The sequence below is a fragment of the Sphingorhabdus rigui genome, from assembly GCF_014196595.1.
GTDB classification, from domain to species: Bacteria; Pseudomonadota; Alphaproteobacteria; order Sphingomonadales; family Sphingomonadaceae; genus Sphingorhabdus_B; species Sphingorhabdus_B rigui.
On sequence record NZ_JACIEA010000001.1, the window covers coordinates 1,221,560 to 1,279,230 of the forward strand.

Genomic DNA, 57,671 nt, shown 5'->3' on the forward strand with positions numbered 1-57,671 from the left:
CGTCACACTTTGGGACAATTGCAATATAATATAATTATATTATAACATGGCGGCATAATGGAAATGGAAATAACAAGATAATGGCTAATATGAACCTCGATGCGATAGATATGAAGCTTTTGGCGGAATTGCAGGCTGACGGTCGCATTACCAATGTCGAGCTTGCAACCAAGGTTGGGTTGACCGCCCCGCCATGCTTGCGACGTATGCGTGCGCTGGAACAGTCGGGGACGATTAAATCCTACCACGCAGATGTCGACGCCAGCGCGTTGGGCTACACAATCACCGTGTTTGCCATGGTCAGCTTAAAAAGTCAGGCTGAAGAAGATCTGAAGGCGTTTGAACAGCATGTTCGGGCGCTCCCCGATGTGCGCGAATGCCACATGCTGAATGGCGAAATTGATTTCATCCTCAAAATCGTTGCGCGCGATCTGCAGTCATTTCAGGAATTCCTGACATCGCAGTTAACGTCCGCACCTAATGTAAACAGCGTTAAAACGTCGCTGACCATTCGCACCGCAAAAGACGAACCCGGCGTACCAATACCCATGGCATAAAAAAAGGGCCCGATTGCTCAGGCCCTTTTTCATGATGTATCCCAAAGCTTAAGTCGCTGGCGTTGCCGAAGGCGCCGCGGCTGGTGCGGGCTTTTCCAAATGGTTGATGTACATCACCCAATATTCGGCAATTGCCTTGCGGTTTCCACCAGTGATCTGCGCGAAATCGGCCTTCGCGCCAGCATAATCGCCGAGCATGGTTTTCGACATGGCAAGGCGGAAGCGGGTGCGGTCGGTCTGGTTTCCGCCATCCTTATCAAGCACTGGCCCCTTGCTTATAGCTGTTTCGTAGAGGTCCTTGGCTGTCTTATAATCCTTGTGTGAGAAGAATGAGTCGCCTGTCAGCGTCGCCAGCATAGCTTTAGGGCTCGCCTTTGCCGGTGCGATCGTTCCCGCCAATGTACGGGTATCTTCCGCCAAACGTGCCTTGGCTTCATTGTAACGCTCGCTAAAGGTCACGTTGTTGCGTGAAATGATGCCCTTTGCGAAGCCCTCATCCAAGACGGAAACGGCCTCTGCAGGATAGCGCACGCCGACATAGCTTAAGCTGTCGAGATATTCGGCATATTCTTGTTGAAAGCGCAAACCATTGGTCGCGCGCATCAAACGCATGAGGTCAAGCGACTCTTCAGGGTTCGTGTCGAGCGAACGATTGAAGAACGCAAGGGCATCATGCCAGTAATCGGGGTTATTCTCGGCGATCACCAAATCCTTATAGAAATTGGCGGCACCGGCATAATCTTTCGCTTTCGCAGAAAGGTTGGCGGCACGGACGACATAGCCTTTGTTAACCGCTCCAGCTGCCTTGCTCGCTGCAATGGCCTTGCCAATCCAGGCGATAGCGTCAGCATCCTTATTCTGCTGCGACATGGCGTTGGAAATCAAAAACTCAATGTTGTTGGCGCGGTAACCAAGGTTGTACGCATCCAACATATTCTTTTCAGCGTCAGCAAATTTCTTGCCATCATAGGCAATCGCACCTTTGCGGAACGTATATGCCTGCTTCATTTCAACAGGCGTCGTCGCAGAAGCGAGCAACAGATCGATACCCTGATCCTGCAATGCGCTGTCTTTCGCCGCCACGCCGATGTTCACGGCCAATATCCCAGCTTCATAACGGTCGTCATCATTGGCAATGGCGGCAAGAATCTTCGGAAATTCAACCTTCGCTGCGGCTGCATCCTTGGTTTTGTTCAAAAGATTGGCAACAGGCATGTATGCCGCGATGAACGGTTTGGAATAATTTCTCTTGGGAGCCGCAGGCGTGGCTTCCTTCCCCTTTTTTTCCTTTTTGGGCTTTTCATCGGACTGCGCAAAAGCAGGCGCAGCGGTTATAGCGGCGAATGAAAGTGCAAGGGCAAATTTTGAAACCAGCTTCATTTAACTCTCCGGGACTAGTGGTGTATTGCCATGGGCTTTGGTTAACGTCGTGTATAGGACCTTGCCATCTTCAGTGCAATTGACATAGCGCAGTCGCATGAATTCCCGTTGAACGAACCAGAGGAAAATTCAAGTGCCTGAACGTACCGCAGTGATAATTGGCGCACGTGGTGGCATTGGTGCCGCGCTCGCCGATGCTTTGGATGCGGGCGATCAATATGACCGCGTCATTCGGCTGCATCGGACAAGCGTGCCCGCGATAGACATATTGGACGAGGCAAGCATAGCCGCCGCAGCAAGCGATTTGGCAGGCACAGCGCCGCAATTGGTCATCGTGGCCACAGGGTTGCTGCACACAGCCGCCAAAGGGCCAGAAAAAACCCTGCGCGAGCTTGATCCGGAATGGATGATGGAAAACTACCGCATCAATGCGGTTGGCCCGGCTTTGGTGGCGAAACATTTTCTGCCGATCATGGCCAAGCAAGGCCCGGTCTGCTTTGCGGCGCTTTCCGCCCGCGTGGGCAGCATTTCGGACAATCGCCTTGGCGGATGGCATAGCTATCGCGCGTCGAAATCCGCGCTCAATATGTTCATCCGCAACATTGCGATCGAATGGCAGCGCAAAAATGCACAGTCGGTTGTGGTCGCCCTGCACCCCGGCACTGTCGAAACGCAGCTGAGCGCGCCATTTAAGGGCAATCCGGCGCACGAACGCTTCGTCCCTGCCCGCGCTGCTGCGGATATGCTTGCCGTGCTTGCAAGCCTGAAGCCCGAGCAAAGCGGCCAGATTTTTGCTTATGATGGCAGCGTTGTCGCCCCCTAACCCACACCACTGCGTGAATCTGTGGATAAGCTGTAGACAACACCCCTATTTGGGCAGTCGCTTGTGGTCATATGACCGACTTGGGTCTATGGGTTAGTTACCCAAAAAATATAAGGATTTTCGCGCTGTGAGCGACGACATAGTTACAATGGAACCATCAGACATTTCGCCCGTCGACATCGTCGACGAAATGAAGTCGAGCTACCTCGATTATGCGATGTCGGTCATTGTATCCCGCGCCCTGCCGGACGTGCGTGACGGCCTGAAACCCGTTCACCGCCGTATTTTGTTCGCCAGCCAGGAAGGCGGCTTTGTCGCGGGCCGACCATATCGGAAATCGGCAAAGATTGTCGGCGACGTCATGGGCAACTATCACCCGCATGGCGACAGCGCGATTTACGACGCGCTTGCCCGTATGACGCAAGATTGGTCGATGCGCGTGCCCTTGATCGATGGTCAGGGTAACTTCGGATCGATGGACCCTGATCCGCCAGCATCGATGCGGTACACCGAAGCACGGTTGAACAAGGTCGCCAACGCGCTGTTGGATGATCTCGACAAAGACACCGTCGATTTCCAACCCAATTATGACGGCAGCCGCGAAGAACCGCAGGTTTTGCCCGCACGTTTCCCCAATCTGTTGGTCAACGGCGCTGGCGGTATTGCCGTCGGCATGGCCACCAACATCCCGCCACACAATCTTGGCGAAGTTATCAAGGCCTGCCTGGCCTATATCGATAATCCGGCCATCTCCATTGATGAGCTGATCGAGATCGTCCCTGCCCCTGATTTCCCCACGGGGCCGTTAATCCTTGGCACCGGCGGCGCACGTTCGGCCTATCGCGAAGGCAAGGGCTCCATCATGCAGCGCGCCCGCCACGAGATTGAGGAAGGCAAAGGCGATCGTCGTTCAATCGTCCTGACCAGCATTCCGTTCCAGGTCGGCAAATCCGCTTTGGTCGAAAAAATTGCCGAAGCCGCGAAGGACAAGCGCATTGAGGGCGTTTCCGACATTCGCGACGAATCCAGCCGCAAGGGCGTGCGCATCGTCATCGATCTGAAGCGTGATGCGACCACAGATGTGGTGCTGAACCAATTGTGGCGCCATACACAGGCGCAATCGAGCTTTCCGGCCAATATGCTCGCCATTCGCGGCGGGCGGCCTGAAGTCCTTAACCTGCGCGACATCATTGAGGCATTCATCCGCTTCCGCGAAGAGGTCATCACCCGCAGAACGAAGTTCGAACTGAACAAAGCGCGCGAACGGGCGCATTTGTTGCTTGGGCTTGTCGTTGCCGTCACCAATTTGGACGAAGTCGTCCGCATCATTCGCGGATCGGCCAGCCCCGCAGAGGCGCGCGCCGCGTTGATTGCGCGCAAATGGCCAATTGCGGAAATCGCGTCGTACATCAAATTGGTGGAAGCCGTTGAAACCGAAATTACGGGCGACAGCTACCAATTGTCCGAGCTTCAGGTGCGCGCCATTCTGGAACTGCGCCTGCACCGCCTGACGGCGCTTGGCCGCGATGAAATTGGTAAGGAACTTCAGGGGCTTGCAGAGAGCATCGCAGAATATCTCGCAATTCTGGGCGACCGCGTAAAGCTGTACGCGGTTTTGCGTGAAGAGCTGGTCGCCATTGACGCCGAATTTTCGACGCCCCGCTTGTGCGAAATCACCGCCAGCTGGGACGGCCTTGATGACGAAGACCTCATGGAGCGTGAGGAAATGGTCGTCACCGTCACCCATAGCGGCTATATTAAACGCACCGCATTGGCGGCTTTCCGCGCCCAGAACCGTGGTGGCAAGGGCCGCGCGGGTATGGCGACCAAGGATGAAGATGCCGTCACCGAACTGTTCGTCACCAGCACGCACACACCCGTATTGTTCTTCTCAAACATTGGTAAGGTTTACCGCCTAAAAGTTTGGAAGCTGCCCGAAGGCGGCCCATCGACCCGCGGTCGGCCCATGGTCAACCTGCTGCCATTGGGCGAAGGCGAAGTGATTTCCAACGTTTTGACGCTGCCTGAGGACGAAGCCGAATGGGGCGGCCTCAGCGTCGTCTTTGCCACGGCCAAGGGCTATGCCCGCCGCAACAGCATGGACGCATTTGCCAATGTCCCAAGCAACGGCAAAATCGCCATGAAGTTTGAAGGCGAAGATGCGGACGATAAACTGATCGGCGTGGAATTGTTAAGCCCCGAAGACGACGTCTTGCTGGCAAGCCGCAATGGCAAGGCGATCCGCTTTGCCGCCGACGACATTCGCGAATTCCAAAGCCGCGCGTCGACCGGCGTTCGCGCCATGAAGCTGGCCAAGGGCGACGAGGTTATCTCGCTATCCATCCTTCAGCGCGTGGGCACCACGCCTGAAGAGCGCGAAGATTATCTGCGCTTCGCCCCATGGAAGCCAGAGAAGGAAGGCGAACCCACAATGTCCGCGGAACGCATCGCGGAGATGGCGGAGCGTGAACAGTTCATCCTGACCGTATGCGCCAATGGCTATGGCAAATTGTCATCGGCTTATGGCTATCGCCGCACGGGCCGTGGTGGTCAGGGTATCACCAATATCGACAATATCGAACGCAACGGCCCCGTTGTCGCCAGCTTCCCCGCAACCAAGGGGGACCAGTTGATGCTCGTCACCGACCAGGCCAAGCTGATCCGTATGCCACTGGACAGCCTACGCGTCCTTGGCCGCGGCACCGCAGGCGTGCGTTTGTTCAACGTTGGCGACAATGAACATGTCGTCGGCGCAGCGAAGATTGACGAGAGTGATGAAGAGGCAGACGGCGCAATCGACGACACGAACGAGGTTGCATCTGCAGTAGCCGACGTATCCGAAGGAAACGAACCCGTATGACCACAGCGCATGTGATTGCCGCAGTCCTTGCAGCCGCCACGCAAACCGCACCTGCTGCTCCCGCCGCTGCGCCGAATGACTATGCGCTAGAACAGAATTGGCTTTGCCGTCCAGGCCGCCGCGACGCGTGCAGCACGCCTAGCCTTGACGTAACCGAGGTTGCGCCAGATGGAACGCGTACTGTCCGAACGGTAACGCGGGCCAAAGCAGCTGAAGCCGATTGCTTCTATGTGTACCCGACCTTGTCATATGATCCGGGCGGAAATAGCGACATGATCGCCAATGACGAAGAACGTCGCGTCGTTGAGGCGCAGTTTGCGCGTTTTGGCACTGTGTGCCAAACTTTCGCGCCGATCTATCGCCAATCGACCTTAAGCTGGTTGCGTTCCAACATGATCGGGAATCCCATCCCAATGGACCCCGAACTTCGGTATAATGACGTACGCGATGCGTGGCGGCATTACATGGCGGCCGATAACAAGGGGCGACCATTTGTTCTTGTCGGACATTCGCAAGGATCGGGACTGCTCAAGCGCCTGATTGCCGAGGAAATCGAAGGAAAACCCGCCGCGACGCAGATGTTGTCGGCTATGCTTGCGGGCACCAATGTCGCAGTGCCAAAGGGTAAGGACCGGGGCGCCGATTTGAAACAGACGCCGGTGTGCCGGAAAGCAGCGCAGACCAATTGCGTCATTGCCTGGACAAGTTTTCGCGAAACCTCGCCGCCACCTGCAAACGGCCGTTATGGCCGTGTGCCAGACACCGCGCAGGAAACCATTTGCGCCAACCCCGCTGCGCTTGGCGGCGGCATGGCCACAGTGAACGCACGTTTTCCCTCTGGTGCAGGGATTGGCGACTTGGTGACAGATAGTCCGCGCTGGACCAAAGACAATGCTCCCGTTACGACGCCATCCGTCGCGGTTCCCGGACTATACGCAGCGCAGTGCGTGACGGTAAACGGTGCAAATGTCTTGTCAGTCCGCATCAACGCAGACCCTGCCGACCCCCGCATTGACGATGTCGGCGGTGATGTCCGCTTTGGCGCATTTGTCGCGCAGGACTGGGGACTTCACCTGATCGACGTGTCGCTGGTTATGCAGGATATGGTGGACCTGGTGCCCGTGCAGTTGGCGGCATGGAAAGCGCGCGACCGTTAAGAACAGTTTTGTAACGACGGTTGCAATGTAGGATTTGATTTGAGATCCTGCACGCAACCAACTGACTTGGCCGCTCTTTCTCAATGTCGATATTTTGTGAATATGCCAAAGCGCAATGTCATCGTTAAAGCGACAAACGAGACAATCAAAACATCGTCGCGGGGCGCTTTTGTCGCTTTAGAACGCCGCGCCAAAGGGCGTCGGTTTAATCGCGCTCTTCACCTTCCGGATAATGCCCGCGTTTGACCAAGGTTTGCGCCACGCCGACGGCAATCATCAACACGCCGAAATAATAGAGATACCAGATCGCGATGCCCGACACCTTCGAATTTGCGAGCGGACCAAGTTCCGCAAATATCAGCAAGTCCGAAATGACAAACAAAACCGCGCCGAACCCGACACGGTAACGGGGGAAGTTGCTGCTCCATGCCATCGCGGCCATCGCGGCCAAAATGACGCTATAGGCCGCAACCTGAACCGCTTCGTCGGTCGTCGGCGGAAGACCATAGGCAATCACTGGCGTCAGCAGGAAAATGACAATTGCGAGCAGTTTCTGGCTGAACGTCGGCCCCACACGCCGGTGCCGGAAATACAGCCAGATGGCGACCAGATGACCGGCGGCAAAGGCCAGCGCCCCTGCAACCATGCTGAATTCAATCAAACCGTCGCCCAGCGCATAAAAGGCCAATATGATGGCCAAGGGCACAAATTCCCCCACATGATGCCGGTGCAACGCAAAGGGCACCAGCAAGCCGACCGCCGCCATTTTCCAGACGAGGGCGATCAATCCGCCCTCAAGCGGCAGAAATAGCCATGTTGCCGGAAAGCTTATCCCGGCGATCAAGCTGGCCAACAGATAAGGTCGTTTATGTGCGAGGTCCTGTGTCATCCGCCGATGCATCGTGCAAACAACCGCGCAAGACAAGTGGAATATGGTCCATCATCTTATCCGCGGTCAGCCCCGGCCCCGCACGCACGCCAATATCACCATGCAACCACGCGCCCATGCAGGCGGCGTCAAAGGCGGATATGCCTTGCGCCATCAGTCCGCAGATCAGTCCGGTCAGTACATCGCCCGACCCCGCAGTTGCCAGCCATGGCGATGCATGGCGGTTGACGGCAACACGTCCGTCCGGCGCGGCGATGTGGGTGTGCGGACCTTTCAACAGAACCACCGCCCCCGACCGTTGTGCCGCAGTATATGCTGCCGCCGCGCGATCTGCGAGGTCGATATCGAGGAACAGCCGCGCAAATTCGCCGGCATGCGGGGTCATGACGTCATTTGCACACAGATGCTCGAAAAGCCGCGCAGGATCGCCCGCGAACGCGGTGATAGCATCGGCATCCAGCACCATCGGGATCTCGCGCTTCTGCAGCGCGCAGACAATATCCGCAATGCCCACCCCTGCCCCCGGCCCAATGGCGAGCGCCGTCACGCGGCGGTCGATGCACGCCAACTTATCGTCCGCCTCTCGCAGCATGATCGCGGAGACATGCGCGGCCTGTTCCGCCAACGCCGCGCGATCGCCGATGATCGTCACCAGCCCTGCCCCGACCGCCAAAGCCGCCTGCGCCGCCAAGCGCGATGCGCCCGTTCGAAGCGGCGGCCCGCTCCAGACCATCGCATGGCCCCGGCTATATTTATGCGCATCAGACGGCGGCGGGACCAGCGTTGGCCGGGCTATCGTTCGGTCTTCGGCAAGGTTAAGCGTAAATCCCATAGTCCATCTTGCCGCTTTTACCTGTGCAGCGTCAAAGATTTTTGATAGCCGCGCCACATGATCAAATCATATGACGTTCAAATTATCGGTGGCGGCTTGGCAGGGTGCGAGGCGGCTTGGCAATTGGCGCAGCGCGGAATGCGGGTGAAACTCTCGGAAATGCGCGGCTCGGGCGACATGACGCCAGCGCACCAGACCGATGGGCTTGCCGAACTGGTATGTTCAAACAGCTTTCGTTCGGATGATGCGGAAAACAACGCCGTTGGGCTGCTACATCAGGAAATGCGCGATCTGGGGTCGCTGATCATGCAAGCGGCGGAAGTCGCCAAGGTTCCCGCTGGATCGGCGCTGGCGGTTGATCGTGATGTTTTCTCAGAAACCGTCACCAAGCATTTGGAAAACAATCCCAATATTGAAATCGTGCGCGAACGTGTCGATTCTATTCCGGCCGGCCGCCCTGTCATTATCGCCACGGGTCCATTGACCGCGACCAATTTGGCCGAAAGCATCATGGCGAAAACCGGTGAAGACCGCCTTGCCTTTTTCGACGCAATTGCGCCGATTGTGTACCATGACAGCATCGACATGGACATCGCATGGTATGCATCGCGCTGGGACAAGGGCGAAGGCAAGGATTATATCAACTGCCCCATGGATGAAGCGCAATATCGCGCCTTTCATCAGGGATTGCTTGATTCCGAAAAGTCCGAATTCAAGGAATGGGAAACCAACACCCCCTATTTCGAAGGATGCATGCCGATTGAGGTGATGGCGTCTCGCGGGCTCGATACGCTCCGTTTTGGCCCGATGAAGCCCGTCGGCTTGGATAATCCGCGCACGGGGCGTTGGGCCCATGCCGTGGTGCAGCTGCGTCAGGACAATAAGCAAGGCACTTTGTGGAACATGGTCGGGTTCCAAACCAAGATGAAACATGGCGCGCAAGTTGAACTGCTGCGCACGATCCCCGGGCTTGAAAAGGCCGAATTTGCGCGGCTTGGCGGCTTGCACCGCAATACCTTCATTCGCTCGCCCATCCTCTTGGATCGTCAGCTGCGCCTGAAATCATCGCCGCATATCCGCTTTGCCGGACAGATTACGGGCTGCGAAGGCTATGTCGAAAGCAGCGCGGTTGGGCTGATGGCCGGGATCATGACCGCGGCGGAGATTTCAGGACGCACCGTCACCCCGCCGCCGCCCACCACCGCGCTTGGTGCGCTTTTGGGGCATATCACGGGGGATGCGCTGGCCGATGACTATCAACCCATGAACATCAATTTCGGGCTGTTCGCGCCGCTGGACGAAAAAGTGCACAAAAAATCGCGCAAGGCCGCGATGACTGGGCGTGCGCGGACGGACTTAAACAATTGGATCAGCGCGCAAAAGGTTGCGGCTTAACAGCGGCACCCGGGCTTTTCGGCTTGTTTCGGCCGCGTCTGCGCAAATTCCTTGCGGGTGAGCAACTGGTCCTTGTTCCTGTCCGCGCCGGCAAAGCGCTCTCCGGTGGCCGCCGCCCATTCTTCGAAAGTGAGCAAATTGTTGCCATCGCGGTCCAATGCCTTGAACGCCTTCGTTCGGCTGCCCATCATTTCTAGGCGGGAAATAAGCTCGTCCCGGTTGCGGTCATAACGGTTGAAACGCATTTCCTCACGGCTTGCCTTGGGCGCTTCGGGCGGTGTCGGCGGCGCAGGGCCGAACGCGGGCGCATTGGCTCCCGCTTGGGGCAAGGCATCCAAGATCGCCTCAGGCGGCGGCGCGGCGGGGATCAGGTTCGGCTGGTTAGCCTGCGTCTGCCAGAACCAAAGTCCTGAAACGACGAGCAACAATGCCGCTACACAGCCAACCAATATCCGCTGCATGACCTTCCCCCATGATGACATCACGGCAATAGGGCCACAAAGCTACCACCCCGTCAAGGCATGGCCAATAAGCCGCAATCCGGACACATTGCGAACCGACATCGCCAAAATGGATAAGGGACGAAGTTTTCGGCCCTTAGGCAACGCCGCAAGTGGCTGATTATTGGGCACGCTCAATTTTGACGAGAATTCCACACGCAACGCATCGCGCGCCCATTGATGTGACAAAGCACTAACATCACAGCCCTCGCCTAACCAAGCGGCGTAAGATCCAAAGATCGCGCCCCCACGCAAAGCGGCATGCTTTTCAATATCCTTAGCGGCCCACTCCCCCTCGCCGAGCAGCAACTCCCATGCCGAAACCAAGTCCTGCAATGCCGACAATGAAATGACATCTCCACACGCGCCGAGCGCTTGCAGTAAAGGTTCGCCCTTTGGTCGCAGCGCGGGTTCTGCGGCAAAAGCATCGCGCCACCATGCCAATTTGATTTGCGCAATCATCGGCTCACGCGCTTTGCGCACGACGTCGGTAAATCGCGCATCCAATTGAAGCAACAGGGTGAAAGCATGCCGAAATACAACCGGCGTGTAGACCACAGCGAGGTTGCTCGGAGGCGGAAGCTGTGATGCGATACCATTCATGCTGTCACCCGTTTCACGCCATTATACTTTCTATAGTTAACGCTTGGGTAACCCTGATCCTTCAAAGAAGACTTACTACGACGCGCGCAAAGGGGGACGAGAATCCATTGTGGAAACCAGGGGGCAACAATTGTGAAGAATGTCGAGGCCAACAAGGTGTCTGGCGTGATGTCGCGCCTGCTCAAGAATGAAGAAGGCAATGTCCTTGCTCTTTTCGCTGCGGCGGTAATTCCGTTCTTCGGTCTTGTGGGCGGAGGTGTCGACATGAGCCGCATCTATCTAAGTCAAACGCGGTTGCAAGGTGCTTGTGATGCCGGCGCGCTCATCGGCCGCAAAACGATGGGGCTTGGCAAATGGGCCGACAATGGCAACGCCGCAAAAACGCAGGCGGAAAAGCTGTTCGACCAGAACTTCCCAAGCGGCGCTTATGGAACGACCGGCCTTGTCCGCAGCTTCGCCGAATCTAACGGAAACGTCAAAGGGACCGCATCTGTAACCATTCCCATGACGTTGATGCGCGTGCTTGGCCAAAAATCGCAAGCTGTGAGTGTGAGCTGCCAAGCAGAACTGCGCGTTCCGAACACCGACGTTATGTTTGTGCTGGATACAACAGGGTCGATGGACGAGCCGATTCCAAATTCAGGGTCGACGGAACCTAAGATTGATGGTCTCCGTAAGGCAGTGAAATGCTTTTACGAAGCGCTGGCAAAGCAAAACATCACGGATATTCAGCCGTCAGACTGTGGTGAAACGAGTGATCCCACGGCATCCAACCTAGGCAGTGTACAAATGCGATTTGGATTTGTGCCCTATGCCGTCAACGTGAACGTCGGCCGGTTATTGCCGCTCGATTACATGGCGGACCGATGGACCTACCAGTCGCGGGAAGCTTCATTTGACACTAAGAATGACTTTTCGGGATGGACTTACAAACCGGTTACATTCAACGTAAGCGGGCTAAAAGGTACCGGAAAAAATCCCTGGCAGTCCTCGTTACAATTGCCAATCGGAGATAAAGGCGCGAACACCACGGTAAACTGGGCCGGATGCATTGAAGAGCGGCAAACCTTCCGTGCGCCGGACAGTGATCCTTCCAACGATTGGGATCCGATTCCGTCAACCGCGCTCGACATGGACATTGATCTGGTCCCGACGAAATCAAACGTTGCATCCCAATGGGGGCCGATGCTGCCAAGTGCCATATGGCAACGCTATAATTTCACTACATTTTGGGGCATCAGGGTGCGTAGCACGCGCAGTCTTGAAAATATATCAGTAGCGGCAAACTCGAGCGATACGATGCCAACAGTCGCCGACAGCTGCCCGACCGCGGCAAGGACATTTCAAACTTGGGAAGCTTCCGATTTTAGCAAATATGTAAACGACCTGACAACCGGTGGCTCCACATATCATGACATCGGCCTGCTATGGGGTGCGCGGATCATGTCACCGACCGGTATTTTTGCCGAGCTAAATGCGCCAAAGAACATGACGATTGAACGCCACATGGTTTTTATGACCGACGGTGATACACAAACCAACGAAGATGACTATTCTGCTTATGGTGTGCATTGGTATGACCGCCGACAGACGCCAACAGGTTCTGCGCCAACGAGCAGCCTTTTGGAAAAGCTGACGGACGCCCGAACAGTTGCGCTTTGTGAGGCGATCAAAAACAAAAACATCAATCTATGGGTCGTGTCCTACGGAAGCGTTAGTGGTACAACCAGCGACAGATTGAGAGCATGTGCAACACCGGGAAAGTTCGTTCAAGCCTCAAGTGTTGCGTCGCTGATCAGCAACTTCAAAGAGATTGCTGCCAAAATTTCAGCACTCCGTTTGACAAAATAGGGACCGGGCGTTTGATGATCGCAAAATTCAGATCCAATGAAGATGGCGTGTCCATCGTGGAGTTCGCCATTATTGCGCCTGTGGTCATTATGATGCTCCTGGGTACAATGGATACCGGGCACTCCTTTTTCGTCCGTGCGACCTTAGACGGCGCCGTGCAGGATGCGGCACGAAGCTCGTCGTTAGAAGGCGCGACTTCTTTAACCCAACAAGAACTTATCGATGAAGAGGTCGCGTCGACAATCCGTGAACTCGCGCCAGATGCTACCGTCAAAGTAAGCCGACGTTATTTCAAGACCTTTTCGACGGCCGCACTGGCACGCGCCGAAGAGGTTATCGAACAATCACCTGGTAATTTGAAATGCGATCGCGGTGAAGCCTTTATGGATGCAAACGGAAACGGGGTTTGGGACGCCGACGGCGGATCCGACGGACAAGGTGGCGCAAGGGATATCGTTATCATCACATTTAAGGTTAGTTACCCCCGGCTTTTTCCGTTGGCGGCAATGTTTGGCTGGCCGGCCAACGTCGAAATGGAATCAAACTCTATTCTCGCAAACCAGCCTTATGGTGACCAGACAGGCTATGGCAAACCTGTCCAAGTCAACTGCCCATCGGTGTAATATATGGAACATGAATATCTTAGACAGTTCCGCCAGCTAAAGCGTAACGAAAGTGGTGTGGCGATGGTCGAGCTTGCGATATCCCTCCCCTTCTTCATCGGCTTGCTCGTAGGCGGCGTCGAAACCGCAAATTATGCGTCCGTCGTCATGCAGATAAACCAGATTGCACTGCACACCGCCGATGCTGCAGCGCGTATTGGGACAACAACGCCGTCAGCGAATAAAACCATTTCGGAAACGCAAATCAACGATGTTTTTCAAGGATCTTTGCGTGAGGGCACGCGCATCAGCCTTGGTGGAAATCACGACTACACCGATCCATCATCCGGCGTGAAGTCTACGCGCGGCAATGCCCGGATCATTTTATCCAGTGTTGAAGAGGTCGCTGCATTTGACGCTTCCGCTCCGCGATACCGCATCCGGTGGCAACGCTGCGCCGGCTCGGCGAGTTTTTACAAATCAAACTACGGCACCACGTCGACCGCGACAAGCGTCACCGGAGTTGGCCCTGTTGGACAGCAAGCATCCCCTCCCCCTGGAGGTGTACTGATGTTCGTCGAACTGCAATATTATTTTAAGCCAATGATCGTAAACGGTTTTTCGAAACTGACCGATAGGACGATCAGCCAAGTCGCATCCATGGTGGTGCGCGAGAACCGCGACACCGTTGGCCCCACTGGAAGCGACGGGATATACAATAATGAGAAGGCAACCGTCTCCGCCTGTTAAAGCGGGGACGGCGGATATCCCTCTAAAGACCTAGCGTTTTGCGCACGCCAGCAACAATCTTGTCGGCATTGATGAGCGTCGCCTTCTCAAGATTAGCTGCATAAGGCATCGGAACGTCTTCGTTCGTGATACGCAAGACGGGAGCGTCGAGATCATCGAAGCCCTGCTCCATACATACTGCAAGGATTTCGCTACCAACCGAACACACCGGCCAGCCTTCTTCGGCCACGACCAAACGATTGGTTTTTGCAAGGCTCGCCAGCACGGTCTGCGTATCCAGCGGACGAATGGTGCGCAGGTCGATGACCTCTGCGCTGATGCCTTCGGCCGCTAACGTGTCAGCTGCCTCCAATGACAGCCCCACGCCAATGGAATAGCTCACGATAGTTACGTCTGTGCCTTCGCGCATGATGCGTGCCTTACCAATCGGCAGCACATGGTCGTCCCCTGCGGGAACTTCAAACGTGCGACCATAAAGCAGCTCGTTTTCGAGGAAAACAACCGGGTCCTCGCAACGGATTGCGGCTTTGAGCAAACCCTTCGCATCTGCGGCATCATAGGGTGCGATAACAATCAGACCGGGCACGCTGGCGTACCATGGCGCGTAATTTTGGCTATGCTGCGCACCGACGCGCGCTGCGGCACCGTTTGGACCACGGAACACGATGGGGCAGCGCATCTGGCCACCCGACATGTAATTGGTCTTTGCCGCCGAGTTGATGATGTGGTCAATCGCCTGCATCGCAAAGTTAAATGTCATGAATTCGATGACGGGGCGAAGCCCGCCCATCGCGGCGCCCGTTCCGATACCTGCAAAGCCATATTCGGTAATTGGCGTATCGATAACGCGGCGAGCACCGAACTCGTCAAGCAAGCCCTGCGTCACTTTATAAGCGCCCTGATATTCGGCAACTTCCTCGCCCATGACAAATACGCGGTCATCGCGGCGCATTTCTTCAGCCATTGCGTCGCGCAAAGCTTCACGCAAGGTAACAGACTGCATCGCAGCGCCATCGGTTGTGGCGGGCGCGGCCTTGGGAGCAACGGGAGCGACCGCAACCACGACCTCAGGTGCGGGCGTCGGTGCGGCGGCGGGCGCTGGGGTGGTTTTTGCTGGAGCCGCAGCCTCGTCATCGCTTGAGATAAGCGCAATCACGGTGCCGATCTTCACCCCGTCGGTGCCCTCAGGCACGGAAATGGATGTAATCACGCCTTCATCAACGGCTTCAAACTCCATCGTTGCCTTATCGGTTTCGATCTCCGCAAGGATATCGCCAGACTTCACTCTATCGCCTTCCTTAACCAACCATCTGGCAAGCGTGCCTTCTTCCATTGTTGGCGAAAGCGCGGGCATTTTCAGTTCGATTGCCATCAATATTGCTCCACCAACACGTCAGTATAAAGTTCGGACAAATCCGGTTCAGGCGATGCTTCCGCAAAATCAGCAGATTCATTCACGATTTTCCGGATTTCCTTCTCAATGGCCTTCAACTCGTCTTCGCCCACGCCAAGGTCGGCCAGATACGCCTTGCATCCCTCGATAGGGTCGCTGTTGTCTCGTACCGACTGCACTTCATCGCGGCTTCTGTACTTCGCCGGATCGGACATGGAGTGACCGCGATAACGGTACGTCTTCATTTCCAGCAACACGGGCCCCTTACCGCTGCGGACCCAATCCAATGCAACCTCGGCAGCACCGCGCACGGCGAGAATGTCCATACCATCAACCTGAATGCCCGGAATGCGGAAGCTTTCGCCCCGGCGGTACAATTGGTCCTCGGACGACGCGCGGTTTACGCTGGTGCCCATCGCATATTGGTTATTCTCGATGACGAATATGATCGGAAGCTTCCACAATTCCGCCATGTTAAAGCTTTCGTAGACTTGTCCTTGGTTGGACGCACCGTCACCGAAATATGCGAGGCACACCCCGCCATCGTTCGAATATTTGTGACCAAACGCAAGGCCAGCCCCCAGCGAGACTTGCGCGCCCACGATGCCATGGCCGCCGTAAAATTTATGCTCGGTCGAAAACATATGCATCGACCCGCCCTTGCCCCGCGAAATGCCCGCAGCACGACCAGTCAGTTCCGCCATGATCAGATTGGGATCAATACCATATGCCAGCATATGCCCATGGTCACGATAGCCCGTGATGACGCTGTCTTTGCCCGGTGTCAGCGCGGATTGGAGTCCAATGGCGACGGCTTCTTGGCCGATGTACAAATGGCAAAAACCACCGATCAGACCTAGGCCATATAATTGCCCCGCTTTTTCTTCAAAACGGCGGATCAGCAGCATGTCACGATAGAATTTTAAAAGTTCTTCTTTCGTGGCCTTATATGGCTTTGGTTCGGTCGGACGCTCGCGGTTGGCGCGCGCGGCGTCTTCGCTCACACTGGCCTTCTTCGAAACAGATTTTTTCGCTGGGGTGGTTGCCAAAACAAGTTCCTTTGGTGGAATTTTATATGCGAATGCATTGTCGCCTAGTCAAAATCGACCGAGGTGAAAAGCGCTTTTCCGCAACGGAATGCACTGCATAGCTATTCATTCTATGACGAATGTATCACTTTAAAGGAACGACAACCTCGTCAGGCGCAACAACGTTCAATTCCTTGCGCATTAATTCGCCGGCCAAGTCAGGATCGACATTATCGCGGTCCAGAAGCAACTGCCGATTGCGCAGGGCATCGCGTTCCTTTTGTAATTTGGCCAGTTCAATCTTACGCTCACTCAGCGCCGCCCGATAATCCGTCCACGCAATGATGCCCGTTGGTCCCAGAAGTGCATAAGACGCAATACCCAGCAAAGCGACAAGCGCCAAAGCCGGCCCAATCACCGACTTCACATATTCAGGCTTTCGGTTTGAACGCACCATATTCAGACAGAATCATATTTTCGCAAAAATGGCAAGAAAGGAGGGGTCAGCGGAAAATACCCTGCCCTGCATATTGCGCCGATGCACCCAGCTCTTCTTCAATGCGGATGAGCTGGTTGTACTTCGCCAACCGGTCGGACCGCGCGAGGCTTCCAGTTTTAATCTGGCCGCAATTTGTTGCCACTGCCAAATCGGCGATGGTCGCATCTTCCGTCTCGCCCGAACGATGTGACATCACGGCGGTGTAAGAAGCCCGGTGTGCCATCGATACAGCAGCCAGAGTTTCAGTCAGCGTGCCAATTTGATTGACCTTCACCAACAAAGAGTTGGCAAGACCTTTGCCAATGCCCATTGCCAGACGCTCTGGGTTGGTGACGAACAAGTCATCGCCGACCAACTGAACCTCGTGGCCAATCTTGTCGGTAATGGCTTTCCAACCTTCAAAATCGTCTTCGCTCATGCCATCCTCAATCGAACGAATGGGATAATCTTTGCAAAGCGCAGCAAGGTAATCCGCCATTTCATGCGGCGAAAGCGAGAGACCTTCGCCCGAAATTTCATATTTGCCGTTGCGGAAAAATTCGGTCGCTGCGCAATCCAGCGCAAGCACAACGTCTTCACCGGCTTTAAAGCCGGCCTTGTCGATTGACGTCATGATGAAATCAAGCGCGTCACGCGTAGAGGCAAGATTTGGCGCAAATCCGCCTTCATCGCCAACCGACGTCGCCAAACCCTTTTTATGCAGGCCTTTTTTGAGCGTGTGAAAAATCTCAGAGCCCCAGCGAACGGCTTCGGAAATCGATCCCGCGCCAACCGGCATGACCATGAATTCCTGAAAATCAATCGGGTTATCGGCATGTTCACCGCCGTTGATGATATTCATCATCGGAACCGGCAGGACATGTGCGTTCACACCGCCAACATAACGATATAATGGCAACCCGCGTGCGTCCGCAGCAGCCTTTGCGACGGCCAAACTAACCCCCAAGATCGCATTGGCACCAAGGTTGGACTTGTTGTCGGTACCATCCAAGTCGATCATCACGGCATCGACATTTTCCTGATCTTCCGCGTCTAGCTCCAACAGCGCTTCATAAATCGGACCATTAACCGCCTCGATTGCCTGTAATACGCCCTTGCCCATATATTTAGACATGTCGCCATCGCGCTTTTCTACGGCTTCATATGCGCCTGTAGAAGCACCCGATGGAACGGCTGCGCGGCCAAAACTGCCGTCTTCCAACAATACATCGACTTCGACGGTCGGGTTGCCCCGGCTATCCAAAATTTGGCGGGCATGTATGTCGAGGATCGCAGTCATGGAAAGCTCCATTAAAATCGTGATGGGAACAATGTCAGCGCGTCTATCGTTGTGTTGAGGATTTGGCAACGACGCTAAGACATATGGATTTTAAATGTAATTTTATGGTGCTATAGTTGACTAAGGCACCGCCCGTACAAATATGAGATATAGCGGCGCCCATTTGAGTGCCCGCACTAAACCGATAGGAGCATATTCCCATGGCCGAAACTGAAAAGCCAAAAGCGGCTGCGAAACCAGCGCCCGTGAAAAAAGCAACCGCCAAGCCTGCGGCTGCGAAGACAGCAGCAGTCAAGCCAGCCGCTTCCAAGGCCACAAAGCCCGCTGCGTCGACTTCAGCACCAAAGGCCGTGGCAAAGGCGCAGCCTGCCAAAGGCAAAACCGACGACGTTAAATCCAAGGTCAAATCAGACATGAACGATTTCAAATCCAAAGCAACGGAAAGCGCGCGCGCCGCAGCTAAAAAAGGCAAGGACCGCGCGACGGAAGCGGTCGACAGCATTGGTAAACTTATTCGCGACAGCGCTGCGACCATCGATGACAATGTCGGTAAGCAATATGGCGATTACGCCCGTAGCGCAGCAGATATGGTCGAAGGCTTCGCTGGCAAGATGGACGCAAAGGATGTCGACGCCTTGGCCGATGATGCCCGCCAGTTTGTCCGCAAAAGCCCGGCAGTTGCGGTTGGCGCTGCCGCGGCCATTGGCTTTGTACTCGCACGCCTCATTCGCTCTGGCGGCAAGGACGCCTAATTAGACAGCATTAGCAGCTTTGCAAAAGGCCGCTTTTGACCGATAAGTGAAACCAATGATTATGGATCAGCGTCAGGACGAATTGGTGGAGGATAGCCCGAAACCGGCAGAAGCGACCGCAAGCGAACAGGTTTCGTTGGTGATGGAAGACCTGCGCGCGCTGGTGAAGGCAGAAATGCAATATTACCGTTCGCGCCTTAATTACACGCGACATGTATTCCGATCGGCGTTCCTCTATGGCGCGATTGCGGCGTTTGCACTCATCGGCGCGGCAATCGCGTTTGTGTTGGGGCTGGTGCTTACGTTGGCCCCATTAATTGGTCCGCTGGCGGCCACGTTGGTTGTCACGTTCACCTTTATCGTCGTTGCGGTCATTTTTGGATCGCTGGCACGAAAATGGATGAGGAAAGTTTACTTTCCGGAAATGCAAGAGAATGTCGACGATCTTACCTGAAGACCCGGTTGTCACGGACCGCGAAAGCGTCATTCTGTCGAATGCAGAGCGGCGTAATCTTCGGCGTAAGCTTAAGGGCAGCATCAACGTTGCTCAGGATGTCCTCAACCCCCGCAACCAAGTTCGCAAGCTGGTCGCGTTGAAAAAATCGCAGGCTAAAAAGGCTGCGGATGGGACCATCCAAGTCGTGAAGAGAAAAGCACCGCTTATCGGCATACTCGGCGCAGCCACATTATTGGTGGCCGCCCGCCGTCCGATTTCGCGTTGGATTTCACGCTTGCGAAAGAGTAAAACAAACACGCCCGTTGGCGATTGATATAGGAACGAAACATGAGCAAGATTGGCGACAGCATTAAAACCGCAGCTGACAGCGCGAAAGACAGCCTTGCAAGCGCGAAAGCCAAAACGACGCAATCAAGCGCTGCGGCGCGCGTAAAGGCATCCGACATGTACGAAAAGGGCAAGGGCAAGACAAGCGACGGCATTGACAAAAATCCGTTGGCCATCGTTTTGGGCGGCATCGCGATCGGCGCAATCGTCGGTGCACTTTTGCCGCGCACGGAACGTGAAACGAAAGTTTTGGGCAAGGCTGGTAAAAAGCTGAACAAAAAGGCCCGCAAAATGGCTGAAGCCGCGAAAGCCGCCGGTAAGGACCAGGTCGAAAGCCTCGGCCTGAACGGCGACGCGTTGCGTTTGCAATTTAGGGAGCTTGTCAGCAAAGCCGCAGTCGCTGTAAAGGCCGCGAGTCAGGCGGCAACGGATGCTGCCAAAGAAAAATAATTGGAAAACAGCGTGACCGACACAAAATTGCACCTCGTCTTTGGTGGACGGGTTGAAGACCCACAGACGTTGAAGTTTACGGATTTAGAAAAATTGGACATTGTGGGCATGTTTCCGGACTATGCCAGCGCAGAAGAAGCATGGCGCGCCGCCGCACAGCGCACGGTTGATGATGCCGAAATGAAATATGTCGTCGTTCATTTGCACAAGTTGCTGCAACCCGGCGCATAAATCCCGCATTGGACGTTACCCTGATCCCATCAGGGTGACGTCAAAGCTTCAGGCGTTACGATAGCGCCAAAGCAGCAATGGCCGTGCCAGAGCTAGCCCCATCACAAAACCACCTATATGCGACCAGATGGCAATACCGACACCTAACCCCGGTCCGACAAAGCCCATCGCAAGGTTCAGGCCAATCCAAGCCAAGGTCAGATGGAGCGGCCGTGCGATCCCTGCAGGAATCGGCCCCCAAGGCTTTGGCTGCTTGTTCGGGAACAGCAATACATAAGCCCCAATGATACCCGATATCGCCCCGCTTGCGCCGATGGCAGGCGCCATCATATCCAATGACATCGGCAATTGCAGATAAGCCGCAAGCCACTCAGTAGCCGCAGCAGCATAAGCGGACACCATATACAGCGCCAAGAAGAGACCGCCGCCCAAAACGCGCTCAACCATTTTGCCGATAAGCAAAAGCATCAGCATGTTCATGATAACATGCGCGATCCCGCCATGCAGGAATGCGGCAGTCAACGGCGTAAGCAACGCGGGCACGAGAAATGTTATGCCCGCAAACGCAGAACTATCACCGCTTAAACGGGCCGGGAAAAGCCCGCCAGCAACGACCGCATATTGCCACAAGGACGGCACCAACAAAATGGCAGCAATTGCCAGATTGATGATGATCAGTGCGTGGGTGACAGGTCCGCGGGGAAACTGCATGTCAAATATTACGGCGCTTCATCACGAAACGCACGTTCAGATGAACTCGATTTTGGATACGAGATAAAATTTGTCACCCGATGGTACCGTCACTTCGACTTCATCGTCGGCGATACGCCCGATAAGCGCGCGGCCCAATGGCGAATTGTAGGAAATACGGCCGGCCTTCGCATCGGCTTCGGTTTCACCCACCAGCTGATACCGCACAGGCTTGTCGTTTTCGTCCAACAACGTCACCGTTGCACCAAAAACAATCTTGTCACCTGACAAAGTCGTCGGATCGATAATTTGCGCGCGGCCAATTTTGTCTTCAATTTCTGAAATCGCGGCTTCCACCTGACCCTGGCGTTCCTTGGCGGCGTGGTATTCGGCATTTTCCGACAGATCGCCATGCGCACGCGCTTCCTCGATTGCTTCCACAATCAATGGCCGCTCATCCCGAAGGCGCTTCAGGTCGGTTGTCAGCTTTTCATAGCCTTCAGCCAACATCGGATATTTCTCAAAACTCGCCATCAGGCAAAACCCTTCGTCACAAAAACATCCCGACCGGAGAAATGATAACCATCAATCCGATATGCAGTTCAATTGTCGGGGAAAGATACTGCTCGTGTTAATAATAGTCTTGAAGTGGCCGAACTTCAAGTTGCCGTTGCTGCAGCGCCGCAATCGCCTGTGCAACCGCAATGCTTCCTGCGGCTGTTGTATATTGCGAAACCTTGCCAACCAACGCGGAACGGCGGATTTCTTCGCTGTCTTTCAAGCTCTGCCAACCTTCGGTGGTGTTGAAGATCAGGTGGATTTCACCGTCTTTAATCTTGTCGACGATATGCGGGCGGCCCTGCGCGACCTTGTTCACGCGCTCGACCTCTATCCCTTGCGCCAGCAGATAATTTGCCGTTCCATCAGTTGCGCATACGGTAAAGCCGCACGCAATCGCCTGTTTGACGGCAGGGACGATAACCGGCTTGTCCGTGTCTTTGACCGAAACGAACAGCTTCCCGCCCATCGGTGGCGGCATCCGCGCGCCGATTTGTGATTTGGCAAAGGCCGTCGCAAAGTCGCGATCGATACCCATGACTTCGCCTGTTGATTTCATTTCAGGCGACAGGACGGGGTCAACACCGGGGAAACGATCAAATGGGAACACCGCTTCCTTGACCGCGATATAATCGATGTCGAGGTTGATGGGAGGCAAGTCTTTCAGCTTTTCCCCCGCCATAACGCGCGCGGCGATCTTGGCGATGGGTGCGCCGATGGCCTTTGCGACGAAAGGCACGGTCCGGCTGGCACGTGGATTGACTTCAATCAGATACACCTCACCATCCTTGACCGCGAACTGAATGTTCATCAGGCCACGAACATGCAGGTTGACCGCGAGCAATTCGGTCTGGCGGCGGATTTCCGCAATGATATCATCGGGCAGGCTGTACGGCGGGATGGTGCAGGCGGAATCGCCGCTGTGGACGCCAGCCTCCTCAATATGCTGCAATATGCCGGCAACAACGACCTCGTCGCCATCGCACAAGGCATCAACGTCGACCTCAATGGCGTCCCGCAAATAGCTGTCGATCAATACCGGCGAGTCGCCAGAGACGATCACTGCCGTTTGGATGTAATTTTCGAGCTGCGCCTGCGTATCGACGATTTCCATCGCACGCCCGCCAAGGACGTAGGACGGGCGCATCAGCACGGGGTAGCCAATATTCTCGGCAACCTTAATGGCTTCATCGCGGCTGCGCGCAATACCGTTTTCGGGCTGCTTGAGCTTCAGCTTGTTGATCAGCGCGGCAAAGCGTTCGCGGTCTTCGGCCAGATCGATGGCGTCGGGCGATGTGCCCAAAATCGGGATGCCAGCTGCCTCAAGCGCCTTTGCGAGGTTCAGCGGGGTCTGCCCGCCGAACTGGACGATGACGCCCTTCAGCGTACCATTCTGCTGTTCGACATGCAGGATTTCCAGCACGTCTTCTGCTGTCAGCGGCTCGAAATACAAACGGTCGCTGGTGTCATAATCGGTCGACACGGTTTCCGGATTGCAGTTGACCATGATGGTTTCATAGCCCGCGTCCGCCAATGCAAAGCAGGCGTGGACGCAGCAATAATCGAACTCAATCCCCTGCCCGATGCGGTTCGGACCACCGCCAAGGATAACGACCTTCTCACGATCCGTGGGCTGGCTCTCGCATTCCGGTGTGCCAAAGCTTGGGGCTTCATAGGTTGAATACATATAAGGCGTCTTGGCCTCAAACTCGGCGGCGCAGGTATCGATGCGCTTGAACACGGGACGCACGCCCAATTTGTGGCGCAGTGCGCGCACTTCATCTTCGGTCACGGCGCCAGCAATCGCGCGCGCAGCCTGCATGGCAATGCCGGAACCACGGCGGACTGCGGTTTCCATGCCCGGGCGGATATTGACCGATTCCAGCGCCAGATAGGCAAGCCGCTTATCCGAAAAGCCCATGGCTTTCAGACGGCGAAGCGCCTCGGGCGTATTGGGCAAGCCGTTCGTCTTGACGTCATTTTCCGCCGAAACGATTTCTTCCAGCCGTTCAAGGAACCACGGATCGAACTTCGCAATCGCGTGGATTTCGGCGACGCTCATGCCCTCGCGCAGCGCTTGCGCCGCGACCAACAGCCGGTCTGGCGTCGCACGGCTCAATTCGGCAGAAAGCTGGTCTTTCGATGCCCCCTTCAGCGCGTCGACATAATTGAAACCCGAAAGCCCGGTTTCCAGACCACGAAGCGCCTTTTGCAGGCTTTCGTGGATGTTGCGGCCAATCGCCATCACTTCGCCCACGGATTTCATCGCCGTGTGCAACAATGGCTCGGCACCTTTGAACTTTTCAAAGGCAAAGCGGGGGATTTTGGTGACGACATAATCAATCGTCGGTTCGAACGACGCTGGCGTTGCGCCGGTAATGTCATTGGTGATTTCGTCGAGCGTGAAGCCAACCGCCAATTTCGCCGCAACCTTGGCAATCGGGAAGCCGGTGGCTTTCGATGCAAGCGCCGACGAACGTGATACGCGCGGGTTCATTTCAATAACAATCAGGCGGCCATCCTTCGGATTGACTGCGAACTGTACGTTGGAACCACCTGTTTCCACGCCAATTTCACGCAAGCACGCGATGCTCGCATTGCGCATGATCTGATATTCTTTGTCGGTCAGCGTCAGCGCTGGCGCAACCGTGATAGAATCGCCGGTGTGCACACCCATCGGGTCGATATTCTCAATCGAGCAAATGATGATGGCATTGTCCGCGCGGTCGCGCACGACTTCCATCTCATATTCTTTCCAACCGAGCAGCGATTCTTCAATCAGCACTTCGGTGGTTGGCGATGCATCAAGGCCGCCGGTGACGATCTTGATGAATTCGTCGCGGTTATACGCGATACCGCCGCCCGTACCGCCCATGGTGAAACTTGGACGAATGATGGATGGCAGGCCCGTGCGTTCAAGCACCTCCAGCGCTTCTTCCATCGAATGCGCAATGCCCGAACGCGCCGATTCCAGACCGATTTTGGTCATCGCGTCGCGGAACTTGATCCGGTCCTCCGCCTTGTCGATCGCTTCGGCATCCGCGCCAATCATCTCGACACCATATTTTGCCAGCGTGCCGTCGTTGAACAACGCCAAAGCCACGTTCAAAGCCGTCTGCCCACCCATCGTCGGCAACACCGCGTCGGGGCGCTCTTTTTCAATGATCTTGGCAACGATTTCGGGCGTAATCGGCTCGACATAGGTCGCGTCGGCCATATCCGGATCAGTCATGATCGTCGCCGGATTGGAATTGACGAGAATGATGCGATAGCCCTCTTCGCGCAACGCCTTGCACGCCTGCGTCCCCGAATAATCAAACTCGCACGCCTGCCCAATGATGATGGGGCCCGCGCCGATGATGAGGATGGATTTTATGTCAGTACGTTTGGGCATTTAATTCATATTTCCAAAGGCCCCAGCCGCACTCTCACGAATACGACAGAGTGTAGAGGATGGCAGTGCGCAGCACATGGAATAGAGGGCCCGCATTAGGCTATTCACGCCATCATCCCCGCAAATTTTTCGAACAGATAATGGCTGTCCTGCGGGCCGGGTGATGCTTCGGGGTGATATTGCACCGAAAACGCTGGCTGGTCGGCGAGCTCGAAACCGCAATTGCTGCCGTCGAACAGGCTGATATGCGTCGCCTTGGCATTGGCGGGCAAGGTATCTGCATCCACGGCAAAACCATGGTTCATACTGGTAATTTCGACTGCGCCGTCGCTCAGGCGCTTGACGGGATGGTTCGCGCCACGGTGGCCCTGATGCATCTTCTCGGTCTTCGCGCCGACCGCGAGGCCAAGCATCTGATGCCCGAGGCAAATGCCGAACAAAGGCTTTTTGGTGTCCAGCCACTGTTTAATAACTGGCACCGCATATACGCCCGTCGCAGCAGGGTCGCCGGGGCCGTTCGACAGGAACAGACCATCGGGCGCATGCGCCATGATTTCTTCGAACGTCGCGGTTGCGCTCACGATCGTGACGTCGCAACCAACATCAACCAGATTGCGCAGGATATTGTGCTTTATCCCATAATCGATGGCGACGACGCGGGGTTTTTTATTCCCCTCCCGCAGGCGGGAGGGGTTAGGGGTGGGCTGTTCCGCAGTCGAAGCGTTCAAAGGCCCACCCCCGGCCCCTCCCGCCTGCGGGAGGGGAGAAGTGTAGCCCGAACCCAGCTTCCAAAGCCCCTGATCCCAACCATAAGTCTGCAACGTCGTTACATCCTTGGCAAGGTCCATACCTTCCAAGCCAGCCCACGCCTTTGCGCGTGCCAACAATGCAGGCACGTCGAAATCGCCACTCGCCGAATGTGCAATCACGGCGTTTGGCGCGCCGGCAACACGGATTAGCCGCGTCAGCGCGCGGGTATCAACGCCCGAAATGCCAATGCGGCCATTGGCCTTCATCCATGCATCAAAATGCTGTGTGCTGCGGAAATTGGATGGGTCGGTCACATCCTGACGCACAATTGCGCCAAGGGCATGCGGGTTCAGCGCCTCAACATCCTCGGGGTTTGTGCCGACGTTACCAATATGCGGAAAGGTGAAGTTGATGATCTGCCCCGCATAAGACGGGTCGGTCATCACTTCCTGATATCCGGTCATGGCGGTGTTGAAGCAGACTTCGCCGACGGCTTGACCTTCTGCGCCAAAGCCCTTGCCCCAGATGACTTCCCCGGACGCCAGAACCAATACCCCCGTCGCTCCAGAAGGCGCGCGCGAAGAAATGGGGTCGGCCATGATGGGGTCGCTCCTGTGAGACGGATTACAGCAATGTCGCTAAGGGATTGCGCCTAGAGACGGCGGGGGGATGCGTCAATCTCAAACTCACCATCCCCGACGTGTTTCCGCATCTTACTTGTGGATGAAATGACATTAAGACCCTGAACCAAGTTCAGGGTGACGGTTTGCCGCGGATTGGCTATCTGCGCAAAATACATATTCGGAAAGAACATTATGATTCGTGATACCATCAAGGCCGCCCAAATTACCGCGATGAAGGCTGGCGAAAAAGACCGGCTCGCCGCCGTTCGCCTGATCCTTGCCAAAATCAAAGACCGCGATATCGAACTGCGCACCGCATCTCAGCAACCAGATGATGACGCGATGGTGGTTGAGGTCATGCAAAAGATGATCAAGCAACGCCGCGAATCCATCGCGCTATATGAACAGGGCGGACGCAATGAGCTGGCGGCGATTGAAGCCGCTGAGCTTGCAATCATCGAAGACTTCCTGCCCGCACAAATGAGCGACGCCGAAACCAGCGCAGCCATCGAAGGTATCAAGGCCGAACTCGGCGCGGAATCCCTCAAAGACATGGGCCGTGTCATGGCGACCTTAAAAGAACGCCACGGCCCACAACTCGACATGAGCAAGGCAAGCGGCCTTGTGAAGGCGGCGTTGTCGTAACTTGGGCAACATAACTCCCCTCCCGCAGGCGGGAGGGGTTGGGGGTGGGCATCCAGTGCAATGGAAAGAGCATTCAACGCCAGAGATACGCGACGCGCTCGTGAGCTGCGCAAACAGGGCACGCCCGCTGAAATAAAATTATGGCAAAGCCTGTCGAAGCGCCAACTGCACGGGTTCAAATTTAGCCGTCAAATACCGATTGGTCCTTATTTTGCGGACTTTGTATGTAGGTCTGCAAAGCTCGTGGTCGAAGTTGATGGCTCTTCCCATGACTTGCAGGTCGAGTATGATTGCGCTCGAACAGAATTAATCGAGGCTCAGGGATATCGTGTGATCAGATTTAGTAACATGGATGTGCTGCAGAACTTGGAAGATGTGCTGGGTACAATCGGTCGGGCTTTGACGGAAGTGTCGCTGCCCACCCCTAACCCCTCCCGTCTACGGGAGGGGAATAACTTCGCATGACCCTCACCCCGCAATGGCTTGATGAACTGCGGTCGCGGACAACGCTTTCCGCGTTGATTGGCCGCACCGTAAAGGTGACCAAAGCGGGGCGCGAGTTTAAGGCATGCTGTCCGTTCCATAATGAGAAGTCGCCAAGCTTCACGATCAATGATGAAAAAGGCTTCTACCATTGCTTTGGCTGCTCTGCGCATGGCGATGCCATTCGGTGGATGACCGACCAACGCGGCCTGTCGTTCATGGACGCGATCAAGGAATTGGCCGCCGAAGCGGGGATGGAGGTCCCTGCCCCTGACCCCAAAGCCGCCCAGCGCGCCGAAAAAGCGAACAGCCTGTATGACGTGATGACGTCAGCGCAGGACTGGTTCGTTGCGCAACTGCAAAGCCCCGATGGTGCAGTTGCGCGGGCCTATCTGAAAAAGCGCGGGTTCACCGAAAAAACCATCCGCGATTTCGGCTTCGGTCTGGCGCCCGATAATCGCACAGCATTGAAATCAGCGCTGAAACAATATGGCGATGCCATGCTGGTTGAGGCGGGGTTGCTGATCGCGGTTGAGGGCAAAGATCCTTACGACCGGTTTCGCGGCCGGCTGATGATTCCCATTCGCGACCCGCGCGGCCGCGTGATTGCTTTTGGTGGCAGGATATTGGGCGATGGTGAACCCAAATATCTCAATTCACCCGATACGCCTTTGTTCGACAAGGGGCGGACGCTCTACAATCTGGACAAATGCTCGCCCGCATCGCGCCAGACGGGCCGCGTTATCGTGGTCGAAGGCTATATGGACGTGATTGCGATTGCGCAGGCCGGCTTTGCTGACGCCGTTGCGCCATTGGGGACCGCACTGACCGAGCAGCAAATCCAGATGCTCTGGCGCATGACCGAAAAACCGTTGCTGTGCTTCGACGGCGATTCAGCTGGCCAAAAAGCCGCGATGCGTGCGGCGTTACGTGCCCTGCCCTTGCTAAAACCTGGGCACAGCCTTCAGTTCGTGACGTTGCCCGATGGGCAGGATCCGGACGACCTTGTGAAGGCATCGGGTGCAAAGGCCCTTACAGAGCTTCTGGAGGCGTCTGAGCCGCTTGTGGAGCGATTGTGGAAGGCGGAGATGTCTGCAAACCCACTGGACACGCCAGAGGACCGTGCGGGGCTTAAACAGCGCCTTGGTGTGCATATGGCAACTATCACGGACGGAGAAATCAAACGGCATTATGCCGATGCGTTTCGCGAACGGTTCGATAATCTTTTTGCGCAACGCAGAAACGCGCCGCCGGCCCGCTACGCCAACACGCCAAAACGCGATTGGCGAAAGCCGCAGATTTTGCCGCCCGGCGCAGAGACCAAGAGTTTCAATGCAAAGGGATCGGATTTCCTGGTGCAAGGTGTGCTTGGTGCATTGCTGCGTAATCCATCAATGATCCGGCAGCATCATGAAGCATTGAGTGACTTCGTTCCGACCGACCCGAATCACGCCGCTTTGCTCAACATCATGCTGAATGAATCTTTTGCCAAAGAATCGCTTGATACCGACGGCCTAATTACCATATTGGACGAGAAGTTGTATAATGTCGCATCGACGCTCCTCCACAGCAACGGCAAGGTATTTGCCTTCAACCGTGGGGAGTTCGGTTCGGGGGGCGACGGATTATCCAGCGTTTCAAAAGATTTGGGTGAAGCTATCAGGCTGATGAAGCAGCGTCCCGCGCTCGAAGAAGCATTGGAACGCGCTACACGGTTGGCGAGTTTAGAGATGACGGAAGAAACTTTTGCCGAACAGCAAAGGTTACGTCACGAAAAGAAGGCATTTGACGATCGCATTATCGCATTTTTTAGGCGAGATGCGGACGGTTTATGACAGTATCGGGGAATTATTTTGGCAAGTCGCGTAAACGAGAATGAAGAAGATATGGTCGAAAACGGTGATGCGCCGCTGATTGACCTAAATGATGCGACTGTCAAAAAACTGCTAGCCAAGGCAAAGCGCCGTGGTTTCCTGACCTATGACGAGTTAAATGCTGCCCTGCCGCAGGACCAGATGTCTTCGGAACAGATCGAAGACGTCATGTCGGCCATCAATGACATGGGCGTGCAAATCGTCGAAAATGACGAAGCCGGCGAAGATGGCGAGGACGAGCAGGAAGAGGAAGAAGTCGAAACCGTCGACAACATCTCTGAAAACGATCCGCGCTCGCTGACCAGCACGGTCAAGAAAACCGGAACCGGCGAACGTACCGATGACCCTGTGCGCATGTATTTGCGCGAAATGGGCGCGGTTGAATTGCTGTCCCGCGAAGGCGAAATTGCCATTGCAAAGCGGATTGAGTCGGGACGCGACACGATGATCCTGGGCCTCTGCGAGAGCCCGATCACCTTCCACGCCATTATTGACTGGTCGAACGCGCTTAACGACGGCGAAATGCAGCTGCGCGAGATCCTTGATCTTGACGCCATGTTGTCGAAGGCGCCCGAAACGCTGACCGACGACGAGGAAGAAGAAGGCGACGGAGAAATCAGCGAAAAAACCGCCGGGGTTTCTTACAAGGAAGAAGACGAAGTCGACGAAGAGCCGGAATCCGCGAGCGACGACGATGATATGACCGAGCGGCGTTCACGCCCGGTTGAAGAAGAGGAAGAAGACAACACCCTCAGCCTCGCGCAGATGGAAGAAGCACTAAAGCCTGCGGCCTTGGAGCGTTTTGCCAAGATCGCAACTTTGTTCAAGAAATTCTCGAACATTCAGCTTGAGCGCATGCGCGCCTTGAACGCCGGCGAAGAGTTTTCCTCAGCTTCCGAAAATAAGTATCACAAATTACGTGAAGAATTGACGGCTGAAGTCGAAAGCGTCCAGTTCCACGCGAACAAGATCGAATATCTGGTCGACCAATTATACTCGTTCAACCGTCGCTTAACCGCGCTTGGTGGCCAAATGCTGCGCTTGGCCGAGCGGCACAAGGTTCCACGCAAGGCATTCCTCGACAGCTATATGGGCCATGAGCTCGACGAAAATTGGCTGACCGATGTTTCAAACCTCGACAAAAAATGGACGGCGTTCGCAACAAACGAAGCCGAAGGCGTTGAGCGCATTCGCAGCGAAATAGCGGACATTGCCGCGAATACCGGCATGTCGCTGGGTGAATTCCGCCGCATCGTCAACATGGTGCAAAAGGGCGAACGCGAAGCGCGTATTGCAAAGAAGGAAATGGTCGAGGCCAATCTGCGCCTCGTTATTTCCATCGCGAAGAAATACACCAACCGCGGCCTTCAGTTCCTTGATCTCATTCAAGAGGGCAATATCGGCCTCATGAAGGCGGTCGATAAATTTGAATATCGCCGTGGTTACAAGTTCAGCACCTACGCAACATGGTGGATTCGTCAGGCGATTACGCGTTCGATTGCGGACCAAGCCCGCACCATCCGTATTCCCGTGCATATGATCGAAACGATCAACAAGCTGGTGCGCACAAGCCGTCAGTTCTTGCATGAGCAAGGCCGCGAGCCGACGCCTGAGGAAATGGCCGAGCGCCTTTCCATGCCGCTAGAAAAAGTGCGCAAGGTCATGAAGATCGCGAAGGAGCCGATCTCACTCGAAACGCCGATTGGCGACGAGGAAGACAGCCATCTTGGCGACTTCATCGAAGACAAAAACGCGATCATTCCTGTCGATGCCGCCATTCAGGCGAACTTGAAGGAAACCGTGACCCGCGTTCTGGCGTCACTGACGCCGCGCGAAGAACGCGTGTTGCGGATGCGTTTTGGTATCGGCATGAACACCGACCATACATTGGAAGAAGTTGGTCAACAGTTCAGCGTTACCCGCGAACGTATTCGTCAGATCGAGGCAAAAGCGCTCCGCAAGCTGAAGCACCCAAGCCGCAGCCGCAAAATGCGCAGCTTCCTCGACCAATAAGCGACCGTTTGCCGCATATCTATTTCTGAGCCCTTGAAATTATGGACCGGATACTCGCCGCTACGTGCGGGTTTCCGGTAGCCATGGCAGGAATAGTGTGTACGCAATTTGGCGGGGCCAACGTTACAAAACGAAATGCGCGCCACCTGCCCAATACCCCCCGGCGTAAACTATTATATTGCATAACGCGGTGGGCCCACTTAACGAATTAATCGTTCGATTAACAAACGGGGTTCGTCCATGCGCTTTGAAGGCACTGATAATTACGTCGCAACTGATGATCTGAAAGTTGCCGTAAACGCAGCGACGCGGTTACGCCGCCCGCTTCTTGTTAAAGGCGAACCCGGCACCGGCAAAACCGTTCTTGCACAGGAAATCGCAACCGCACTCAACGCGCCGTTGATTGAATGGAACATCAAATCCACGACCAAGGCGCATCAGGGCCTGTATGAATATGACGCCGTTGCCCGTTTGCGCGATAGCCAATTGGGCGATGAACGCGTTCACGACATCAAAAATTACATCAAGAAGGGTAAGCTTTGGGAAGCGTTCACCGCGCCTCAGCTGCCCGTTCTTTTGATCGACGAAATCGACAAGGCCGATATCGAGTTTCCGAACGACTTGCTTCAGGAACTCGATCGTATGGAATTCTTTGTGTATGAAACGCAGGAAACCGTAAAAGCGGTCGAGCGCCCGATCGTCATCATTACCTCGAACAATGAAAAGGAACTGCCTGACGCGTTTCTGCGGCGCTGTTTCTTCCATTATATCAAATTCCCTGACCGCACGACGATGCAGTCCATCATTGATGTCCACTTCCCCGGTATCCAAAAAATGCTGGTGTCGAAGGCCATGGACATTTTTTACGAAGTTCGGGACGTGCCCGGCCTCAAGAAAAAGCCAAGCACGAGCGAACTGCTCGATTGGCTAAAGCTGTTGCTGCACGAAGACATGCCACTGGATGTTCTGCAGTCGCGCGACCCAACAAAGGCCATTCCGCCACTTCACGGCGCGCTGCTTAAGAATGAGCAGGACGTGATGCTGTTTGAACGACTGGCCTTTATGGCACGGCGCCCAAATACCTAAGCTGCGCATTATTTAGACGCTGTAAGCGATTTCAAAATCGCCCCAGCGGCGTCCATTTATGCGCAGTGGGACATATACGTTCCGCATGACCTTATATGAATGGCCGTCGCCTTCGTGGCGAAATACGGCCATCATATAGTCCTGCTCACTTGTTTTCGCCGGAATATCCACCGGATCCTGAATGACGCGGCCGTTGCGGCAATATTTTGTGTCATGCGCAATATCGCCCGTGGGTGGCCGCGACAGTTCTTTCAACTGAACGGGTAAGAAGCCTTTAAGGCTGCTGCACACAACCGACGTTATTTCGTCGGGATTGCTGTCTTTGACGGCTTCAATAAATGGCTGCCAATGTTGTTCCGCCCATGGTGTAAGCTTCGATGTAAAGCGCGGCGGATTGCTGCCCTCGATGAGACGCAGATCGGTATCGAACAACGCCTCTAGCGTCAGCGTGCCATCCGCGATTGCGGCCTCGGTCAATGCTTTCACTTCTTCGGCCTTTTGGCGGGCAAGCGCGACAAATTCGCTATCGCGCTTTGACAATCCGCTGTGCACAATATGGTCAAACATCTTGTTTGCCTGTATTTCCAGACCACCGATCTGGCTATGCGCACGCACAACAGCAGCGAACATTTCGCCATTGGCGCCTTCGACCGCATCACGAACATTTTGCGAATCGACCAGCCCACGGTGAATTTGTGCGGTGCTGTCTGCAATCTCACGATTGTGGTCACCCACCTTGGCAACGACATCGCTCACACCATAAATGAGCTCCTCAAGGCTCGCAAACTGCTCTTGCGCGGCGCCACTTGTCGATACACCTTCCTCGATTTCCACGACAAATTTCGCGGCTTCATGCGAAAGCGAGTTCACCGTTCCGGTTATTTCCACCGCAGCGCGCCGCGTATCATGCGCCAGCTTTTTGACCTCAGCCGCCACGACAGCAAATGTCTGCCCAGCTGCACCCGCCTTTTCCGCCTCAATCGCTGCGTTAAGCGCCAGCATGTTGGTCGTGCGCGCAATCGAATCAATCGATTGAGATACCCGCTTCACTTGCTCCATCGCTGCTGCAAAACCGGTGATATGCGAACCAAGGCTCATGATGAGACTGATGAGGTCTGAAAAGCTCGCCAGCGATAGCTGAACCGTGTCGTGCCCCGTCTTCAGCTTTGCGACAGCGGCTTCGGCGAAATTCCTTGCATCTCGGGTCGCCTGCGCAACCTCCGCGATGTCCGCATCAAGTGCTTGCGTCAGCTCGGTCATCTCGCCGTGCCTTGCCTTGAGCCAGTCTGCGGATTGTAGCGCCTGTTCGAGCACACCGGCCGCTTCGGCACAGCCAACGGTAACCTCACCGCATATCTGCGCGGTTTCGTGGATCCAGTGGTTTTCATTCAATGCAATTTTTTCCATTTTCATGGGTTCGGCACCTTGTTCTGTCGTTCGAAACGGGGCCTATCGCAATATGGTTATCACGGAGTTAACCGCCGGTTGTTGACGGCGCGTTTCGAAACAGCCAAAAGCTTTAACTGGTCAATTAAACAGGAGCCTGCCGGTGTTTTTCTCATTCATGGAAGAGTTGCGGTCCGCCGGTATATCCGCTTCGTTGAAGGAGCATCTGGCGCTGCTCGCCGCTTTGGATGCGGATGTTATCGACCAAAGCCCAGAAGAATTTTATTATTTGGCCCGCGCCACGCTGGTGAAAGACGAAGCGCTTTTGGACCGTTTCGACCAAGTATTTGGCAAGGTTTTCAAAGGTATATTCACCGAATACGGCCAGAACGATGTCGATGTACCCGCCGATTGGTTGAAAGCGATTGCCGAGAAATATCTGTCGCCAGAGGAAATGGCGAAGATCGAAAAAATGGGCAGCTGGGACGAGCTGATGGAGACGCTGAAAAAGCGGCTTGAGGAGCAGGAAAAGCGCCATGAAGGCGGCAACAAATGGGTCGGAACCGGCGGCACATCACCTTATGGCAATTCGGGCTATAATCCCGAAGGCGTCCGCATTGGCGGCGAATCCAAGCACAAGCGTGCTGTAAAGGTGTGGGACAAGCGCGAGTTCCAGAATCTCGACAACACGCGTGAGCTTGGCACCCGCAACATCAAGATCGCGATGCGCCGGCTGCGCCGCTTTGCCCGCGATGGCGCGGTTGAAGAGCTCGATATTGACGGCACAATCAATGGCACAGCACGCAAAGGCTGGTTAGACATTCAAATGCGCCCGGAACGTCGGAATGCGATCAAGGTATTGCTGATGCTCGACGTCGGCGGGTCCATGGATCCGTTTATCAAACTTTGCGAAGAACTCTTCAGTGCAGCCACGAGCGAGTTCAAAAACCTGGAATTTTTCTATTTCCACAACTGCCCATATGAAGGCGTTTGGAAAGACAATAAGCGCCGGTTCAGCGAACGTACCCCGATGTGGGATCTGCTGCACAAATTCCCGCATGATTATAAAGTGGTCATGGTCGGCGATGCGTCGATGAGCCCTTATGAAATCACGCATCCCGGCGGGTCGGTGGAGCATTTCAACGAAGAGTCCGGTGCTGTCTGGATGAACCGGATTACGAACACCTATCCCGCCACGGTCTGGCTTAACCCCGTGCCCGAAAAACAATGGGGCTATTCGCAATCCACGAAAATCATCAAGGAATTGATGAACGACCGGATGTACCCGTTGACGCTGGAAGGTCTTGATGACGCCATGCGCGAGTTAAGCCGGAAGCACGGCCACTAGGGTCCTGACTCTAATATAGCAGATATTGCGCGCGTTTCTGTAGCCAATCCTGTTCATCAGCTGACGTCATTGCGTCCAGTTGATCGGGCGTGCTGTCGGGTGCATCCACCCATTCGCGCAAGGCGGGGCCACCGTTGATCACGTCAATGGCGAGCTTGCCGAATTCATATTCATACGGGAAGTCGCGCCACAGATCATATTCGGGATAAAGCCGCCGGATGGCCTTAAATGCCAATGCCTGAATCCGCCACGGTTGGAACGCGTCATGGTCATATGATGGACCTTCTGCGTGGATGTGCACACCATGACACAGTTGATGCACATGCTTGTGGAATGTCGGTTCGAACCAAATTTCCCGAAGCGTGCAGCCAGCCAGCCATTGCGGCGCAAACGCCCGCATTTCGTCCATTACGTCGCGCGCGTTAATGTCAGGTGCACCGAATATCTCCAGCGGACGGGTCGTTCCCCTGCCCTCTGACAAATTTGCCCCTTCAAGCATCACCGTACCCGCATAAGCGCGCGCCATGTTGATGTTGGGTGCATTGGGGCTTGGGTTGATCCATATCCGATCGGCAGGCCAGCCATATCCGGGCGCTGCGTCTGGTTCATAACCCGCCATTTCAATAACGCGATAATCAACGTCAATCTTGTAATGATCGATAAACCAATGCCCGATCTCACCCAAAGTCATCCCATGCCGCATCGGCATCGGGCCCGCGCCAACAAAGCTCTCCCAACCCTTTTGCAGCGTCAGCCCTTCTACGGGACGACCCGCAGGGTTCGGGCGATCCAATACCCAAACCGATTTGCCATGCGCGGCAGATGCCTCAAGCACATACAGCAGCGTCGTAATAAAGGTATAAATCCGGCAACCGAGATCCTGCATATCGATCAGGATGACGTCAAAAGTCTCCATCGACTGGCTGGTAGGGCGCCGCACTTCGCCATAGAGGCTGAATATCGGGATCCCGAGCACAGGGTCGGTGAAGTCGGGTGACTCCATCATATTGTCTTGCTTGTCACCCCGAAGGCCATGTTGGGGGCCAAAGGCAGCGGTGACATTGATATCGTCCAGCGCAGCCAGTGCATCCAATGCATGCGTCAGATCTGCTGTCACCGACGCTGGATGGGCCAGTAACGCGACACGTTTACCCGCCAATGGCTTGCGAAGTTCTGGCTCCGTCAGGAGGCGATCAATTCCAAATTTCATGCCGCGGTTCGTGCCTCCAGTTGCAGGGCAAAGCAATCCTTATGATGAAAATCCGCTTTCCCGGGTGGGTGCGCGAGTGCCCAATAAGCGGTACGTCCGTCCTTGTCTGCAATGACGGCACTGAACCCCGCCACCAAATCCACCGTTCGCAAAGATTCGGGCAGCGCTACTGTGACCGTCATTTCGAATATGCCCTCCCCCGCCGTGCACTTTATCTGCGGTGGCGCACAGGCCAGCTCCGTCATGCCTTCCCGGTATCCGGTAAAGGCATAGGCCGCCCATTGCCCCGACGGCGCGAAGTTGAATTCGGCATAGCGGCCTTCATCGGTGCGGCCGCAAAACAATTCAAAACATGTGTCTTTCCAAAGTCCGTCCGTGCGTTCCGGTTGCGTAGCTTCCGGGAAGCGTATCTCCTCGATCAGCCCGTGCAGCGTGTATTTTATCTGCAAACGACCGTCTTCGGCGCGATCAATGTGCACTGCTATAGCCCCCACAAAGCCGCTTTCGCTCAGCGGATGACATTGCAGCACCGTTTCCGTCATCGAAATATTGGCCAATGTCGAAACTCCATGCTAGGCGCTGACGCGCTATGACTGCTTATAAATCTGATCTTCTTCGCCAGCTTGATGCACGCGGCTACATCCACCAAACAACCGACGCGGCGGCGCTTGATGCGCTTGCGTCCAAAGAGATTGTTCCGGGATATATCGGCTTCGATGCGACTGCGCCATCGCTTCATGTCGGAAATCTGGTGTCCATCATGTTGCTGCGCCGATTGCAGCAGGCCGGACATAAGCCCGTCGTGGTCATGGGCGGCGGCACGACGCGTATTGGTGATCCGACGGGCAAAGACGAAGTCCGTAAGATGCTGACCGATGAAACCATCGAAGCCAACATATCGTCTATACGCACGGCGTTTGAGCAGTTTTTAACCTTTGGCGATGGCCCGACCGATGCCGTTATGGTCAACAACCATGACTGGCTGGGTCAGCTTGGATATATCGGACTGCTGCAAGAGGTTGGCACCCATTTCACCGTCAACCGGATGCTGACATTTGATTCGGTCAAGCTGCGGCTTGAGCGCGAACAGCCCATGACCTTCCTCGAATTCAACTATATGATCTTGCAAGGATATGACTTCCGTCATCTCAGCAAGACGATGGGCGTCCGTTTGCAAATGGGCGGATCGGACCAATGGGGCAATATCATAAACGGCATGGAATTGGCGCGCCGGATGGACGGTGCGGAGGTGTTCGGTCTGACAACGCCGCTTATTACCAAAGCCGATGGATCGAAAATGGGCAAGTCCGTCTCTGGCGCGGTCTGGCTCAATCGCGAACAGCTTCCTGATTATGATTATTGGCAGTTCTGGCGCAATACGGACGACCGCGATGTCGGCAAGTTCCTGCGCCTTTTCACTGATTTGCCGCTCGACGAAATCGAACGCTTGGAGTCGTTGGAAGGTTCCGAAATCAACATCGCCAAGATTGCACTGGCGAACGCGGCGACCGAATTGTGCCGTGGTGCAGAGGCATCTGCGCTTGCCGCTGAAACCGCACGAAAGACCTTTGAAGAAGGAACGTCAGGCGGCGATTTGCCAACGATTGACGTCAGTACAGAGATTTCGGTGATTGACGCGTTGGTGGCGCTAAATTTCGTGGCATCCAAAAAAGAAGCGCGCAGAATGATTCAAGGCGGCGGCGCACGAGTCGCTGATGCTGCTATTACGGACGAAAATGCGATGATTTCAGCGCAATCAGAGCCTGTGAAAATTTCCGCAGGTAAAAAAAAGCACGGCCTCATTCGCTTCGGATAAATGCGTCGGTAAATTTACGGAGCGTGACTTTACCAAATCTTTGGAACTTGGCGGTACGGTGATTGTCCAACATCAATTACCGCACGAGGCCGAAAACATGGCACATGCCCTTACGAACTCTGATCTGGATCTCCGCATCGCGGCCCGCCACCGCGCAAACCACACCGTCATAGCCGAGAGTAAATTGCGCGGGGACACGCAAATTCACATTATTAATGTCTCGGCACATGGCTTCATGATTGACGATAACCCCGGCTTCGAACGTGGCGACCGCGTCGAGCTTCGGTTGCCCGTCATTGGCAGAATCGAGGCACTGGTTATCTGGACGTCTGACAACCGCGCCGGTTTTCAGTTTGAACGCGTGTTACGTTTGCCCAATTTTCTTGGGCTGCTTGAAATTATCTCGCCAAAGCTGCGCTAACCGCCGCGAAGCGTCGCCACACCTGCATCTCGTTCAAACAGATAGAGAGCCACACGGGCAGCCTGCCCCCGCGGGCCATCAAGCCCGCCGTCGCGTTCCAACAAAAGCCGCGCATCGTCGGCTGCAACGCCGATGAGTTCACGCACTTGCTCTGGCGTGGCAACGCGAAACGGGCTGTCGCCCGATTGACGTGTTCCCAGCATTTCGCCGGCACCGCGCAGCTTAAGATCTTCCTCAGCGATACGAAAGCCGTCATTGGTTTCGCGCATAAGCGCAAGACGCGCACGCGCAGTCTCACCAATTTGCGTCGTACGGACCAGAATACAGACAGATTTCTCTGACCCGCGACCGACGCGACCGCGCAGCTGATGCAATTGCGCAAGGCCAAAGCGATCCGCGGCCTCTATCACCATCAGGCTGGCATTGGGCACATCCACGCCGACTTCGATGACGGTCGTCGCCACAAGCAACCGGGTTTCACCCGCAACGAAGCGTTCCATTACCGCGTCTTTTTCCGCACCCCGCATACGCCCGTGCACCAACGCAACCTGCGGTCCAAAGCGCAAGCGGAGCATTTCTGCGCGCTGCTCGGCGGCGGCAAGGTCGCTCTTGTCGCTTTCTTCAACCAACGGACAAACCCAAAACGCCTGTTTTCCGGCGGCGAGATGGCGCGCAACGCCGTCAATCAATTCAGCAAGCCTATCCTGCGACATGACGCGTGTTTCCACAGGCGTACGACCGGGCGGAAGTTCATCAAGGATCGAGCTGTCCATTTCGCCATAAGCCGCAAGCGCAAGGCTGCGCGGGATAGGCGTTGCCGTCATCACCAGCAGATGCGGAACACCCCTGCCCTTGCGCGATAGCATGAGCCGCTGGGAAACGCCGAAACGATGCTGCTCGTCGATAACGGCCACGGCGAGCGACTTGTAGGTCACGGCCTCTTGGAAAATCGCATGCGTGCCAACGAGGATGTGGATCGAACCGTCAGCCAGCCCCATCAACGTTGCTTCGCGCAGGCTGCCTTTCTCGCGGCCCGTTAGGATGGCAATATTCACGGGCATCCCCGCCAACAGCTTTTGAAGACCGGCATAATGCTGGCGCGCCAGAATTTCGGTTGGCGCCAACATCGCCGCCTGCATCCCCGACTCCACCGCACGCAGCAATGCCATGAGCGCAACCATCGTCTTGCCCGCGCCGACATCGCCCTGAAGCAAGCGCAACATGGGCCGTGATTGCGCCAAGTCCCCCTCAATTTCGGCAATAGCGCGCTGCTGCGCACCCGTGAGGGCAAATGGCAGCTTCAACAGCGAGATTAACGAGCCATCACCCGCCACGGGCACAGCAGTACGTTTGTCCATCGCCGCGCGGATAAGCCGCATAGCGAGCTGATTGCTGAACAGTTCATCATAGGCCAGCCTGTCCCGCACGGACTGGTCGTCCCTGCGGTGCACAGTTCCCATGGCAGCCGCCCAGTTGGGCCAGTTCCGGCCAGCGACCAAAGTTGGCTCAATCCATTCGGGCAGGTCCGGCACATCCTGCAATGCGGCCCCCGCAAGTTGGCCCATGCGTTTGTTGGTCAGTCCATCCGATAGCGGATAAATCGGCTCCGCAAGGCCAGGTGACGTATCGCTGTCGACGGGGACGACATGATCAGGGTGCACCATTTGCAATTCGTCGCCATAGCGTTCGAGCTTGCCCGAAATGATCCGTTTCTCACCAACGGGCAGTTGCTTGCGCGCCCATCCACCATTTCGGCCGAAAAAAGTGAGCGTCAGATAGTTTCCAGCGACATCCGCAACGAATATCCGCAACGGTGCGCGGGCGTTGTTGCTGTTGCGGTGGTCCATGACTGTAACGGTGACAATGATGTTGCTGCCGACATCGGCGACATCCAGCACGGAAACCGCTTTGCGATAGGTCCAGTTGGCCGGAAAATGATACAGCACATCCTTCACCCGCTCGAGCCCAAGGCGCTCGAGAGGCTTTGCCAGACCAGGGCCGACGCCCTTCATGGCGCGAACTTCTGCAAATAACGGATTGAGTATATCGGGACGCATGACTAGGGCCGCTTATAACCCGATAATCATTTCACGCCACCAGCATAAAGGATGCGTTACATGGACGCTGCCCCCTATCGTCGCAAACTGCATTATCGTGCACATCACCGTGGCACGCGCGAAGCGGACGCCATGGTCGGCGGCTTTTTCGACCAATGTTCGGCCAACTGGGGCGAAGCCGAATATGAATGGTTCGAACGTTTGATTGAAGAGGAAGATGTCGACATCATGGCGTGGGCACTCGGCACTGCGCCGCCCGATCCTGCCTTTGCAGGGCCATTGATGGAGCAACTGATGCAGCTGAATTTCATCACGCTGCCTGAGGGGCTTAGCACCCAAACATCATGATTGATTTGCAGCGGATCACAACCAGTCGCAACGCGCTGACGCTCGCGTCGGTGCCGCAGGGTTTTGCGCCGCTTCTGCTTGCCGACCTGACACGCGCGGCCAAAGCACGCACGCTGTACATCGCGCCTGATGAGGCGGCGATGCGGGCAATTGCCGACGCCGTGCCGTTTTTTGCGCCTGAACTTGAAATATTGATTCTGCCGGGATGGGATTGCCTGCCCTATGATCGCGCATCGCCCTCGGTTGCGGTCACGTCGCAGCGCATGTCGACATTGCAAGCGCTTCAGCAGCCTGCAAAAAAGAAGCAGCTGGTGGTCACTACCATCGGTGCAGTCATCCAAAAATATGTCACGCCCTTCCGCATTCGCCAGACGGGCGAACGCTTGGCCGCTGGCCGCGAAATCAGCCGCGAACGGCTTGCATCATTGCTGCAGTCCAACGGCTATTTCCGCGTAGATACCGTTGCCGACGCAGGCGAATTCGCGATCCGCGGAAGCATCGTCGACCTATTTCCCGCCGGAAGCGAAGTCGGCCTTCGCCTCGATTTCTTCGGTGACGAAATCGAAAGCATCCGCCGTTTCAATCCGTCGGATCAGCGCAGCATCGACCAAGTCGAACATTTCGATATCTTGCCCGCGGTTGAAGCCCTCATGGACGAAGACGCGATTAAGCGTTTTCGTGTTGGCTATCGCGAACGCTTTGGCGTGACCGCAACGGGCGACCCGCTCTACCAGGCCGTCTCGGAAGGCCGCAGGCTTTCGGGCATGGACCATTGGCTGCCATTGTTTGAAGAGCGCATGGCGACGATCTTTGACCATGTCGGGGACGACGCGCTTGTCATTCGTGACAGTGGCACGATTGCCGCGGGCCAATCGCGGCTGGACTCCATTACCGATTATCACGAAAACCGCGTGAAGGCGCAGGCGGCCGAACCCGGCAGCTATCGCCCCTTGCCGCCCGAGATGCTCTATTTAAGTGGCGGCGAACTCGACCAGCTTTTCGACGATAATGCCGCGCACCTCATCACGCCATTCGCGCAGCCCGATTCCGCGAGCGTCATTGATTTCGGCATCACCGCAGCGCGCGATTTCGCACCGGAACGCACGCAGAAAGCCAATGTCTACGAAGCCGTCGCCGCGCATCTAAAATCGTTGCACAGCAAAAAGACCAAAACCATCATCGCGAGCTATTCCAATGGCGCACGCGAGCGGTTGAAGGGTTTGCTGGCCGATCATGGCGCGCCGTCCATCGTCGATGCGGACAGTTGGCAGCGAGCATTGGGCGTGGCCGCCGGGCGGACGGCAATGGTTGTGTTGCCACTGGACCATGGATTTTCAACGCCGGACATAGCCGTCTTAAGCGAACAGGACATGCTGGGCGACCGGCTCGTGCGCCGGCAAAAGCGCCGTAAATCCGCCGATGCCTTCATGGCCGAACTTGCCGCGCTGACCCCCGGCGATCTCGTGGTGCATCAGGACCATGGTATTGGCCGTTATGAAGGCCTGATTTCGATACCCGTGGGCAACAGTCCCCATGATTGCGTTGCCCTGACTTATTCCGGCGGAGACAAGCTGTATGTCCCCGTTGAGAATATCGACGTTCTGTCACGTTATGGCTCCGACAGCGAGCATGTGTCGCTCGACAAGCTGGGTGGTGAGGCATGGCAGCGGCGCAAGTCGAAGCTGAAAGAACGCATCCGCGCAATCGCGGGTGATTTGCTCAAAACCGCTGCAGAACGCGCGCTTCGTCCGGGTTCCATCATTGAAGTCGATGGTCCCGCTTATGCCGGCTTTGTCGACCGTTTCCCGTATGAAGAAACCGAAGATCAGTTGCGCGTAATTGAAGAAGTGCTTCAGGATTTGTCCGCAGGCAAACCCATGGACCGGCTCGTGTGCGGCGATGTCGGCTTTGGAAAAACCGAAGTCGCCATGCGCGCGGCATTTGCAGCGGCGATGGCGGGTCTTCAGGTCGCGGTGATTGCGCCGACGACGTTGCTGGCGCGGCAGCATTATTCGAACTTTGCCGAACGTTTCCGCGGCCTGCCGTTAAAGCTCGGCCGGCTTTCACGGCTCGTACCGACCGCCGAAGCCACACAAACGCGTGAAGCGCTGGCGGATGGCACTTTGGATATCGTGATTGGGACACATGCCGTTCTTGCAAAGTCGCTTGCGTTCAAACGGCTTGGCCTCGTCATCGTGGACGAAGAACAACGGTTCGGCGTCAATCATAAGGAGCAATTGAAAGCGCTGAAGACCGACGTGCATATGCTGACGCTGACGGCGACACCGATCCCGCGCACGCTGCAAATGGCGATGTCGGGCTTGCGCGAGCTGTCCGTCATCCAGACGCCCCCTGTCGACCGTCTAGCGGTGCGTACCTATGTTATGCCTTGGGACCCCGTGGTGCTGCGCGAAGCATTGCTGCGCGAACATTATCGCGGAGGGCAAAGCTTCTTTGTCGTGCCGCGCATAACCGATCTTACCGAGATCGAAGAATATCTGCGCACTGAAGTACCTGAAGTTAAATATGTCACCGCGCACGGGCAAATGTCACCGACGCAGGTCGAAGAACGCATGAGCGCATTCTATGAAAAACGCTACGACGTCCTGCTGTCGACGACGATTGTCGAAAGCGGACTGGACATACCGAGCGCCAACACCTTGATCATTCACCGCGCCGACCGCTTTGGCCTTGCCCAATTATATCAGCTGCGCGGTCGCGTCGGGCGTTCGAAAACCCGTGCTTATGCCTATCTGACGCATGAGCCGAATCGCGTACTGACCGAAACGGCCGAAAAGCGTCTGAAGGTGCTTGGTGATCTCGATAGCCTTGGCGCCGGGTTCCAGCTTGCGAGCCACGATCTCGACATTCGCGGTGCGGGCAACTTGGTTGGCGATGAACAGTCCGGCCATATCAAAGAGGTCGGCTTTGAATTGTACCAATCGATGCTGGAAGAGGCGATCTTGGAAGCGCGCGCTGGCGCACATGGGCTCGCGAAACCGCGTGGCAGCTTCTCGCCGCAAATCACCATCGATGCGCCAATCCTCATTCCCGAAGATTATGTACCCGATCTGTCGGTCCGCATGGCGCTCTATCGCCGTTTGAACGATCTCGAGGAAGGTCAGGACATCGAAGGATTCGCCGCGGAAATGACCGATCGCTTCGGCCCGATACCGGAACCAACGCAGAACCTGCTGAAGCTTATCCAGATCAAGCAAAACGCGCTCGTTGCGCAGGTCGCAAAAATAGAGGTCGGTGCCCGTGGTACGTTGGTCAGTTTCCATCAGGATACACCGCCTAATGTCCCAGGATTGCTCGCCTATGTCGACAAATTGGGCGAGACCGCAAAGCTGCGTCCCGACAGCAAGCTGGTTATCAACCGCATATGGGGCGACCCGGCAGCGCGGCTCAACGGCTGTTTGCAGCTGTCGCGCGGCCTTGCAAACCTTGCCCGCCGGCATGGTTCCCCTTCACGCCCATAGCAGCGAAAAACTTTCCGAACCCTTTCGGCAAATTAATTCAGCTTGGTAGCGCAAGCATTTCCGCTTACATCGCAAAAATGATCGACGGATTTGGACGCAGTATCGACTATTTACGGATATCGGTGACCGACCGTTGCAATTTCCGTTGCACATATTGCATGCCCGAAATGCAGAGCTTTTTGCCGCATCCCGATTTGCTAAGCTATGATGAAATCGCAGCTTTGGTCGCTCGGTTTATAGACCATGGCATTCGCAAAATTCGCCTAACGGGTGGCGAACCGCTGGTTCGCCGTGACATTGCCGTTCTGATCAACGCCCTTGGGCAGCATGTGAAAAGCGGCGCGCTTGAAGAGTTGACGATGACGACCAACGGCAGCCGGTTGGAACAATTCGCGCCCATTCTTGCCAGCGCTGGCATGAAACGTATCAATGTAAGCTTGGATACGCTCGACCCGGATCAGTTTAAGACGATCAGCCGGGGGGGAGACCTCGACACGGTATTGAAGGGCATTCACGCGGCCAAAGCCCATGGCCTCGCCGTCAAAATCAACATGGTTGCCCTAAAGGGCGAAAATGAAGACGCGCTCATGCCCATGGTGGCGTTTTGCGCGGAGCAGGGCTTTGATCTTACACTGATTGAAACAATGCCGCTTGGAACGGGCGTATCGGAACGCGAGGCGCAATATATCTCGCTCGACGCATTCACCGCCCCCATCCGCCAACAATATGACCTGCATCCGCTGGCGCATAAAAGCGCTGGACCTGCCCGTTATTGGCGCGTCGATCCATTGGGTCTGCGCCTGGGCCTTATCACGCCAATGAGCCAGAATTTTTGCGACCAATGCAACCGCATCCGCCTTACTACCGATGGCAAAATCTATATGTGCCTTGGGTCAGAACTGCACGTCGATTTGCGCAAAGCATTGCGCGAAGGCGTGCCTTCCGACGTCGACCATTTGCTTCAGACGGCTTTGCGGCTTAAACCCCAACGCCATGAATTTGAAAACCAATTCGCACAGCCTGACTTGAGGTTGACGCGACATATGAATGCTACAGGCGGATGACCCAATATACGCAACTTGCGATAATATCGTCGGCGACGCCGCAGGCGCGTGAAGCCGAAGCACAACTTCGCGAAGTCCATGACTTTGTCTCGCTGGATAATGCCGACGCCGTAATCGTCCTGGGCGGCGATGGCCACATGCTGCAGGTTTTGCATCAATTGTTGGAAAGCCGCCGTGACATTCCTGCTTACGGCATGAACTTGGGCACAATCGGCTTCCTGATGAACAGCTGGGATCTGCAAGACCTCCACAGTCGGCTGCAGCGCGCAAAGTCCTTCTCGGTTCGTCCCCTGACGGCAGATATTACAACCGTCAGCGGTCAGAAGTTCACATTACCCGCGATCAACGAAGTGTCGTTGCTGCGTGAAACCCGGCAAGCGGCCAAGCTCGAGATTTCTGTCAACGGCCGGGCGGTGATCCCGGAACTTATCAGTGACGGCATATTGGTATCCACGCCCGCTGGTTCGACCGCCTATAACCTTTCTGCAAACGGCCCCATCTTGCCGCTCGATTCGTCGTTGCTGGCACTGACGCCCATCAGCCCCTTTCGGCCCCGCCGTTGGAAAGGTGCCATTCTTCCAGACCGCTATGTCATCAAAATCAACATTTTGGAGGCCAGCAAGCGCCCCGTCAGCGCGGTTGCCGACCAGCGCGAGATCCGCGATATTGCGCAAGTAGAAGTGGCGTTAGACCGCAATCGATCACTCACGCTTTTGTTCGATCCCGAACATGCACTGGATGATCGCATTGCAATGGAACAATTTATTGTCTGAACTGGCAATGGGCGCTTGCCAAATGCGAAAAAGCGCTGCTATAGGCGCGCCTCTGCCCGAGGATATCGGGCTGTTCCCTGGTAGCTCAGTGGTAGAGCAGTTGACTGTTAATCAATTGGTCGGGGGTTCGAATCCCTCCCGGGGAGCCATTTATGCCTGTTACGGCAATGAATAATATATATGTTATTCGATATCCGTTGGCGCACACCCAATTTCGATGCACTTTAGGCCAAGCCATTTAAACTGGTATGTTGAACGCTACATTTTCATCGGTTAGGGTTTGAGCATGACATACACATTATGGGGCTCAGCCCATTCTCTCTATACGGGCAAGGCGCGATCCTATCTCATCAAAAAGGGCCTGCCTTTTCGCGAGCGCTATCCGTCCGATCCAGAGTTTGCCAGCAGGATACTGCCTGCGGTCGGTCATTTTGTTGTACCCGTGCTCGAAACGGACAATGGCGAGATTATCCAGGACAGTGGCGATATTATAGACTTTCTGGAGCAGCGCCATGCTGAGCCACCGCTCGAGCCCCAATCGTCCGTGCAACAGTGGGTGTCGTTGATTTTTGATGCGTTTGGTTCGGAATATCTGCTGCCGCTGGCGATGCACTATCGCTGGTCCTACCGCGATGAGCAGGAAACATTTTTGCGTGCAGAATTCGGGCGCGCAATGGTCGCGGGGGTTGATCGCTCCGCACGGCGCGAATCTGCAGCACGGACGATGGAATTTTTTGCCGGCTTCTTACCCAATCTTGGTGTCTTTCCAGAAGTCATCGCTGCAATGGAAGATTCCTATCTGGCGCTAATCGACGCGCTGGATAACCATTTTCAGCATCATCCCTATTTGCTGGGCGGCAGGCCCTGCCGCGGCGACTTTGGCATGATGGCGCCGTTGTTTGCGCATCTCGGCCGCGATCCTGTTCCAGCCATGCTGATGAAGACAAAGGCACCCAACCTGTTCCGCTGGACGGAACGGATGAACGCTGTACCCATCAGCGACGGGGAATATCCCGGCTATGGTGAGGACTACTGCGGTCAGGACACCGTTCCCGAAACCCTCATTGCTGTGCTCAAAATTGTCTTTGCTGACTGGACACCCGGATTGAAAGCCGATGCCGACTGCTTCAATGCATGGGCGGCGCACAAGAAAGCTGGCGATGTGGTCTCGCGATCGGGAGAGCCGCAAATTCATCCAAATGTCGGGAAAGTGGAATATCCGTGGCGCGGCGTGACGATGAAGCGGGGCAGCGCGCCACATATGCTCTGGATGTTTGCCAGAGCACAAGACCTGGCGGCGGGCAGCGCAGGCGAAGCAGGCGAAAGACTGAATGCGCTGATTGAACAAGTCGGGGGCCAGGAAGCGATGGAACTCAGTCTTGCGAAGCGGATCATGCGCGATAAAAATATGCTGGTTCTTGCCTGATACTCTTCACGGTTGAAGGCGGGATTGTGCCAAAGCGACCGATAGTATTCTGTAGGTCCGCTCGCTCCTAATGTTACGAAAGCGCCTGCGCCTGCCAAAGCAGCCGTAGTGCGGCGTATCCGACTAATATCGCGGTAAATGTGCGCAGAAGCCGCGGCGACAAATAGCGCATTCCGAATATGCTTCCGATTTGTCCGCCGACCAACACGGCAGCGAGTAACAGACCATATTCCATCGCGGGCGCAGCAAGTGACTGTGCACCTGCCTTTATGACCTGCCCTGCCAGCCCTGCGGCCGAATTGATCAGGATATAGAGCGAAGCAAAGGCGGCGATGCGCCGTGCCTCCGCCCAGCGGATAAGGTGCAATATCGGCGCCATGAATATCCCGCCGCCAATCCCGGACAGACCAGCCAGCAGACCAACGCCGCCAGAAATCGCCAACAGCAATGGCTTGGGCAACACCCGTGCCGACAGCTTTTCAGGCTGAAGCAGCAGGGCAATGGCAGATGCAAGTAATGCCCCGCCCAATATCGTAAGGAAAATCCATTGCTTCAGCGGCACAAGCCCGCCCAGAAACGCGAGAGGCGCGGATACCAGTAACAATGGCATGACCTGTGGCCAAGACACCAACCCAGCGCGTATGAAGCGCATGCTGCCGCCCGTCACCACAATGATGTTGCATAATAACGCGATGACCGGAATTAGCCGATAATCAACGCCCCACAGCGCCAGCAGCGCCGTATAGGTCGAACCCCCGCCAAAGCCGACCGAGGCGTACACAAAAGCGACGAAAGCGAAGAGTCCAGCCAACCAGATCATCCCCGCCCTCCCCGTTCAATGCCTTTAATAAGCGCCGTGACAGTGCTTATACTTTTGCCCGGAACCGCAAGGGCATGGGTCGTTGCGACGCAAGTCCGGGTTGCCCGCAAACGGGTCGTTTGAACCCGATGCGGTCGCTGGGCGTGGGATCGTCGTCGTGACAAACCCAAGTGAACCAGCGTCGATGTCATTGCTGTCATCTTCACCCGTGAACGGGTCGATATGTGTCGTCAAGAAATCCGGCAATTCAGGCAGTTGAGGCGGAACAAGCTCTTCTTCTGCGCGGAAGTCGTTGGTAGCGATTGTCTTGGTTACACCTTCACGAATGGCACCCAACATGCGTTCAAACAGGCCAAACGCTTCCTGCTTATATTCGTTGACGGGATTCTTCTGCGCATAAGCGCGCAAGTAAATAACCTGACGCAGGGCATCCAAAGTCGACAAATGCTCTTTCCAATGATGGTCGAGCGTTTGCAGCAAAATGCTTTTTTCGACCTGACGCCATACGGTTTCGTCAAGATCGGCGCCCTTTGCCTTAAACCTGGCGGTCGCCATGTCGGCAATTCGGGTTTCAATGATTTCGGGCTCAAGGCCGTCTTCCTGCAACCAGCTATCGATGTCCGGAGCAAGCCCCAGAACTTCCGCACATTGCTGCTTCAGTCCATCAACATCCCATTGCTCGGGATAGGTACCTTCTGGACAGTGATCGCCAACCAGATTGTTGACTGTGTCGTTGAGCATATCCTCAATGATATCGTCGACGGCTTCTGCATCCATAATTTCGCTGCGCTGGTCGTAAATAACCTTGCGCTGGTCGTTCATGACGTCGTCATATTCCACCAGCTGCTTACGGATATCGTAGTTCCGCGCTTCGACCTTGCGTTGTGCGGTTTCAATGGCTTTCGACAACCACTTGCCGCCGATGGCCTCGCCGTCTTCCAGGCTGGAATTCATCATGCGCGAGAATAATGTTTCCGAACCAAATATGCGCAGAAGATCATCATCGAGCGAAAGGTAGAAGCGCGAGAGACCGGGGTCACCCTGACGGCCTGAACGGCCACGCAGCTGGTTATCGATACGACGGCTTTCATGCCGCTCGGTCGCGAGAACAAACAGGCCGCCCGCTTCGACAACCTTGGCTTTTTCAGTAGCTATTTCGGCTTTCAATGCTTCAATTGCGGCATCGCGCTCCGGGCCTTCGGGTACTTCACCCAATTCATCTTCCAAACGGAATTCAAAGTTCCCGCCCAGCTGAATATCGGTGCCGCGTCCAGCCATGTTGGTGGCAATGGTTACGCTGCCGAAACGACCGGCTTGCGCCACAATACGCGCTTCGCTTTCGTGGAAACGCGCATTGAGCACGCTGTGCTTCACATTTTCCTTTTCCAGAAACTCGGAAAGCAATTCGGACTTCTCAATGGAAACAGTACCAACCAAAACGGGCTGACCCCGCTCATTTGCTTCGCGAATAGTCTTGGCGATGGCGCCAAATTTGTCCTGCGTATTTTTGTAGAACTGGTCGTCTTCATCAATACGTTGCACGGGCAAGTTGGTGGGGATTTCCACAACATTCAACTTGTAAATTTCGTGGAATTCGCCGGCTTCGGTGGCCGCGGTTCCGGTCATGCCCGACAATTTGGGATACATGCGGAAATAGTTCTGGAAGGTGATCGTTGCGAGCGTCTGGTTCTCTGGTTCGATCTCGACGCCTTCTTTGGCTTCGACCGCCTGATGCAGGCCGTTTGACCAGCGACGTCCGTCCATCATGCGACCTGTGAATTCGTCGATGATGATGACCTTGCCCTCTTTGACAATGTAATCAATGTCGCGCTTGAACATCACATTGGCTTTAAGTGCCTGATCCAGATGGTGCACAACCAAGGTGTTTTCATAGTCATACAGGTTAGTGCCGGTCAGCAACCCGGCACTCTCCAGCAAGCGTTCGGCCTTTTCCGTGCCGTCTTCGGTCAACGTGACGTTGCGGCTCTTTTCGTCTTTTTCATAATCGCCGTCGTCGAGTTGAAGGACAACCGCATGCACCTGCATATATAATTCTGATTTATCATCGGTTGGGCCGGAGATAATCAGCGGTGTCCGCGCTTCATCGACAAGGATCGAGTCCACTTCATCGACAATCGCAAAGTTAAATGGCCGCTGCACCATTTGTGCGCGTTCATATTTCATATTGTCGCGCAGATAGTCGAAACCAAGTTCATTGTTGGTCGCGTAAGTGATGTCGCAGTCATAAGCGGCACGGCGCTCATGCTCGGGAATGTTCGGAACAACCACACCCGTGGTCAGCCCAAGGAAGCCGTAAATCTTGCTCATCCATTCGGCGTCACGGCGCGCAAGATAATCGTTCACGGTTACAACATGCACACCCTTGCCTTCGATCGCGTTCAAATAACACGCCAAAGTCTCGGTCAGTGTCTTGCCTTCACCCGTGCGCATTTCGGCAATTTCGCCACGATGGAGCACGATACCGCCGACCATCTGCACGTCGAAATGGCGCATACCCATGACGCGCTTCGAAGCCTCACGAACCGTCGCAAATGCCTCGGGCAAAATATCATCAAGCGTTTCGCCGGCGGTCAGGCGGTCACGGAAAATCTGGGTCTGCCCCTTCAACCGTTCGTCATCCATGACCGCAATTTCGTCTTCGAGCGCGTTGATCTTGTCGACGATCTTCATGATCGATTTGACGTAACGGTCGTTGGATGACCCAAACAAGGCTTTGGCAATTCCGCCGAGCATAACTAATTCCTTTAAAATCATGTGGGAGACGCGCGCAAAATGGCGCGAAATAGGGTATTAAAAGGCGCACCGCAGCGGGTGCGGAGCCCCTACCCTAAAATAATATCGTGCCGATAAACGGGTGTGTCGGGTGCCAATGCAACGAACGCGATGCTGCCTTCGACTGGCATCAGATGCACGCGCGCAGTCGGCGTCACATGCACCGGCTGCTCAAATGCTTTATCGGCTTCCTGAGCAGAAGCGGCAACGTAAGCCTGAACGGCGGCCGAATCCACTGACATGGACGATGAAGAAACGGGGCGCGCAGCCTCCGCAGCGGAAAAACCGCTCAACATCGCCAGTAAGTAAATCAATATGCGCATATATGGCCCTGTTCGGTGCTGTGGCGGGTATAGTTAGGCATGGCAGCAAAGTCCACACCCAAGGCGCGCGGCCTACTCACTGGCTACGCTGGTCTTCAAGTCTTCATGCTCCAGTGACATCCGGAACTTGATGCGTTTGGCCTGTGGCTTGCCGTCACTATCCAGAAACGGAGCGACATCACGGGTTCCACTAACAGTGCAAGCGAATGAAACCGGCGGAGGCGGCGCAGGTTTTTCGGCGTTTGTTTCGACCACAATTGATGCTAGCGCCAACACCGAATAGAAAAGCATGTCTTTGTTCTCCCTGATCTGTCGGGGGTTTAGCAAAAGGTCTCTTAAGTGTTAGTAAAATCACCGCTCGCAAAACCATTTCCCATCATGCCCGAAATCGCGGGTGCAACGCCCCGTGTGGCGCGTGCTGGGTATAAGGATTGGGGTCGCTGCGACTTAAGCTATATCGCGCTGGACGAAGGTACAACGGTCGCTGGCGTCACCACACAAAATATATGCTGCTCTGCCGAGGTCGACCTTTGCCGCGCGAATTTGGCGCATGGCCGCGCGCGCGCTTTGGTGGTGAATGCCGGGAACAGCAATGCCTTTACCGGACAGCGCGGGAAGGACGCAGTAGACGCAATTACCGCGCAAGTTGCAGGCCATCTGAACTGCGATGCTTCGGAAATTTTCGTTTCGTCCACGGGTGTTATTGGCGTTCCCCTGCCCATCGATAAAGCGCAGTCTGGATTGCGCGCTGTTTTTGATGCGGCACCGTGCAGTTGGGAAGATGTGACGCACACGATCGGCACCACCGACACCTTTGCGAAAGGCGCGACCGCAAGCGCCATGGTCGATGGCCGCAAAGTGCAGCTCGTGGGCATCATCAAGGGTTCAGGCATGATCGCGCCCGACATGGCAACTATGCTTGGCTATATTTTCACCGACGCCGCTGTCGACGCCGCTTTTTTGCAGCAGATGTTATCCGCTTCCAACAAAACCAGTTTCAGCTGTATCACCGTCGATAGCGACACATCGACCAGCGATACTGTGTTGGCATTTGCGACGGGGAAAGCAGGCAATACGCCACTTACGTCATATGACGATGCGGGCGCGGACGCGTTTGCTGCGGCGCTGAATGACATCTGCCGTCAACTGGCGCATCTGGTTGTCCGCGATGGCGAAGGCGCGCAGAAGTTTATCGAAATCAATGTGTCCGGCGCTGCGAATGATGACAGCGCGCGGCGGATAGGCTTAGCCATTGCCAACTCGCCCTTGGTAAAAACCGCGATTGCGGGTGAAGATGCCAATTGGGGCCGCGTTGTCATGGCGGTTGGCAAGGCGGGAGAGCCTGCAAACCGCGACAGCCTATCGATCAGTTTCGGAGCGACGCAAGTTGCGCGCAATGGCCTAGCGGTCGCCGGATATGACGAAGCGCCGGTGGCGCAACATCTTAAGCAAAATGAAATTCAAATCGGCGTTGATCTTGGTATCGGGGCCGGGCGTGCAACGGTCTGGACCTGCGACCTAACCCACGGCTACATCAGCATCAACGCCGATTATCGCAGTTAAAGCGCAGCTTCCAACCAGCTTTTCAGCTGAGCCTTTGGCGCAGCGCCGACTTTCGTGTCCGCAATTTCGCCGCCTTTGAACAAGATCATCGTCGGGATGCCGCGCACGCCATATTTTGCTGGCGTATCGGGGTGATCGTCAATGTTCAGCTTCACGATCTCGACCTGACCAGCGAGCTCTTCGCTGATTTCTTCAAGGCTTGGGCCAATCATTTTGCATGGACCACACCATTCGGCCCAAAAATCGACCAATACGGGTTTGCCCGATGCCAGTACTTCTGATGCGAAATCATTATCGCCTACGGATTTGGTAGCCATGTTTGTCTCCTTTGTTGCACCCCATGTATGCCCACCGCCAAATGCTGACAAGCGCCAAGGCAGATAGTTTTTGTTCTGCCGTCAAGAGGCAGGATAATAAGGTGCCAATATCTCGTCCGAAAGCGTGATAAACCGGGCTGCGTGCGTAAACAGCAAAGCAACCTCAATCTTGCAATCGGGGAAAATCGTCCGCAGCGCCGCGTGATAATGTGCCATTTGGCGCAAATGCGGAACCGGGACGCTATGTGCATCGCCGGGGACGCTTCGACCCGTTTTAAAATCGACAGCGCGCACCAATCCGGGTTCGACGAGCAGCCGGTCGATGCGGCCATTGATAACGGTTTCGCCCACAACAGCCACAAGCGGAACCTCAGCGCGCGCAAGTGGACCGAATAACGCCGCACAGACCGGATCGCCGACAACCGCGTTCACTTCGGCCAACAATTGGGCCGGATCGATATCATCGTTTCGTGCCTGAACTGCCAGCCATTGCTCCGCAGTTTTGAGCGACTCGCTATCCGTGATGCGTTCAAACAAAGCGTGGATCAGCTTCCCGCGGTTGGCGGCTTTGCGCATCGCTGCGTTTGCAGGGGCATCGCCATAATCGTCATCGTCAAGCCGCGATGGCACCAAAGGACGCGGTGGGCGCTGCTCAATAGGCGCAGGGGCGAATAGCCATTCGGGGCTGGCTGGCCGAGCTACCGTCGGCGATTGCTTTTTCGCAGAAGTTACCGGCGCCACCATCGACGCGCCTTCCGCGCCCACATGACGCATCACCCTGCCCCAGCGCATGTCGTCTTCCCAAATGCAACCGAGCGCCGTCATGCCTTTTTCAATCGCGGCGCACCAGCTTTCGGCAGGTGCCTCGCCCTTGCGGCTAATGCCCAACGACCCCGCCATAATCAGCCGCTCTTCCGCGCGCGTGATGGCCACATATAACAACCGCTTATGCTCCTGCAGTTCGCGGGTTTTCTGCATCTCGACAATGTCTTGCAAACGGCCTGACTGCTCACTTTTGCGAATGGGCAGCAACGGCGTGCGTTGCCCCTCGTCCATCAACAGCTCAACCGACTGATCGGGCTTTTTTGTGGGATCAGACGTGATGTCCGCCAAAATGACCACGGGTGCTTGCAAGCCCTTGGCACCATGGACGGTCATGACGCGGACTTCCTTGGTGCTGTTGTCGCTTTCGCGTTTGATTTCAATTTCGCCGCGGTCGAACCACGCCATGAACTTTTGCAGGCCACCGCGATGCTGTTGTTCGAACTGAAGTGCTGAGTTCAACATTTCTTCGATTGGCACCAAAACCTCGCGTCCCAATCGGGCAGTAAATTTGCGCCGCGCGCCAATGGGTCCGGACAAAATCTGTTCGAGGAAGTGATATACGGTTGTGAAATCAGCCGCAGCCAGCATATCGCGCAACGGCGCAAGATCATCCGCAAGTTCGGGTTTCCCGCGGATATGCTGCCACAGGCTGCCCTCGCGATCGCCGACATAGCCATGAGCAAGCAACTGTTCCTGCGTCCACCCGATGATGGGCGAGACCAGCAAGCATGCAAGGCTCAGGTCGTCATTTGGCTGAAGCACAAATTTGATTGCTGCCAGCAGGTCTTGCACCACCAACGGCTGCAACAGCTTCAGCCTGTCGATGCCCGCAACCGCAACGTTGCGTTCGTGCAATTGCGCGACCAATAGCGACGCCATGTCACCGCGGCTGCGCAGCAGGAACATGATGTCGCCCGGCTCCAAATGACGCCCCTGGCTTTCCAACCAAGGTTTCTCGTCGATGAGCGCCTTCGCATGATCGGCCAATCGTTCGGCCAGTGCGCGCTTTTCGTCGCTGAACCAGTCTTCTTCCTCATCCGACGCATCGCTGTCGCCCGCTGCGTTCGGCTTTGCGGATATGGGCTGCAAAAGCTCGACCATGCCGATGTCCGGTTTTTCGCTGTAATGCGGGTCAATGATATCGGTGATACCAAAATCGGCAGAACCAGACTCGTCGATCACCGCGTTTACAAAATCGAGTATCGGCGCGGTCGAACGGAAACTGCGCGATAAGGTGAGCCGTTTCAACTCGCTTCCGGCGGCATCAATGCGTTCGGCAAAATAGCGTCCCGCTTCGTCATAACGTTCAGGTGCAGTCCCCTGAAAGCCGTATATCGCTTGTTTGAAATCGCCGACGGAAAACAGCGTGCGGGTCTTTTCGGGGTTGGCACCCATACCGCTGTAAAAATCGTCGCTCAGCGCGCTGATGATATCCCATTGCGCTTTGTTGGTATCCTGCGCCTCATCCACCAAGATATGGTCTATCTGCTTGTCGAGCTTAAACCGGACCCATTGCGCCATTTGGCCATGCTGCAAAAGTTCGGCGGTGCGCCGGATCATATCGTCAAAATCAACCGCGCCGATGGCATGTTTGGCGCGGCTATATTGCGCGGCAAATTCCTTGCCGATGCACAATGCCCGCGCCAGCCTGTCGGCATATTGCGCACGTGTCACTTCGCCCAATAGTTGGTTCGTCCAGTTGAACATTTCGAGCGCGTGTTCGGCATAGACCTCCGTTGTCGGTGTATGTCCGCTCGTCGAAATCTGGGGATCACCCTTGGCCGTTGACCAACAGCGATGCAGATCGAGCAAGAGCGCCGCGCGTTCGGTCGGTGTTCGCGATAGCCAATCCTGAAGGACTGCCGCACGTTTGCCGCCGCGGCTATCTGCCTTGTTCTTGCCCCACAAAAGGTTGGCATCAATGACCGCCTGCAATGTCGCGCGTGGAATGCGCGCATCGGCAAAGGCATCTTCCAGCATATCCTCAACAGGACCATCGAAATGAACGCCTGCCAGTCGCCGTGCCCAGACCACCGCGCCGGCATCATTGGGGATCATGGTCATGACATCCGGCGATGCCGCCGCCCTGTGCAGGAATCGCAGCGCAGCGTCCTCACCCATATTCAGGGAAAGTTCCTGCAGGTCCGCGACCATTTTCGTGTCGCCGCGCGCTTCGGCTTCAAGCACCAGGTTGACCAATGCCTCGCGCAACAATTCTTGCTGCTCGCGTCCTTCAATCGGTTTGAATCCCGGAACCAATCCGGCTTCTTCGGGGAAGCTGCCAAGCAACGACTGACAGAAGCTATGGATGGTCAATATCTGTAAGCCACCACCCGGCGCGTCCAACACCTTTGCAAAAAGCTGGCGTGCGCGTTTTCGGGCATCTGGTCCCGCGTTCGCGCCAATGGCTTCAAGGTCGTGAAACAACGCCCCATCTTCGCGTTGCACCCAAGACGCCAAAAGCTCATTAATCCGGTCCGCCATTTCGGACGCGCCAGCCTTCGTAAAGGTGATGCACAATAGATTTTCAGGTTCGACGTCGCTTTCCAACAGCAACCGGATCACACGCGCCGTTAAAACCTGCGTTTTGCCGGTTCCTGCAGAGGCACTCAGCCAGATGTTATCACCGGGGATGACGGCGCTGCGCTGCGCCGGGATGAGTGGTTTCAGCGTCGGGGATTTAGAGGTCATGCCTGTTCCTCCGAAATCGACTGCCGACCATTCCATTCCTGCAACCGCATCAATTGGTCATAGTCACCATAATGCGCAAATTCAGGATGCAGCTTTGCGGTGAAGGGCGCATCGCCCAAAATCCATTGCGCGATAGCCTCTTCTGCTTGCGCGACGGCAAAGGCCACAAACTCCGTGCTTGCAGGCTTGTTATCGCTCGGCCGCGTGCTCGTCGGGACTGCGATGTAACCAAAGCCTTTGTCCTTGTTTTTCGCTAGGCTCCAATATTCAAACTTGG

Annotated in this window: 50 protein-coding genes, 1 tRNA gene and 1 pseudogene (1 of these 52 cut by a window edge); 29 read left to right on the forward strand and 23 right to left on the reverse strand. The window is 55.6% G+C overall.

Annotated features, from left to right (window positions below):
• Positions 1 to 80: 80 nt before the first annotated feature.
• Positions 81 to 557, forward strand: a complete 477-nt coding sequence (locus GGR91_RS05555; RefSeq protein WP_183940835.1) for an Lrp/AsnC family transcriptional regulator — start codon at positions 81 to 83, stop codon at positions 555 to 557.
• Between the two features lie 48 nt (positions 558 to 605).
• On the opposite strand, the gene GGR91_RS05560 is transcribed toward GGR91_RS05555, so the two are convergent.
• Positions 606 to 1,937 (reverse strand): hypothetical protein, encoded by a 1,332-nt coding sequence (locus tag GGR91_RS05560; protein WP_183940837.1) that lies wholly within the window; start codon positions 1,935 to 1,937, stop codon positions 606 to 608.
• Between the two features lie 127 nt (positions 1,938 to 2,064).
• Between GGR91_RS05560 and GGR91_RS05565 the strand changes: the two genes are divergently transcribed.
• From GGR91_RS05565 to GGR91_RS05575, 3 genes are all read left to right on the forward strand, one after another.
• Entirely contained in the window at positions 2,065 to 2,760 is a 696-nt protein-coding gene (locus GGR91_RS05565) for an SDR family oxidoreductase (protein ID WP_407698401.1), read from the forward strand.
• Positions 2,761 to 2,908: 148 nt separating this feature from the next.
• Positions 2,909 to 5,620 (forward strand): DNA gyrase subunit A, encoded by a 2,712-nt coding sequence (gene gyrA, locus GGR91_RS05570; RefSeq protein ID WP_221204259.1) that lies wholly within the window; start codon positions 2,909 to 2,911, stop codon positions 5,618 to 5,620.
• Positions 5,617 to 6,777: a DUF3089 domain-containing protein gene (locus GGR91_RS05575; RefSeq protein WP_183940843.1), complete on the forward strand. Its 1,161-nt coding sequence runs from the start codon at positions 5,617 to 5,619 to the stop codon at positions 6,775 to 6,777. Before gyrA ends, GGR91_RS05575 begins: the two co-directional genes overlap by 4 nt.
• Before the next feature lie 205 nt (positions 6,778 to 6,982).
• Here the strand turns inward: GGR91_RS05575 and GGR91_RS05580 are convergent, their stop codons facing one another.
• Positions 6,983 to 7,666 carry a lysoplasmalogenase gene (locus tag GGR91_RS05580; protein WP_183940845.1) on the reverse strand — a complete coding sequence of 228 codons (684 nt, stop codon included), beginning with the start codon at positions 7,664 to 7,666 and terminating at the stop codon, positions 6,983 to 6,985.
• On the reverse strand, positions 7,644 to 8,498 hold the full coding sequence (locus GGR91_RS05585) for an NAD(P)H-hydrate dehydratase (protein ID WP_183940847.1): 855 nt from the start codon (positions 8,496 to 8,498) through the stop codon (positions 7,644 to 7,646). The genes GGR91_RS05580 and GGR91_RS05585 overlap by 23 nt, the downstream gene beginning before the upstream one ends.
• Before the next feature lie 57 nt (positions 8,499 to 8,555).
• On the opposite strand from GGR91_RS05585, the gene trmFO reads away from it, so the two are divergent.
• Positions 8,556 to 9,893 carry a methylenetetrahydrofolate--tRNA-(uracil(54)-C(5))-methyltransferase (FADH(2)-oxidizing) TrmFO gene (gene trmFO / locus GGR91_RS05590; RefSeq protein ID WP_183940849.1) on the forward strand — a complete coding sequence of 446 codons (1,338 nt, stop codon included), beginning with the start codon at positions 8,556 to 8,558 and terminating at the stop codon, positions 9,891 to 9,893.
• Here the strand turns inward: trmFO and GGR91_RS05595 are convergent.
• A complete protein-coding gene (locus GGR91_RS05595) occupies positions 9,890 to 10,354 on the reverse strand; it encodes an EF-hand domain-containing protein (protein WP_183940851.1) in 465 nt (154 codons plus the stop codon). The genes trmFO and GGR91_RS05595 overlap by 4 nt on opposite strands.
• A gap of 42 nt (positions 10,355 to 10,396) precedes the next feature.
• Positions 10,397 to 10,996, reverse strand: a complete 600-nt coding sequence (locus GGR91_RS05600; protein ID WP_183940853.1) for a squalene/phytoene synthase family protein — start codon at positions 10,994 to 10,996, stop codon at positions 10,397 to 10,399.
• 168 nt (positions 10,997 to 11,164) lie between these two features.
• On the opposite strand from GGR91_RS05600, the pseudogene GGR91_RS11630 reads away from it, so the two are divergent.
• The 4 genes and pseudogenes from GGR91_RS11630 to GGR91_RS05615 all read left to right on the forward strand — a co-directional run.
• A pseudogene (locus GGR91_RS11630) lies at positions 11,165 to 11,314 on the forward strand (TadE/TadG family type IV pilus assembly protein); the annotation flags it as partial.
• Positions 11,315 to 11,500: 186 nt separating this feature from the next.
• Complete coding sequence (locus GGR91_RS05605; protein ID WP_246337113.1) at positions 11,501 to 12,847, forward strand: hypothetical protein; 1,347 nt, start codon at positions 11,501 to 11,503, stop codon at positions 12,845 to 12,847.
• Positions 12,848 to 12,861: 14 nt separating this feature from the next.
• On the forward strand, positions 12,862 to 13,470 hold the full coding sequence (locus tag GGR91_RS05610) for a TadE/TadG family type IV pilus assembly protein (protein WP_183940855.1): 609 nt from the start codon (positions 12,862 to 12,864) through the stop codon (positions 13,468 to 13,470).
• Between the two features lie 3 nt (positions 13,471 to 13,473).
• Positions 13,474 to 14,199 carry a TadE/TadG family type IV pilus assembly protein gene (locus tag GGR91_RS05615; protein ID WP_183940857.1) on the forward strand — a complete coding sequence of 242 codons (726 nt, stop codon included), beginning with the start codon at positions 13,474 to 13,476 and terminating at the stop codon, positions 14,197 to 14,199.
• A gap of 22 nt (positions 14,200 to 14,221) precedes the next feature.
• Here the strand turns inward: GGR91_RS05615 and GGR91_RS05620 are convergent, their stop codons facing one another.
• The 4 genes from GGR91_RS05620 to eno all read right to left on the reverse strand — a co-directional run bounded on the left by GGR91_RS05620 (position 14,222) and on the right by eno (position 18,398).
• On the reverse strand, positions 14,222 to 15,571 hold the full coding sequence (locus GGR91_RS05620; protein ID WP_183940859.1) for a pyruvate dehydrogenase complex E1 component subunit beta: 1,350 nt from the start codon (positions 15,569 to 15,571) through the stop codon (positions 14,222 to 14,224).
• Positions 15,571 to 16,641 carry a pyruvate dehydrogenase (acetyl-transferring) E1 component subunit alpha gene (pdhA, locus tag GGR91_RS05625; protein WP_183940861.1) on the reverse strand — a complete coding sequence of 357 codons (1,071 nt, stop codon included), beginning with the start codon at positions 16,639 to 16,641 and terminating at the stop codon, positions 15,571 to 15,573. Before pdhA ends, GGR91_RS05620 begins: the two co-directional genes overlap by 1 nt.
• A 124-nt stretch (positions 16,642 to 16,765) precedes the next feature.
• Positions 16,766 to 17,077, reverse strand: a complete 312-nt coding sequence (locus GGR91_RS05630) for an FtsB family cell division protein (protein WP_183940863.1) — start codon at positions 17,075 to 17,077, stop codon at positions 16,766 to 16,768.
• A 46-nt stretch (positions 17,078 to 17,123) separates the two neighbouring features.
• A complete protein-coding gene (gene eno / locus GGR91_RS05635; RefSeq protein WP_183940865.1) occupies positions 17,124 to 18,398 on the reverse strand; it encodes a phosphopyruvate hydratase in 1,275 nt (424 codons plus the stop codon).
• 200 nt (positions 18,399 to 18,598) lie between these two features.
• Between eno and GGR91_RS05640 the strand changes: the two genes are divergently transcribed.
• The 5 genes from GGR91_RS05640 to GGR91_RS05660 are packed head-to-tail and all read left to right on the forward strand — an operon-like array spanning position 18,599 to position 20,615.
• Positions 18,599 to 19,150: a hypothetical protein gene (locus GGR91_RS05640; RefSeq protein WP_183940867.1), complete on the forward strand. Its 552-nt coding sequence runs from the start codon at positions 18,599 to 18,601 to the stop codon at positions 19,148 to 19,150.
• Positions 19,151 to 19,205: 55 nt separating this feature from the next.
• Complete coding sequence (locus GGR91_RS05645; RefSeq protein WP_183940870.1) at positions 19,206 to 19,604, forward strand: phage holin family protein; 399 nt, start codon at positions 19,206 to 19,208, stop codon at positions 19,602 to 19,604.
• Positions 19,585 to 19,920, forward strand: a complete 336-nt coding sequence (locus tag GGR91_RS05650; protein WP_183940872.1) for a hypothetical protein — start codon at positions 19,585 to 19,587, stop codon at positions 19,918 to 19,920. Before GGR91_RS05645 ends, GGR91_RS05650 begins: the two co-directional genes overlap by 20 nt.
• 14 nt (positions 19,921 to 19,934) lie before the next feature.
• Positions 19,935 to 20,384, forward strand: a complete 450-nt coding sequence (locus GGR91_RS05655; protein WP_183940874.1) for a hypothetical protein — start codon at positions 19,935 to 19,937, stop codon at positions 20,382 to 20,384.
• Between the two features lie 12 nt (positions 20,385 to 20,396).
• Positions 20,397 to 20,615 (forward strand): DUF4170 domain-containing protein, encoded by a 219-nt coding sequence (locus tag GGR91_RS05660; protein ID WP_183940876.1) that lies wholly within the window; start codon positions 20,397 to 20,399, stop codon positions 20,613 to 20,615.
• 48 nt (positions 20,616 to 20,663) lie between these two features.
• Here the strand turns inward: GGR91_RS05660 and GGR91_RS05665 are convergent, their stop codons facing one another.
• The 4 genes from GGR91_RS05665 to carA all read right to left on the reverse strand — a co-directional run bounded on the left by GGR91_RS05665 (position 20,664) and on the right by carA (position 26,606).
• On the reverse strand, positions 20,664 to 21,326 hold the full coding sequence (locus GGR91_RS05665) for a rhomboid family intramembrane serine protease (protein ID WP_183940878.1): 663 nt from the start codon (positions 21,324 to 21,326) through the stop codon (positions 20,664 to 20,666).
• Between the two features lie 36 nt (positions 21,327 to 21,362).
• Positions 21,363 to 21,839, reverse strand: a complete 477-nt coding sequence (greA, locus tag GGR91_RS05670) for a transcription elongation factor GreA (protein WP_183940880.1) — start codon at positions 21,837 to 21,839, stop codon at positions 21,363 to 21,365.
• A gap of 97 nt (positions 21,840 to 21,936) precedes the next feature.
• Complete coding sequence (gene carB / locus GGR91_RS05675) at positions 21,937 to 25,257, reverse strand: carbamoyl-phosphate synthase large subunit (RefSeq protein ID WP_183940882.1); 3,321 nt, start codon at positions 25,255 to 25,257, stop codon at positions 21,937 to 21,939.
• Between the two features lie 104 nt (positions 25,258 to 25,361).
• Positions 25,362 to 26,606: a glutamine-hydrolyzing carbamoyl-phosphate synthase small subunit gene (gene carA / locus GGR91_RS05680; protein WP_183940884.1), complete on the reverse strand. Its 1,245-nt coding sequence runs from the start codon at positions 26,604 to 26,606 to the stop codon at positions 25,362 to 25,364.
• A gap of 216 nt (positions 26,607 to 26,822) precedes the next feature.
• Here carA and GGR91_RS05685 point away from each other — a divergent pair, with 216 nt between their 5' ends.
• The 5 genes from GGR91_RS05685 to GGR91_RS05705 all read left to right on the forward strand — a co-directional run bounded on the left by GGR91_RS05685 (position 26,823) and on the right by GGR91_RS05705 (position 32,731).
• On the forward strand, positions 26,823 to 27,275 hold the full coding sequence (locus GGR91_RS05685) for a GatB/YqeY domain-containing protein (RefSeq protein WP_183940886.1): 453 nt from the start codon (positions 26,823 to 26,825) through the stop codon (positions 27,273 to 27,275).
• A gap of 60 nt (positions 27,276 to 27,335) precedes the next feature.
• Complete coding sequence (locus tag GGR91_RS05690; RefSeq protein ID WP_183940888.1) at positions 27,336 to 27,740, forward strand: endonuclease domain-containing protein; 405 nt, start codon at positions 27,336 to 27,338, stop codon at positions 27,738 to 27,740.
• The gene (gene dnaG, locus GGR91_RS05695; protein ID WP_183940890.1) at positions 27,737 to 29,593 is read left to right on the forward strand and encodes a DNA primase; all 1,857 of its coding nucleotides are present in this window, start codon (positions 27,737 to 27,739) and stop codon (positions 29,591 to 29,593) included. Before GGR91_RS05690 ends, dnaG begins: the two co-directional genes overlap by 4 nt.
• A gap of 51 nt (positions 29,594 to 29,644) precedes the next feature.
• Positions 29,645 to 31,645, forward strand: a complete 2,001-nt coding sequence (gene rpoD / locus GGR91_RS05700) for an RNA polymerase sigma factor RpoD (protein ID WP_246337106.1) — start codon at positions 29,645 to 29,647, stop codon at positions 31,643 to 31,645.
• Between the two features lie 240 nt (positions 31,646 to 31,885).
• Positions 31,886 to 32,731 (forward strand): AAA family ATPase, encoded by an 846-nt coding sequence (locus tag GGR91_RS05705; protein ID WP_183940894.1) that lies wholly within the window; start codon positions 31,886 to 31,888, stop codon positions 32,729 to 32,731.
• 12 nt (positions 32,732 to 32,743) lie between these two features.
• On the opposite strand, the gene GGR91_RS05710 is transcribed toward GGR91_RS05705, so the two are convergent.
• Positions 32,744 to 34,144, reverse strand: coding sequence for a methyl-accepting chemotaxis protein (locus GGR91_RS05710; RefSeq protein ID WP_183940896.1), 1,401 nt, complete (start codon positions 34,142 to 34,144; stop codon positions 32,744 to 32,746).
• Between the two features lie 151 nt (positions 34,145 to 34,295).
• Between GGR91_RS05710 and GGR91_RS05715 the strand changes: the two genes are divergently transcribed.
• Complete coding sequence (locus GGR91_RS05715; RefSeq protein WP_221204260.1) at positions 34,296 to 35,465, forward strand: vWA domain-containing protein; 1,170 nt, start codon at positions 34,296 to 34,298, stop codon at positions 35,463 to 35,465.
• Positions 35,466 to 35,475: 10 nt separating this feature from the next.
• Here the strand turns inward: GGR91_RS05715 and GGR91_RS05720 are convergent, their stop codons facing one another.
• Together GGR91_RS05720 and GGR91_RS05725 are read right to left on the reverse strand one after the other, a co-directional pair.
• Positions 35,476 to 36,675 (reverse strand): exo-beta-N-acetylmuramidase NamZ family protein, encoded by a 1,200-nt coding sequence (locus tag GGR91_RS05720; RefSeq protein ID WP_183940900.1) that lies wholly within the window; start codon positions 36,673 to 36,675, stop codon positions 35,476 to 35,478.
• Entirely contained in the window at positions 36,672 to 37,232 is a 561-nt protein-coding gene (locus GGR91_RS05725) for a DOMON-like domain-containing protein (RefSeq protein ID WP_183940902.1), read from the reverse strand. Before GGR91_RS05725 ends, GGR91_RS05720 begins: the two co-directional genes overlap by 4 nt.
• A gap of 32 nt (positions 37,233 to 37,264) precedes the next feature.
• Between GGR91_RS05725 and tyrS the strand changes: the two genes are divergently transcribed.
• Together tyrS and GGR91_RS05735 are read left to right on the forward strand one after the other, a co-directional pair.
• Positions 37,265 to 38,491 (forward strand): tyrosine--tRNA ligase, encoded by a 1,227-nt coding sequence (gene tyrS, locus GGR91_RS05730; RefSeq protein WP_183940904.1) that lies wholly within the window; start codon positions 37,265 to 37,267, stop codon positions 38,489 to 38,491.
• A 97-nt stretch (positions 38,492 to 38,588) separates the two neighbouring features.
• Positions 38,589 to 38,912 carry a PilZ domain-containing protein gene (locus GGR91_RS05735; RefSeq protein ID WP_183940906.1) on the forward strand — a complete coding sequence of 108 codons (324 nt, stop codon included), beginning with the start codon at positions 38,589 to 38,591 and terminating at the stop codon, positions 38,910 to 38,912.
• On the opposite strand, the gene recG is transcribed toward GGR91_RS05735, so the two are convergent.
• The gene (gene recG, locus GGR91_RS05740; protein ID WP_183940907.1) at positions 38,909 to 40,969 is read right to left on the reverse strand and encodes an ATP-dependent DNA helicase RecG; all 2,061 of its coding nucleotides are present in this window, start codon (positions 40,967 to 40,969) and stop codon (positions 38,909 to 38,911) included. The genes GGR91_RS05735 and recG overlap by 4 nt on opposite strands.
• Positions 40,970 to 41,029: 60 nt before the next feature.
• Between recG and GGR91_RS05745 the strand changes: the two genes are divergently transcribed.
• From GGR91_RS05745 to GGR91_RS05770, 6 genes are all read left to right on the forward strand, one after another.
• Positions 41,030 to 41,317 carry an FAD assembly factor SdhE gene (locus GGR91_RS05745; protein WP_183940909.1) on the forward strand — a complete coding sequence of 96 codons (288 nt, stop codon included), beginning with the start codon at positions 41,030 to 41,032 and terminating at the stop codon, positions 41,315 to 41,317.
• The gene (gene mfd / locus GGR91_RS05750) at positions 41,314 to 44,799 is read left to right on the forward strand and encodes a transcription-repair coupling factor (protein ID WP_183940911.1); all 3,486 of its coding nucleotides are present in this window, start codon (positions 41,314 to 41,316) and stop codon (positions 44,797 to 44,799) included. The genes GGR91_RS05745 and mfd overlap by 4 nt, the downstream gene beginning before the upstream one ends.
• A gap of 77 nt (positions 44,800 to 44,876) precedes the next feature.
• Complete coding sequence (moaA, locus tag GGR91_RS05755) at positions 44,877 to 45,863, forward strand: GTP 3',8-cyclase MoaA (protein WP_183940913.1); 987 nt, start codon at positions 44,877 to 44,879, stop codon at positions 45,861 to 45,863.
• Positions 45,860 to 46,636, forward strand: coding sequence for an NAD kinase (locus tag GGR91_RS05760; protein WP_183940915.1), 777 nt, complete (start codon positions 45,860 to 45,862; stop codon positions 46,634 to 46,636). Before moaA ends, GGR91_RS05760 begins: the two co-directional genes overlap by 4 nt.
• Before the next feature lie 74 nt (positions 46,637 to 46,710).
• Positions 46,711 to 46,785, forward strand: a tRNA-Asn gene (locus GGR91_RS05765).
• A gap of 137 nt (positions 46,786 to 46,922) precedes the next feature.
• Positions 46,923 to 48,062, forward strand: coding sequence for a glutathione S-transferase family protein (locus GGR91_RS05770; RefSeq protein ID WP_183940917.1), 1,140 nt, complete (start codon positions 46,923 to 46,925; stop codon positions 48,060 to 48,062).
• Positions 48,063 to 48,135: 73 nt separating this feature from the next.
• Here the strand turns inward: GGR91_RS05770 and GGR91_RS05775 are convergent, their stop codons facing one another.
• The 3 genes from GGR91_RS05775 to GGR91_RS05785 all read right to left on the reverse strand — a co-directional run bounded on the left by GGR91_RS05775 (position 48,136) and on the right by GGR91_RS05785 (position 51,998).
• Positions 48,136 to 48,882: a sulfite exporter TauE/SafE family protein gene (locus GGR91_RS05775; protein ID WP_183940919.1), complete on the reverse strand. Its 747-nt coding sequence runs from the start codon at positions 48,880 to 48,882 to the stop codon at positions 48,136 to 48,138.
• Between the two features lie 24 nt (positions 48,883 to 48,906).
• Complete coding sequence (gene secA, locus GGR91_RS05780) at positions 48,907 to 51,636, reverse strand: preprotein translocase subunit SecA (protein WP_183940921.1); 2,730 nt, start codon at positions 51,634 to 51,636, stop codon at positions 48,907 to 48,909.
• Positions 51,637 to 51,725: 89 nt separating this feature from the next.
• Positions 51,726 to 51,998 (reverse strand): hypothetical protein, encoded by a 273-nt coding sequence (locus tag GGR91_RS05785; RefSeq protein ID WP_183940923.1) that lies wholly within the window; start codon positions 51,996 to 51,998, stop codon positions 51,726 to 51,728.
• 339 nt (positions 51,999 to 52,337) lie between these two features.
• Between GGR91_RS05785 and argJ the strand changes: the two genes are divergently transcribed.
• The gene (argJ, locus tag GGR91_RS05790) at positions 52,338 to 53,561 is read left to right on the forward strand and encodes a bifunctional glutamate N-acetyltransferase/amino-acid acetyltransferase ArgJ (RefSeq protein ID WP_322788774.1); all 1,224 of its coding nucleotides are present in this window, start codon (positions 52,338 to 52,340) and stop codon (positions 53,559 to 53,561) included.
• On the opposite strand, the gene trxA is transcribed toward argJ, so the two are convergent.
• The 3 genes from trxA to addB form a co-directional block, all read right to left on the reverse strand.
• A complete protein-coding gene (gene trxA, locus GGR91_RS05795; RefSeq protein ID WP_183940926.1) occupies positions 53,558 to 53,878 on the reverse strand; it encodes a thioredoxin in 321 nt (106 codons plus the stop codon). The genes argJ and trxA overlap by 4 nt on opposite strands.
• 81 nt (positions 53,879 to 53,959) lie before the next feature.
• Entirely contained in the window at positions 53,960 to 57,394 is a 3,435-nt protein-coding gene (gene addA, locus GGR91_RS05800; RefSeq protein ID WP_183940928.1) for a double-strand break repair helicase AddA, read from the reverse strand.
• A protein-coding gene (addB, locus tag GGR91_RS05805) for a double-strand break repair protein AddB (RefSeq protein WP_183940930.1) crosses the window boundary here: on the reverse strand, positions 57,391 to 57,671 show its final stretch. 2,695 nt of this gene lie beyond the right edge of the window; 281 of the gene's 2,976 nt are visible here — the last part of the coding sequence; the start codon falls outside the window, past its right edge; it ends in the stop codon at positions 57,391 to 57,393. Before addB ends, addA begins: the two co-directional genes overlap by 4 nt.

Coding starts and splice junctions, on each gene's coding strand:
- GGR91_RS05555 (WP_183940835.1), top strand. CDS start 81: ATGGCTAATATGAACCTCGATGCGATAGATATGAAGCTTTTGGCGGAA.
- GGR91_RS05560 (WP_183940837.1), bottom strand. CDS start 1,937: ATGAAGCTGGTTTCAAAATTTGCCCTTGCACTTTCATTCGCCGCTATA.
- gyrA (WP_221204259.1), top strand. CDS start 2,909: ATGGAACCATCAGACATTTCGCCCGTCGACATCGTCGACGAAATGAAG.
- GGR91_RS05575 (WP_183940843.1), top strand. CDS start 5,617: ATGACCACAGCGCATGTGATTGCCGCAGTCCTTGCAGCCGCCACGCAA.
- GGR91_RS05580 (WP_183940845.1), bottom strand. CDS start 7,666: ATGACACAGGACCTCGCACATAAACGACCTTATCTGTTGGCCAGCTTG.
- GGR91_RS05585 (WP_183940847.1), bottom strand. CDS start 8,498: ATGGGATTTACGCTTAACCTTGCCGAAGACCGAACGATAGCCCGGCCA.
- trmFO (WP_183940849.1), top strand. CDS start 8,556: ATGATCAAATCATATGACGTTCAAATTATCGGTGGCGGCTTGGCAGGG.
- GGR91_RS05595 (WP_183940851.1), bottom strand. CDS start 10,354: ATGCAGCGGATATTGGTTGGCTGTGTAGCGGCATTGTTGCTCGTCGTT.
- GGR91_RS05600 (WP_183940853.1), bottom strand. CDS start 10,996: ATGAATGGTATCGCATCACAGCTTCCGCCTCCGAGCAACCTCGCTGTG.
- GGR91_RS05605 (WP_246337113.1), top strand. CDS start 11,501: ATGACGTTGATGCGCGTGCTTGGCCAAAAATCGCAAGCTGTGAGTGTG.
- GGR91_RS05610 (WP_183940855.1), top strand. CDS start 12,862: ATGATCGCAAAATTCAGATCCAATGAAGATGGCGTGTCCATCGTGGAG.
- GGR91_RS05615 (WP_183940857.1), top strand. CDS start 13,474: ATGGAACATGAATATCTTAGACAGTTCCGCCAGCTAAAGCGTAACGAA.
- GGR91_RS05620 (WP_183940859.1), bottom strand. CDS start 15,571: ATGGCAATCGAACTGAAAATGCCCGCGCTTTCGCCAACAATGGAAGAA.
- GGR91_RS05630 (WP_183940863.1), bottom strand. CDS start 17,077: ATGGTGCGTTCAAACCGAAAGCCTGAATATGTGAAGTCGGTGATTGGG.
- eno (WP_183940865.1), bottom strand. CDS start 18,398: ATGACTGCGATCCTCGACATACATGCCCGCCAAATTTTGGATAGCCGG.
- GGR91_RS05640 (WP_183940867.1), top strand. CDS start 18,599: ATGGCCGAAACTGAAAAGCCAAAAGCGGCTGCGAAACCAGCGCCCGTG.
- GGR91_RS05645 (WP_183940870.1), top strand. CDS start 19,206: ATGATTATGGATCAGCGTCAGGACGAATTGGTGGAGGATAGCCCGAAA.
- GGR91_RS05650 (WP_183940872.1), top strand. CDS start 19,585: ATGTCGACGATCTTACCTGAAGACCCGGTTGTCACGGACCGCGAAAGC.
- GGR91_RS05655 (WP_183940874.1), top strand. CDS start 19,935: ATGAGCAAGATTGGCGACAGCATTAAAACCGCAGCTGACAGCGCGAAA.
- GGR91_RS05665 (WP_183940878.1), bottom strand. CDS start 21,326: ATGCAGTTTCCCCGCGGACCTGTCACCCACGCACTGATCATCATCAAT.
- greA (WP_183940880.1), bottom strand. CDS start 21,839: ATGGCGAGTTTTGAGAAATATCCGATGTTGGCTGAAGGCTATGAAAAG.
- carB (WP_183940882.1), bottom strand. CDS start 25,257: ATGCCCAAACGTACTGACATAAAATCCATCCTCATCATCGGCGCGGGC.
- carA (WP_183940884.1), bottom strand. CDS start 26,606: ATGGCCGACCCCATTTCTTCGCGCGCGCCTTCTGGAGCGACGGGGGTA.
- GGR91_RS05685 (WP_183940886.1), top strand. CDS start 26,823: ATGATTCGTGATACCATCAAGGCCGCCCAAATTACCGCGATGAAGGCT.
- GGR91_RS05690 (WP_183940888.1), top strand. CDS start 27,336: ATGGAAAGAGCATTCAACGCCAGAGATACGCGACGCGCTCGTGAGCTG.
- dnaG (WP_183940890.1), top strand. CDS start 27,737: ATGACCCTCACCCCGCAATGGCTTGATGAACTGCGGTCGCGGACAACG.
- rpoD (WP_246337106.1), top strand. CDS start 29,645: ATGGTCGAAAACGGTGATGCGCCGCTGATTGACCTAAATGATGCGACT.
- GGR91_RS05705 (WP_183940894.1), top strand. CDS start 31,886: ATGCGCTTTGAAGGCACTGATAATTACGTCGCAACTGATGATCTGAAA.
- GGR91_RS05710 (WP_183940896.1), bottom strand. CDS start 34,144: ATGAAAATGGAAAAAATTGCATTGAATGAAAACCACTGGATCCACGAA.
- GGR91_RS05715 (WP_221204260.1), top strand. CDS start 34,296: ATGGAAGAGTTGCGGTCCGCCGGTATATCCGCTTCGTTGAAGGAGCAT.
- GGR91_RS05720 (WP_183940900.1), bottom strand. CDS start 36,675: ATGAAATTTGGAATTGATCGCCTCCTGACGGAGCCAGAACTTCGCAAG.
- tyrS (WP_183940904.1), top strand. CDS start 37,265: ATGACTGCTTATAAATCTGATCTTCTTCGCCAGCTTGATGCACGCGGC.
- GGR91_RS05735 (WP_183940906.1), top strand. CDS start 38,589: ATGGCACATGCCCTTACGAACTCTGATCTGGATCTCCGCATCGCGGCC.
- recG (WP_183940907.1), bottom strand. CDS start 40,969: ATGCGTCCCGATATACTCAATCCGTTATTTGCAGAAGTTCGCGCCATG.
- GGR91_RS05745 (WP_183940909.1), top strand. CDS start 41,030: ATGGACGCTGCCCCCTATCGTCGCAAACTGCATTATCGTGCACATCAC.
- mfd (WP_183940911.1), top strand. CDS start 41,314: ATGATTGATTTGCAGCGGATCACAACCAGTCGCAACGCGCTGACGCTC.
- moaA (WP_183940913.1), top strand. CDS start 44,877: ATGATCGACGGATTTGGACGCAGTATCGACTATTTACGGATATCGGTG.
- GGR91_RS05760 (WP_183940915.1), top strand. CDS start 45,860: ATGACCCAATATACGCAACTTGCGATAATATCGTCGGCGACGCCGCAG.
- GGR91_RS05770 (WP_183940917.1), top strand. CDS start 46,923: ATGACATACACATTATGGGGCTCAGCCCATTCTCTCTATACGGGCAAG.
- GGR91_RS05775 (WP_183940919.1), bottom strand. CDS start 48,882: ATGATCTGGTTGGCTGGACTCTTCGCTTTCGTCGCTTTTGTGTACGCC.
- secA (WP_183940921.1), bottom strand. CDS start 51,636: ATGCTCGGCGGAATTGCCAAAGCCTTGTTTGGGTCATCCAACGACCGT.
- GGR91_RS05785 (WP_183940923.1), bottom strand. CDS start 51,998: ATGCGCATATTGATTTACTTACTGGCGATGTTGAGCGGTTTTTCCGCT.
- trxA (WP_183940926.1), bottom strand. CDS start 53,878: ATGGCTACCAAATCCGTAGGCGATAATGATTTCGCATCAGAAGTACTG.
- addA (WP_183940928.1), bottom strand. CDS start 57,394: ATGACCTCTAAATCCCCGACGCTGAAACCACTCATCCCGGCGCAGCGC.